This is a genomic window from Mycolicibacterium arenosum, from assembly GCF_024320865.1.
Classification (GTDB): Bacteria; Actinomycetota; Actinomycetes; order Mycobacteriales; family Mycobacteriaceae; genus Mycobacterium; species Mycobacterium arenosum.
The window spans coordinates 230687-288357 of sequence record NZ_JANDBD010000006.1 but is presented as its reverse complement, the minus strand read 5'-3'; the positions used below and the strand labels follow the sequence as shown (position 1 = coordinate 288357).

General features: G+C 67.6%; 53 protein-coding genes and 1 pseudogene (2 of these 54 running past the window's edge). 19 read left to right on the top strand and 35 right to left on the bottom strand.

All coding sequences use genetic code 11. From position 1 onward, the window contains the following. The 3 genes in view from NM203_RS16605 to NM203_RS16595 are tightly spaced (at most 11 nt apart) and all read right to left on the bottom strand, a layout consistent with a single transcriptional unit that may run on beyond the window. Positions 1–142 carry the 5' portion of a lipase family protein gene (locus NM203_RS16605; RefSeq protein ID WP_255061111.1) on the bottom strand. Its footprint begins 1088 nt before the window's first position, so the window shows 142 of its 1230 coding nt (coding positions 1–142); the start codon lies at positions 140–142; the stop codon falls past the left edge of the window. Beyond that, on the bottom strand, positions 139–1389 hold the full coding sequence (locus NM203_RS16600; RefSeq protein WP_255061109.1) for a lipase family protein: 1251 nt from the start codon (positions 1387–1389) through the stop codon (positions 139–141). The genes NM203_RS16605 and NM203_RS16600 overlap by 4 nt, the downstream gene beginning before the upstream one ends. An 11-nt stretch (positions 1390–1400) precedes the next feature. Next, the gene (locus NM203_RS16595; protein ID WP_255061108.1) at positions 1401–2069 is read right to left on the bottom strand and encodes a YveK family protein; all 669 of its coding nucleotides are present in this window, start codon (positions 2067–2069) and stop codon (positions 1401–1403) included. A 180-nt stretch (positions 2070–2249) separates the two neighbouring features. Between NM203_RS16595 and NM203_RS16590 the strand changes: the two genes are divergently transcribed. Further along, positions 2250–3716 carry an O-antigen ligase family protein gene (locus NM203_RS16590; protein ID WP_255061107.1) on the top strand — a complete coding sequence of 489 codons (1467 nt, stop codon included), beginning with the start codon at positions 2250–2252 and terminating at the stop codon, positions 3714–3716. Here the strand turns inward: NM203_RS16590 and NM203_RS16585 are convergent. Beyond that, positions 3677–5158 (bottom strand): hypothetical protein, encoded by a 1482-nt coding sequence (locus NM203_RS16585; protein ID WP_255061106.1) that lies wholly within the window; start codon positions 5156–5158, stop codon positions 3677–3679. The genes NM203_RS16590 and NM203_RS16585 overlap by 40 nt on opposite strands. Positions 5159–5513: 355 nt before the next feature. Here NM203_RS16585 and NM203_RS16580 point away from each other — a divergent pair, with 355 nt between their 5' ends. Further along, a complete protein-coding gene (locus NM203_RS16580) occupies positions 5514–6269 on the top strand; it encodes a class I SAM-dependent methyltransferase (RefSeq protein WP_255061105.1) in 756 nt (251 codons plus the stop codon). A 9-nt stretch (positions 6270–6278) separates the two neighbouring features. Here the strand turns inward: NM203_RS16580 and NM203_RS16575 are convergent, their stop codons facing one another. From NM203_RS16575 to NM203_RS16540, 8 genes are all read right to left on the bottom strand, one after another. After that, entirely contained in the window at positions 6279–7769 is a 1491-nt protein-coding gene (locus NM203_RS16575; RefSeq protein ID WP_255061104.1) for a sugar transferase, read from the bottom strand. A 114-nt stretch (positions 7770–7883) separates the two neighbouring features. Then, entirely contained in the window at positions 7884–8411 is a 528-nt protein-coding gene (locus tag NM203_RS16570) for a YdcF family protein (protein WP_255061103.1), read from the bottom strand. 46 nt (positions 8412–8457) lie between these two features. Next, positions 8458–9342 carry a sialate O-acetylesterase gene (locus NM203_RS16565; protein ID WP_255061102.1) on the bottom strand — a complete coding sequence of 295 codons (885 nt, stop codon included), beginning with the start codon at positions 9340–9342 and terminating at the stop codon, positions 8458–8460. Next, entirely contained in the window at positions 9329–10561 is a 1233-nt protein-coding gene (locus tag NM203_RS16560; RefSeq protein ID WP_255061101.1) for an alpha/beta hydrolase, read from the bottom strand. Before NM203_RS16560 ends, NM203_RS16565 begins: the two co-directional genes overlap by 14 nt. After that, positions 10552–11820 carry an acyltransferase family protein gene (locus tag NM203_RS16555; RefSeq protein ID WP_255061100.1) on the bottom strand — a complete coding sequence of 423 codons (1269 nt, stop codon included), beginning with the start codon at positions 11818–11820 and terminating at the stop codon, positions 10552–10554. The genes NM203_RS16560 and NM203_RS16555 overlap by 10 nt, the downstream gene beginning before the upstream one ends. Continuing rightward, on the bottom strand, positions 11817–13085 hold the full coding sequence (locus NM203_RS16550; RefSeq protein WP_255061098.1) for a lipase family protein: 1269 nt from the start codon (positions 13083–13085) through the stop codon (positions 11817–11819). Before NM203_RS16550 ends, NM203_RS16555 begins: the two co-directional genes overlap by 4 nt. Continuing rightward, on the bottom strand, positions 13082–14356 hold the full coding sequence (locus tag NM203_RS16545) for a lipase family protein (RefSeq protein WP_255061097.1): 1275 nt from the start codon (positions 14354–14356) through the stop codon (positions 13082–13084). The genes NM203_RS16550 and NM203_RS16545 overlap by 4 nt, the downstream gene beginning before the upstream one ends. After that, positions 14334–15815 (bottom strand): tyrosine-protein kinase domain-containing protein, encoded by a 1482-nt coding sequence (locus NM203_RS16540; RefSeq protein WP_255061246.1) that lies wholly within the window; start codon positions 15813–15815, stop codon positions 14334–14336. Before NM203_RS16540 ends, NM203_RS16545 begins: the two co-directional genes overlap by 23 nt. Before the next feature lie 406 nt (positions 15816–16221). Between NM203_RS16540 and NM203_RS16535 the strand changes: the two are divergent. After that, positions 16222–17328: pseudogene (locus NM203_RS16535) on the top strand (cellulase family glycosylhydrolase); the annotation flags it as partial. 664 nt (positions 17329–17992) lie between these two features. Here NM203_RS16535 and NM203_RS16530 read toward each other — a convergent pair. The 6 genes from NM203_RS16530 to NM203_RS16505 form a co-directional block, all read right to left on the bottom strand. Beyond that, positions 17993–19189: a glycosyltransferase gene (locus NM203_RS16530; protein WP_255061096.1), complete on the bottom strand. Its 1197-nt coding sequence runs from the start codon at positions 19187–19189 to the stop codon at positions 17993–17995. Further along, complete coding sequence (locus NM203_RS16525; protein WP_255061095.1) at positions 19186–20454, bottom strand: lipopolysaccharide biosynthesis protein; 1269 nt, start codon at positions 20452–20454, stop codon at positions 19186–19188. The genes NM203_RS16530 and NM203_RS16525 overlap by 4 nt, the downstream gene beginning before the upstream one ends. Further along, complete coding sequence (locus tag NM203_RS16520) at positions 20447–21577, bottom strand: glycosyltransferase family protein (RefSeq protein ID WP_255061094.1); 1131 nt, start codon at positions 21575–21577, stop codon at positions 20447–20449. Before NM203_RS16520 ends, NM203_RS16525 begins: the two co-directional genes overlap by 8 nt. After that, complete coding sequence (locus tag NM203_RS16515) at positions 21577–22254, bottom strand: acyltransferase (protein ID WP_255061093.1); 678 nt, start codon at positions 22252–22254, stop codon at positions 21577–21579. Before NM203_RS16515 ends, NM203_RS16520 begins: the two co-directional genes overlap by 1 nt. A gap of 77 nt (positions 22255–22331) precedes the next feature. After that, positions 22332–23456 (bottom strand): glycosyltransferase, encoded by a 1125-nt coding sequence (locus NM203_RS16510; protein ID WP_308212835.1) that lies wholly within the window; start codon positions 23454–23456, stop codon positions 22332–22334. Between the two features lie 179 nt (positions 23457–23635). Next, positions 23636–24322: an acyltransferase gene (locus NM203_RS16505; RefSeq protein ID WP_255061092.1), complete on the bottom strand. Its 687-nt coding sequence runs from the start codon at positions 24320–24322 to the stop codon at positions 23636–23638. Between the two features lie 183 nt (positions 24323–24505). Here NM203_RS16505 and NM203_RS16500 point away from each other — a divergent pair, with 183 nt between their 5' ends. The 8 genes from NM203_RS16500 to NM203_RS16465 all read left to right on the top strand — a co-directional run bounded on the left by NM203_RS16500 (position 24506) and on the right by NM203_RS16465 (position 32603). Then, on the top strand, positions 24506–26143 hold the full coding sequence (locus NM203_RS16500; protein ID WP_255061091.1) for an acyl-CoA carboxylase subunit beta: 1638 nt from the start codon (positions 24506–24508) through the stop codon (positions 26141–26143). A 23-nt stretch (positions 26144–26166) separates the two neighbouring features. Beyond that, positions 26167–26448, top strand: a complete 282-nt coding sequence (locus NM203_RS16495) for an acyl-CoA carboxylase subunit epsilon (protein WP_255061090.1) — start codon at positions 26167–26169, stop codon at positions 26446–26448. Continuing rightward, a complete protein-coding gene (locus NM203_RS16490) occupies positions 26445–27083 on the top strand; it encodes a Maf family protein (protein WP_255061089.1) in 639 nt (212 codons plus the stop codon). The genes NM203_RS16495 and NM203_RS16490 overlap by 4 nt, the downstream gene beginning before the upstream one ends. Before the next feature lie 232 nt (positions 27084–27315). Beyond that, the gene (gmd, locus tag NM203_RS16485; RefSeq protein WP_255061088.1) at positions 27316–28338 is read left to right on the top strand and encodes a GDP-mannose 4,6-dehydratase; all 1023 of its coding nucleotides are present in this window, start codon (positions 27316–27318) and stop codon (positions 28336–28338) included. 5 nt (positions 28339–28343) lie between these two features. Then, entirely contained in the window at positions 28344–29315 is a 972-nt protein-coding gene (locus tag NM203_RS16480) for a GDP-L-fucose synthase family protein (RefSeq protein ID WP_255061087.1), read from the top strand. A gap of 42 nt (positions 29316–29357) precedes the next feature. Continuing rightward, a complete protein-coding gene (locus NM203_RS16475; RefSeq protein ID WP_255061086.1) occupies positions 29358–30251 on the top strand; it encodes a sulfurtransferase in 894 nt (297 codons plus the stop codon). Next, positions 30248–30670: a SufE family protein gene (locus NM203_RS16470; protein ID WP_255061085.1), complete on the top strand. Its 423-nt coding sequence runs from the start codon at positions 30248–30250 to the stop codon at positions 30668–30670. The genes NM203_RS16475 and NM203_RS16470 overlap by 4 nt, the downstream gene beginning before the upstream one ends. Before the next feature lie 133 nt (positions 30671–30803). Next, on the top strand, positions 30804–32603 hold the full coding sequence (locus tag NM203_RS16465) for an acetyl-CoA carboxylase biotin carboxylase subunit (RefSeq protein WP_255061084.1): 1800 nt from the start codon (positions 30804–30806) through the stop codon (positions 32601–32603). Here the strand turns inward: NM203_RS16465 and NM203_RS16460 are convergent. Further along, positions 32600–35305, bottom strand: a complete 2706-nt coding sequence (locus NM203_RS16460; protein WP_255061083.1) for a beta-propeller fold lactonase family protein — start codon at positions 35303–35305, stop codon at positions 32600–32602. The genes NM203_RS16465 and NM203_RS16460 overlap by 4 nt on opposite strands. 303 nt (positions 35306–35608) lie before the next feature. On the opposite strand from NM203_RS16460, the gene NM203_RS16455 reads away from it, so the two are divergent. Both NM203_RS16455 and NM203_RS16450 read left to right on the top strand, forming a co-directional pair. Continuing rightward, positions 35609–35941 (top strand): hypothetical protein, encoded by a 333-nt coding sequence (locus NM203_RS16455; protein WP_255061082.1) that lies wholly within the window; start codon positions 35609–35611, stop codon positions 35939–35941. After that, positions 35938–36927 carry a malate dehydrogenase gene (locus NM203_RS16450; RefSeq protein WP_255061081.1) on the top strand — a complete coding sequence of 330 codons (990 nt, stop codon included), beginning with the start codon at positions 35938–35940 and terminating at the stop codon, positions 36925–36927. Before NM203_RS16455 ends, NM203_RS16450 begins: the two co-directional genes overlap by 4 nt. Here NM203_RS16450 and NM203_RS16445 read toward each other — a convergent pair. After that, on the bottom strand, positions 36924–37460 hold the full coding sequence (locus tag NM203_RS16445; protein ID WP_408633364.1) for a nucleotidyltransferase family protein: 537 nt from the start codon (positions 37458–37460) through the stop codon (positions 36924–36926). The two genes, NM203_RS16450 and NM203_RS16445, sit on opposite strands and share 4 nt — an antisense overlap. Before the next feature lie 179 nt (positions 37461–37639). On the opposite strand from NM203_RS16445, the gene NM203_RS16440 reads away from it, so the two are divergent. Next, positions 37640–37996 (top strand): STAS domain-containing protein, encoded by a 357-nt coding sequence (locus NM203_RS16440; RefSeq protein WP_255061080.1) that lies wholly within the window; start codon positions 37640–37642, stop codon positions 37994–37996. A 7-nt stretch (positions 37997–38003) separates the two neighbouring features. Here NM203_RS16440 and NM203_RS16435 read toward each other — a convergent pair whose 3' ends face one another. The 4 genes from NM203_RS16435 to NM203_RS16420 all read right to left on the bottom strand — a co-directional run bounded on the left by NM203_RS16435 (position 38004) and on the right by NM203_RS16420 (position 40140). Then, a complete protein-coding gene (locus tag NM203_RS16435) occupies positions 38004–38795 on the bottom strand; it encodes an RNA polymerase sigma factor SigF (RefSeq protein WP_255061079.1) in 792 nt (263 codons plus the stop codon). Further along, entirely contained in the window at positions 38792–39214 is a 423-nt protein-coding gene (locus NM203_RS16430; protein ID WP_255061243.1) for an ATP-binding protein, read from the bottom strand. Before NM203_RS16430 ends, NM203_RS16435 begins: the two co-directional genes overlap by 4 nt. 168 nt (positions 39215–39382) lie before the next feature. Continuing rightward, entirely contained in the window at positions 39383–39715 is a 333-nt protein-coding gene (locus NM203_RS16425; protein ID WP_255061078.1) for an ArsR/SmtB family transcription factor, read from the bottom strand. Then, a complete protein-coding gene (locus tag NM203_RS16420) occupies positions 39712–40140 on the bottom strand; it encodes an SRPBCC family protein (protein ID WP_255061077.1) in 429 nt (142 codons plus the stop codon). Before NM203_RS16420 ends, NM203_RS16425 begins: the two co-directional genes overlap by 4 nt. Positions 40141–40259: 119 nt before the next feature. Here NM203_RS16420 and NM203_RS16415 point away from each other — a divergent pair, with 119 nt between their 5' ends. Beyond that, positions 40260–40802, top strand: coding sequence for a restriction endonuclease (locus NM203_RS16415; RefSeq protein WP_408633367.1), 543 nt, complete (start codon positions 40260–40262; stop codon positions 40800–40802). Here the strand turns inward: NM203_RS16415 and msrA are convergent. After that, on the bottom strand, positions 40799–41521 hold the full coding sequence (gene msrA, locus NM203_RS16410; protein ID WP_255061075.1) for a peptide-methionine (S)-S-oxide reductase MsrA: 723 nt from the start codon (positions 41519–41521) through the stop codon (positions 40799–40801). The two genes, NM203_RS16415 and msrA, sit on opposite strands and share 4 nt — an antisense overlap. A gap of 90 nt (positions 41522–41611) precedes the next feature. On the opposite strand from msrA, the gene msrB reads away from it, so the two are divergent. Next, positions 41612–42121, top strand: a complete 510-nt coding sequence (msrB, locus tag NM203_RS16405) for a peptide-methionine (R)-S-oxide reductase MsrB (protein WP_255061074.1) — start codon at positions 41612–41614, stop codon at positions 42119–42121. A gap of 4 nt (positions 42122–42125) precedes the next feature. On the opposite strand, the gene lat is transcribed toward msrB, so the two are convergent. Both lat and NM203_RS16395 read right to left on the bottom strand, forming a co-directional pair. Further along, a complete protein-coding gene (gene lat, locus NM203_RS16400; protein WP_255061073.1) occupies positions 42126–43475 on the bottom strand; it encodes an L-lysine 6-transaminase in 1350 nt (449 codons plus the stop codon). Positions 43476–43528: 53 nt separating this feature from the next. Beyond that, the gene (locus tag NM203_RS16395; RefSeq protein WP_255061072.1) at positions 43529–43987 is read right to left on the bottom strand and encodes an Lrp/AsnC family transcriptional regulator; all 459 of its coding nucleotides are present in this window, start codon (positions 43985–43987) and stop codon (positions 43529–43531) included. 30 nt (positions 43988–44017) lie between these two features. On the opposite strand from NM203_RS16395, the gene hglS reads away from it, so the two are divergent. Genes hglS through htpG form a run of 3 tightly spaced genes read left to right on the top strand, consistent with a single transcriptional unit; the run spans position 44018 to position 48714 of the window. Then, positions 44018–45235 carry a 2-oxoadipate dioxygenase/decarboxylase gene (gene hglS / locus NM203_RS16390; protein ID WP_255061071.1) on the top strand — a complete coding sequence of 406 codons (1218 nt, stop codon included), beginning with the start codon at positions 44018–44020 and terminating at the stop codon, positions 45233–45235. Further along, positions 45235–46785: an L-piperidine-6-carboxylate dehydrogenase gene (amaB, locus tag NM203_RS16385; RefSeq protein ID WP_255061070.1), complete on the top strand. Its 1551-nt coding sequence runs from the start codon at positions 45235–45237 to the stop codon at positions 46783–46785. The genes hglS and amaB overlap by 1 nt, the downstream gene beginning before the upstream one ends. Positions 46786–46809: 24 nt before the next feature. Further along, the gene (htpG, locus tag NM203_RS16380) at positions 46810–48714 is read left to right on the top strand and encodes a molecular chaperone HtpG (protein ID WP_255061069.1); all 1905 of its coding nucleotides are present in this window, start codon (positions 46810–46812) and stop codon (positions 48712–48714) included. Here the strand turns inward: htpG and NM203_RS16375 are convergent. The 8 genes from NM203_RS16375 to NM203_RS16340 all read right to left on the bottom strand — a co-directional run. Next, positions 48682–49854 (bottom strand): CaiB/BaiF CoA transferase family protein, encoded by a 1173-nt coding sequence (locus tag NM203_RS16375; RefSeq protein WP_255061068.1) that lies wholly within the window; start codon positions 49852–49854, stop codon positions 48682–48684. The two genes, htpG and NM203_RS16375, sit on opposite strands and share 33 nt — an antisense overlap. Beyond that, a complete protein-coding gene (locus NM203_RS16370; RefSeq protein ID WP_255061067.1) occupies positions 49847–50755 on the bottom strand; it encodes an SDR family NAD(P)-dependent oxidoreductase in 909 nt (302 codons plus the stop codon). Before NM203_RS16370 ends, NM203_RS16375 begins: the two co-directional genes overlap by 8 nt. 1 nt (position 50756) lies before the next feature. Continuing rightward, positions 50757–51587, bottom strand: a complete 831-nt coding sequence (locus NM203_RS16365; protein ID WP_255061066.1) for a TauD/TfdA dioxygenase family protein — start codon at positions 51585–51587, stop codon at positions 50757–50759. After that, positions 51584–53425 (bottom strand): flavin-containing monooxygenase, encoded by a 1842-nt coding sequence (locus NM203_RS16360; protein WP_255061065.1) that lies wholly within the window; start codon positions 53423–53425, stop codon positions 51584–51586. The genes NM203_RS16365 and NM203_RS16360 overlap by 4 nt, the downstream gene beginning before the upstream one ends. Positions 53426–53491: 66 nt before the next feature. After that, the gene (locus NM203_RS16355) at positions 53492–54916 is read right to left on the bottom strand and encodes an aromatic ring-hydroxylating oxygenase subunit alpha (RefSeq protein ID WP_255061064.1); all 1425 of its coding nucleotides are present in this window, start codon (positions 54914–54916) and stop codon (positions 53492–53494) included. After that, positions 54913–55803 carry an SDR family NAD(P)-dependent oxidoreductase gene (locus tag NM203_RS16350; RefSeq protein WP_255061063.1) on the bottom strand — a complete coding sequence of 297 codons (891 nt, stop codon included), beginning with the start codon at positions 55801–55803 and terminating at the stop codon, positions 54913–54915. Before NM203_RS16350 ends, NM203_RS16355 begins: the two co-directional genes overlap by 4 nt. Next, complete coding sequence (locus NM203_RS16345; protein ID WP_255061062.1) at positions 55804–57228, bottom strand: aldehyde dehydrogenase family protein; 1425 nt, start codon at positions 57226–57228, stop codon at positions 55804–55806. A 46-nt stretch (positions 57229–57274) separates the two neighbouring features. Then, positions 57275–57671: the end of a thiamine pyrophosphate-binding protein gene (locus NM203_RS16340; RefSeq protein WP_255061060.1), read on the bottom strand. It continues 1307 nt past the right edge of the window; 397 of the gene's 1704 nt are visible here — the last part of the coding sequence; the start codon falls outside the window, past its right edge; it ends in the stop codon at positions 57275–57277.

The following is a 57671-nucleotide window of genomic DNA, read 5'->3' as shown; positions in this document are numbered from 1 at the left end:
GACTCGGCGGATCACCGGGGCCCGCGAGGGTGTCGTACACCAACCCGGCGAGGAGCGGGGCGACGGGCTTGAGCGCCGACAGGACGGCGATCTGAACGATCACCACGACGGCCACGAAGCCGTAGATCAGCAGGCGTTTCACGGGCAGTTCCCCGTCGTGGGCGTCCCGGCGAATCTGTCGGCCAGCCATTGCACGCGGGCGACCACGTCGACGTCGCCGTGCCCCTTGTCCGGTTGCAGGTCGGCCTCGACGTTTCCACCGAGCGCGCACGCGCGCGCGACGGCCCCGGTTGTCCAATCGGGATCGATGAACGTGTCCTTTCCCGCGTAGACGACGAGCAACGGCGCCGCCAGTTTCCGGTTGCCCACGGCCCAGCCGCTCAGGAGTTGGCGGACCCGTTGCGCCGCCTCAGGATTCGCGGGTGTCGAATCCGCGGGCTGCAGCTGCTTCGCGGCGCCGTCGCGCTCCGCCGCCAGCGGACCGGAGCACGCGGTCAGCGAATCCCAGTGGGCTGCGGCGGTTCCCCGCCTGAAGTCGTCGCGGTTCACGTCGCCGTGCAGGCGTGCCAGCGACTCCACGATGCCGAAGAACGCCAGCTGCTGATCGCTCGTCATCGTCCCTGCCTGCGCCTTGTCGACGATGCCCGTCACGTCGGCGGAGGGCACGAAGGCCACCGCACCGACCAGATCGAGATCGGGCGCGTAATCCGCTGCCTGCTCGTCGACCGCCCAGGCAGCGCCGCCGCCCTGCGAGCCGCCGACCGCGGCGAACCTGTTCGACACGTCGGGAAAAGTGCGGCGCAGCGCGCGAACCGCGTCGATCATGTTCAGCGCGGCCGTGCGTGAATCGGTGTAAGGGTGCACGCCCGGTGCACCGAGGCCCTGATAATCGGCCAGCGCGACCGCGTAGCCGGCGTGGGACAGGCCCACCACCAGCGACGCCCCGCCCAGCAGCGTGTCCGAGAGCGACGGCGCACACGCCTCGTCGATGCCGGTCGTGCCGTGGCCGAAGGCGATGACGGGCCAGCCGCCCGGCGGCGGCGTCCCGGTCGGGGTGAACACCGAGCCGGACACCACGGTCTGCTGCCCCGAGTCGCCGTTGCTGGAGCGGTAGGTGACGCGGGCCGCCCTGACCGTGTCGGCCCCCTCGGTCGCCGAGAACGCGGGCATGGTCATCGCGCTGAGCAGCGACCCGTTACCCGAGCCGGAGAGGTCCGCCGTCGCGACGGGCTCCGGGTCGCCGATCGTCGGCGGCGTGTCGAAGTGGCGGAGCAGTGCCGGCCAAGTGATCGCCAGGGTGATCGCCGCGGCGATCACCAGCGCGACGATCACCCCGAGGACGAGGTAGCGGCGGCGGCGGGTGGGACGCTCGGAGGGTGCGGTGTCCAATGAGCTCATGGTCAAGCGGGCGTCGGCGCGATCGGCTCGGCGACGATGCGATCGAGTTGCCCCCTCCCGAGCACCCTGCCCCTCACCAGCACGTAGCCGATCACCAGGACGACCGACAGTCCGAGCCCGAGCGCAGCGCCCTGGAGGATGGTCGACCACATCGAGCCCACCCTCTTCGGCGGGCTGGCCTGGTCGATCTGCATCAGTTCGGCTCCCCCGCCGTCGACGGTGGCCATCTGGCGGGTCAGTGCGACGAGGTTGACGGTGACGGCCTGCGCGACCTCCTGGGTCTGCGTCGGGTCGCTACCGGTCACGATGACGTCGAAGACGGGCGACGACGTCGGAGGAACGATGATCCGGCCCGCCAGCGCGCCGGTCGAGTCCGTGAGGCCGAGCTGTTCGATGGTCGGCGACGTGACCTGCGTGCTCCTGGCGAGGGTCTGATAGGTCAGGATGCGGGAGACCGAGTTGAGCTGACCGTAGAAGGCGTCGAACGACGTCGCCGCGCCGGGGCTCGTCACCATCACCCTGGTGTGGGACTGATAGGTCGGGGTCATCGTCAGCCAGGACACCCAGCCGACCACGCCGGACAGCACCGTCGCGATGGCGAGCACGATCGACCAGCGCGCCGCGATGAGCGCGTAGTCGCGGAGCTTCGGTGCGCCGACGGGGACTCTCAACGGACGTCGATCCGACGAGTAGTGGCCGGCTCGAGCCGCCTGAATCGCATCGTCACAAGTCGTCCCCTCGAGAAATTCCGCTGTGCGGAGAGTTTACTGTCCGAACCCGATTGTGACGGCGGCGGGACACGGCCTTTGAGGTCAGTTGAGCTTAGCTGACAAAGCTGACACCATGCTGTCGTGGATACCCGTCGCGACCTCACCCGCAATATCCTGGTGACCGTCGCGGTTCTGGTCGTCGTACTGCCCTCGGTGTGGTTGGGAACGTCCTTCGGCAAACTCGCATTATTCGGCGTCATCGGCGTCGCCGCGGTCATCGTCGCGGTATACGTCGGCTTTCGGCATCCGCTGTGGTACTTCTGGGGCCTCGCGCTGACGATGTCCATATTGCCATTCGGACGTGTGCCCGGAATCGGTTTGCCGCTCTGGTACGGATTCGCTTTCGGCGCCATCGTGGCGGCATTCGTTCATCCGCGTTTCGCGCGATCAACGCACCCAATTGAATTTGCGGGTTGGGTCATGTACCTCACCTGCGCCCTTTCGCTCGTCGTGACGTTCGAATCGATCAGGGACGCGTCGCTCTTCGTACGGTGGAGCCTCGGCGCCCTGTTCCTCTTCGCGCTCGCCCGGTTGGCACCGGAACACGCGGTCAGATTCGGTCGGATCTTCTCGGTGGGAATGGCGGTCAACGGCCTTTACGGCATGTTCGTCATCGCGTTCGACCCCGGCTATTCGACGCTCGCCTATCTGCGGACGTTCGGCTACGCGCCGGAGGCCCTGGTGGCTCGAGTGGCGTACGCCGGCGAGAACGTTGCGACGACCATCCGTCTCGGCGGCACCTGGCTCGAACCCAACGGATTCGGCCTCTTCACGGCCCTCGCGCTGGGAATCACCTTCCTGGTGTGGGCCGGGTGGAAACGCTGGACCCTGGTGATCATCCTGTCGGTCGCGATGGTGCTGACGTTGAGCCGTGCCGCCACCTTCACGGTGGTCGCGGGCGTGCTCATCGTGCTGGCGTTCACCCACATGCGCGGACGCACGCGCGGTTCCGTGCTCGCCGTCATGGCGATAGGCGCGGTGGCCGCGCTGTCGGCCGAACCCGTGCGACGCCGGATCTTCTCGTCGTTCGGTGCTGGGGACGCGGGGTCCGCCGCGCGCGCGGACGCTCTCAGGGTCTTTCCCGGCCAGATGTCGGGATACTGGGGTTTCGGGCACGGCTGGGGCGGCCGCGAATTCTACGACTCCGCATACGCCTACGTGCTGAACCTGCCCTCGAACGCGACGCTGATGGTGCTCTACCGCAGCGGCTTCATCGCCTTCATCGCGTGGATCGCCCTGACCGTCATCGCCTGCGTGTACGCCTATCGCAGCGTCCGATCGGACTCCCTCCCGCGGGCGCTCTACGGCGGCATCTTCATCGGCCTGTGCGTCGTCCAGATGCAGTTGGACCACCCGCTGTCCGACACTCCGAACGGAGCACTCTGCTTCTCGATGTTCCTCGCCTTCCTGGTCCACGCCGACCGTGCCCGCGCCGCGCAGCAACTGCTGGGCACCGCATCGACCGAGGATCCCGATTCGCTTGTCGTGCACGATGTTCCGCCACCGCGTCAGCCGACGATGTCGCCGGTGGCGGGATCGACTCGGTAAACCCGTAGCTCATAGTTCTCTCCCTGAGCGGCCGCCAACACGGGCTTCGCGCAGATCGTCTTAGCCATCCGGGGCGCCCTCGGTGACGACTGTTCGAAGTTCGGCTCGGTGACGAAGACGCACGAACCGCCCGCCCCCTCGAAGCGGACGGTGACGTAGTAGTCGACGTCGTAGGCCCGGAAGACCGAGCCGAGCGGGTCTCGGTCGCGGATCCGGTCGAGGAACTCCGCGGACATCATCAGCCCCTCGAGATGGACCACCGGTTGTCGCATCTGCCAGGCCGGCGTACCTGCCGCGTCACCCATCGCGTACACGCCCGGATGATCCGCGGCGAACGCCTTGAGCCTCTCAGCTATGGCGGCGATATCGACCTGCCACTGGTCCGGAGTGACGCTGCCGAGGACCAGTCGCACGCCCATCAGCAGGAGCGCCGCCAGTGCCAGCGGCAGCGCGACCTTCCGACGGCGGTCACCGGCGCGCAACCGTGCGACCACCAGCGCCGTGGCCAGCCCGCACCCCATGCCGAAGAGGTAGAAGTACCACGGGAACAGCGCCCACCCGCTTCCCACCGCCTGCGCCCCGAGTTGCAGTAGCGGTGCGACGGCAAGAGCCGCGCAGACTCGTCGCAGGCACGTCCGGTCGTCACCGCGCACGAGCACCACGATCGCGGCCGCCACCAGGACGACCGCGGTCACGATGACCAGCCCCAGTAACGGTGAGGGATGCGAGAGGAACCAGATGTTCGGCGGCCAGTACAGGGTGAGCGTCTTCGCCGCCATCGACGACGTCGCGACGTGACCGTACGTGACGACGTTGAACACCATGTAGACGCCGACCGGTAGCGCGCCCACGCCGAGCGCGCCGCGCCTGCGCCAGTCCAGCGACGGCATGACCACGATCGCGATCAACGCGAACAGAACCAGCGAATCGAGACGGGACAGCACCATGAAGGCGCCGAGCAGGCCGGCTATCAGCGCGTCGCGATCCGTCATCGCGGACACCGGCTTGCGGGCAATAAACGCGAGCAGGAGCGCGGCGGAGAACACCGCCAGGGCAGTCTCGACTCCCGCCGTGGCGAGCGAGGACAGCCCGACAGCCGAGATCGATGCCCCGACGACCGCCGCGACACGGTCGCGCGTCACAGCGTGCAGGAACCGCTCGAAGCAGAAGAAGAACCCGATGAGCAGAGCGAGTATCGATAGATCCACCGCCGCGAAGTACACGGATCCACGCCCGGTCAGAAGGGCGAGGAGCGCCAGCCAGAGGAACCACAGCGGGTGGTAACCATTGGTGGCCTCGCCGGGAAAGAACGACGATCCGTTGCCGTCCACCCAGTTCGTCGACGGCACGACATAGTAGAAGAAGTCGTCGCTGAATCGGATCTCCGGCGGTACCGCGCCATGTGCTCGCCAGATGTACACACCCGCCAGTACGACCGGCACGACAACGCGCAGTGTCGTTACCGATCGACGACTTTTTACATCCCCCGAAACCAACCCCACCATGTCCCCCGACATGGCGCGCTAATCGTTATCCCCCGATAACCGATGCGCACCGCAAACCGGACGCTACCAGTCGATCTTGATCGAGACGACGGGGCGATGTTCTCGAACAGTCGAACGCAACGAAAAACGTTGCCTCTACTCGTAGTTGAAATGCCCGCCGGGAAAACCCGGCCGCACGTCTGCGGGGCGTGATCTCGCGTCCCGCATAATCGGCTGTACCGCCACTGCGGGGCACAACGGGTATGCTCGTATCCCAGCAACACCATTTTGATTTCGACGCGAAAGCGAGCACATGGCAATCGAGGACCTCGTACAGACCGTCAAAAACGGTAGTGGCCAAGTCGTTTACACGACTATCGAGGACCTTTGGGAGAACTACGAGGATCTCCTAATCCGGCTCGCAACCGACATCAATGCGAAGGACATCGCCGAACTCGGCGGCGGAGCAAACCCGATCGTCGGCAATTCGGAGCGTTGGGGCTTCGCGAATCACCGCACGGTCATCGACATCTCGGCGTCCGAGCTGGAGAAGGCCGAGACGACCGTCGAGACCAGGGTTGCCGACCTATGCCAGCCCATCACCGACAACCTGGAAGCCTACGACTTCGTGTTCTCACAGATGCTGTGCGAACACCTGCCCAATCCCGAGGCGTTCCACCGCAACTGCTTCAACCTGCTGCGCCCCGGCGGCCTGGCCGTGCACTTCTTTCCGACCCTCTACACGCTGCCGTACGTGATCAACAAGATCATTCCGGAGGAGACCGCCCGGTCGATCCTGCGCAGGGCCCAGCCGGGCCGGCTCGACGACCCCAAGCGGGAGAAGTTCCCGGCGTTCTACCGGTGGACGACCGGGCCCACGCCGAAGTCCCGGAAGAAGTTCGAAAGCATCGGTTTCGAGATCAGCGGCTGGCAGGCGTGCTTCGGCCACCGCTACTACGAGGTGATCCCGCCGCTGCACAAACTCGAGCTCGCCAAGTCCAACTACCTGCTGAAGCACCCGGTTCCCGCGCTGACGAGCTTCGGCGTGGTCATCCTGCGCAAGCCCTGAGCGATCGGCTCAGTAGGCGCCTGCGCCGGTGGCGATCGTGCGGATCGTCTTCACCGCGATCAGCACGTCGTTGGTGATCGACCAGTTCTCCACGTAGGACAGATCGAGGCGCACCGAGTCCTCCCACGACAGGTCGGAGCGGCCGCTCACCTGCCAGAGGCCCGTGATGCCCGGTAGCACCAGCAGTCGGCGGCGTACCTGATCGTTGTAGGTGTCCACCTCACGGCGCAGCGGCGGCCGCGGTCCGACCACGCTCATGTCGCGACGCAGCACGTTGAAGAACTGCGGAAGCTCGTCGATGCTGTACTTGCGCAACAGCTTTCCGACCGGCGTGATCCGCGGATCCTGTTTGATCTTGAACAGGATCCCGCCCTCGCTCTCGTTCAATTGCGCGAGGCCGGCGACCTGCTTGTCCGCGCCGTCCACCATCGTCCGGAACTTGATCATCTGGAACGGCTGGCCCTCCAGGCCGATGCGCTCCGACCGGTAGAACACCGGCCCCTTACTCGTCAGCTTGATCGCGATCGCGGCGGCGATCATCACCGGCCCGGCGGCCAGCAGCGCCGATATCGACACGAAGTAGTCGAACGCGCGCTTCTGCACCTTCTTGGTACCGCTGTACTGCGGCTTCTCCACGTGGATCAGCGGAAGACCCGCCACCGGCCGGATGGTCAGGCGGGGACCCGCGACGTCGACGACGCCGGGGGTGACCACCAGGTCGACACCCAGCTTGTGGAGATCCCAGGACAGTTCCCGAACACCTTCGGGACCGAGGTGGTCGGTGGTCGTCAGAGCTACGGTGTCGGCGTTCGTCTTGAGGATCGCGTCGTGCACCTTGCCCTCGTCGCCGAGCACCGGAACCGTGCCGACGCCGGGGATGTCGAGAGTCCCGCCGGAACTGCGACCCGTCAGGCAGACGCCGACGACGGCGTACCCGTAGGGCCACCCGCGGGTGAGTGACTGCACCAGGCTGCGGACCGCTCGCACATCGCCGACCGCGAGCACCGACACGACGCAGCGCCCGCGCCTGCGAGCGCGCACCAGAAGCTGTCGCGACAGTTGACGGCTGAGCAGCAGCAGGGCCAGCCCCAGGGGGAATGCCACGGCGAGATATCCGCGCGCGTACTCCGGGCGGAAGATCATCAAAAGCACGGCGACGACGCCGATCGTCGCGAGAGACGCCGACATCACCCGCCGGTACTCCTCCACTCCCGCCCCGACGATGCGCGGCGAGCGCGTGCGGTAGGCGGCCAGGAGCGCGACCCAGATACCGCCCACGAAAAGCGAGAGGAACGAGAAGTAGATTTGCAGGGGGTCGAGCGCGGTGATCGGCGTACCCAGCTTGATCATCTGCGCGCAGGCCATTGCGGCGGTCACGACGAGCACGTCGGTAACCACTAACGCCCTGATGTACCGCCGCTGCCAGCGCGGCCCTTCCCCAGCGCGCACCGCCCGCAGGGGGGAGTCGGTACCGACCGCTGCGCCTTCAACCAACGACATTGACGACGATCCTCTCGTTTGCTGCCAGCTAACGAGCAACCCCCCGGCGCTCAAGCTCCGTAACACTATGACACTGTTTGCCAGCATGCGCTACTAGAACAGTGAATACGCAGATCAAGCGCATTCGCCCTGCATGAAGGCTTTCGCGAGCCCGCCCCATTGATAGGCGTAGAGGAACTCCCACGTCAAAGGCGAGAATTGGTAGCGCTTGGGCATCGCGTGCATGATCACGGCCCCCGGCGCGTCGGAGAAACACTGCTTGAAAATGAAGCGGGCGCGCGGCAGGTGATATCGCCAGCTGACGACGATTACCCGGTCCCACGAGCGTTCCGCGGCGAGTTCCCTCGTCATCAGCGCCTCGCCGCGCGTCGTCAGCGGATCGGGTACGGGGCAGAGCACGTCGATCCGACCGCGCGCGCCCTCGGTGTCGTGACAGGCGCGCTCCATGACGTCGTCGTATTCGCCGTACGGATTCGACAGCACGACGGTGTTCGCCCACCCCTGTTCGGCGAGCGCGATCCCGTATTCCTCCCGACCATCGTGTTCCCCGCCCAGCACGATGATCGCGTCCGCTTGCTGTAACGGATCATCGTTCACGCGCTGGAACAGGAAGTATCCGCTGATCCACATGTCGACGAGCACGATGACGACAACGAGGGTGACGGCCTGCAGCGCCGTGGCGATGCGCCTACCCGTCGACATGCCCCACCGGAGCGTCGCCGTTCAGTTCGCAGTAGCTCGTCCACATCGCGTGACCCATCGCGCGCAGTCCCGCGGCGTTGTAGTGCCGGTCCTGTTCGCTGTTCGTACATCCCCGTTCGCCAGCGACGAAGGCGGTTCGGGGTTTGCGATTCGGGGTGTCAATGTGAATCGCGTTGATGACCGAATAGTCCTTGTGACTGAGTTCCATTTCCTCGGGCACCATTTGACCGATAATGAAGGGGAATTCGCTTCCGTACCGGTTCCGGAGATCGTCGATCACCGAATCGAGATAGCCGCGGTAATCGGATCCCGACGTCAGCGGCACATCGGATTCGCCCTGGTGCCAGAGTACTGCCGTGACTTTGCTGCGCGGATGCTGTGCCAGCGCGTCGTCGATGGCGCGGACGGCGTTCCGGTACAGGTTGACCCTGGTCCGCGTGTCGGCCGGATTCCAGGTGTACCCGTTCTTCGGCGTGAACGACGTGTCGCCGCGCGCGCCGGGCACCAGCAGGACGTGCCGGTTCGTCGCGTCGGCGAGTCGCTTCGCGAAGGTCAACCCGAACCCGACGCGCCCGAGGGGGATCTCGTGCAGGAGCGGTTCGGTGGCGAGCACCACGCGGCGCCGATCGGGCCCGCTCATGCCGTACTGATGCACCCTCGGATGCGGGCGGTCCAGACCCTCGGCGTCGAGTCCGAAGCCCATGCCGTACGCGTTCGACTGACCGAGCACGGGCACGATGAGGTAGCCCTCGGCCGGCGACTCGACCGGAGTCCCGCGCTTGACCAGGCGGCGCTTGACCGCGGATTTGGCCTCGAACGCCAGCAGTCGCCACAGCGCGACATCGCCATCGGGGTCCCTACGGGCACGCATTCGTCGCCTCCTTGCCCGCGAATCTGTCTGCCAGCCAAGTGAATTGACGTTCGATATCGATATCGCCATGGCCCTTCGCGGGTTGCATCTCGTAGTCGATGGTGCCACCCAGCCTGCACGCCCGCGCAATCGCGTCGGTCGTCCACTGCGAGTCGATGTACGTGTCATCAGCCCCGTAGATCACCGAGAGCGGCGCGGACAGCTTGCGGTGCGGAAGCGCCCACCGCTGCAGAACGTCCCGCACCCGGTCGGCTGCGGCGGGGGTGGCGGGGGCCAGATCGCCCTTCGTCAACAGCTTGACCGCCGAGGCGCGGTCGTGGACGTCCATACCCGAACAGGAGGACAGGATGTCCCAGTACTGCGCGGCGGCGCCCCTGCGGTAGTCGTCCCGATCGATGCCGGGGTGCAGCCGGGCCAGCGATTCGATGAGCGCCTGGAAACCGGGGATCTGATCCTCGGTGAGAGTGCCGGCACGCGCCTTGTCGATCAGCCCGGAGACGTCGGCCGCAGGCGAGTTGGCGACGGCCCCGACCAACGTCAACTCGGGTGCGTAGCCGCTCGCCTCCTCGTCCGCCGCCCACGCGGCTCCGCCGCCCTGCGAGCCGCCGAACGCCAGCCACCGGTTGGACACTCCCGTGAACGTGTGGCGCAGCGCTCGCACCGCGTCGATCATGTTGAGGCCCGCCGTTCTGGCGTCCATGTACGGGTGCACACCCGGCGCGCCGAGGCCCTCGTAGTCGGCGACTGCCACCGCATAGCCCTGCTTGACGAATGCCGAGACGGGCTCGGCCAACGTGAGCAGCGACGCCGACAGCGACGGAGCGCAGGCCTGGTCGATGCCGCTGGTTCCGTGGCCGAGCGCGATCACCGGCCAACCGCCGTCGGGCGGGGTGCCCTCGGGTGCGAACACCGCGCCCGACACCACCGTCTCGGCGCCGGTGTCGCCGTTGGTGGACCGGTACTCGACGCGGGCGGCCTGCATGTATCTGCCGTAGCCGGTCCGGGAGAAGTTCGGCATCGTCGAAGCGGTCACCAACGTGCCGGGGCCGTCGCCGCTCAGGTCGGCGGTCGCGATGGGTTGCGGCCGGGTCCCGTCGGACGCCTGCTCACCACCCAGCAGACTCCGGCCCGCGGGGAACGCCGCGATGACGGCGACGGCGACGAGCACCCCCGCCAGCCCGATCGCGATCCACTTCAGGCGCCGGCGTGTCAGGTCCACCGGTGTCGGTACCGCTTCGCCGCTTCCATGATCGGTTCCTCGACCAGGCGGTACGTCACGGCGGACACCACGAGCGTGACCGCGAGCACGACGACGGTGTTCTGCAGCATGCCGACGAGCGTGTCGCCCGCCATCAGGCCGAACCGCCCCAGGAACAACATCAGCGGGTAGTGCCAGAGGTACGCGGACAGCGACACCTTGCCGACGAAGCGAATGGGCCGGATGTCCAGCAGGCGCGCCAGCGGGGAGTCCTCACCGCGCGCCAGCGGGGCGACGATCACCATGATGCCCAGCGCACAGGCGGCGCCGAGCGCGCTGGTGCCGTACGGGCTCCTCAGTGCGATCAGCAGCGCGGTGAGCGCCAGCACGGGCAGCACCGACAGGGCGCTGATCATCCGGATGCGACGGCTCCAGGCCTCGCTCATCGTGCGCTGTTCCATCGCCACGAAGGCGACGGCCGCGAGCATGCCCACCGCGAAGTTGTCGGCGTTGGTGAGCAGCGTCCGCGAGTAGACGGCACCCCAGTTCGGTCCCCAGTCGAGCAGTCCGGGATCGGTGATGCCCATCTTGGCGTTGACGACCGGGATGAAGAGCCTGCCGATGAAGCCGAGCGCGACGAGAGCAAGCGACCCGACGATCGCGATCGTCAGCGGCTGCATCGCCGTGCGCTTGCGCAGCGCGAATAGGCCCACGCACAGGATCGGCAGCACCGCGTAGAAGGCGTACTCGAGCGTCAGCGACCAGGAGGTGTTGATGCCGGTCTGGAAGTAGGCCGGGATGTAGGACTGGGTCAGCGTCAGGTTGGCGATCAACTGTCCGGGGTCGGTGATCATCCCGACGCCCTCGTCCGTGCCGGGAGTCTGTAGCGCGGGGTTCTCGACGAACGCGGTCTGCAGGACGAAGTTCACCAGCAGGAAGATGACGATGTAGCCGGGCAGGATGCGGGCGATCCGGTGCAGCGCGAAGTTCTTGGTGCTGGGCAACGCGGCGTCGGTGCGCGGGGCAGTCAGATTGCGGATGTACGGCAGGAACAGCAGGAAGCCGCTGAGCACGTAGAAGAAGATCAGCGACATCCCGACGATGTTCGTCTTGTACGTTGCCGCGGTGTCCGGCGAGTAGTGCGCCGTGACGTGCATGACCGCGACCCCGAGGCACGACAGGCCACGGGCGCCGTCGAGCCCGATGATGCGGGCTCGAACACCGGTGGTGGGCGGTGCAGGCGCCACTGCGGTGCGCGCCTGCCGGGGGTCGCTCGTCATTCGCCCTCGTCTTCTGTTACCTCGCCGGTGACCGGCGCCGTGACCTCCGCAGGAGACACGAACGACGGACAACTGTCGGGGGCGGGCACGCCGGCAAAGCGGTCCGCCACCCAGGGCAGGGTGCTGCTGACGTCGATGTCGGCGTGACCCTTGTCGGCCTGCAGGTTGATGTCCACGACGTCGCCCATGTCACAGGCCCTCTGCAACGCTGCATCAGTCCACACGGGAGCTATGAGCGTGTCCTGACCACCATAGATTACCAACGCCGGTGCAGTCGTCTGCGTTCGTGGCAAAGTGGACGCCAGGAGCTGGTCGCGGATGGCGTTCGTGCTCTCGACATCCGCGGGCCTGAGGTCGTCGGGGCCCACCTCATCCAGTGCGTCCGACCTCTCCTGCGAGGTCGCGTACTCGCACTGCAGCATCAGGTCCCAGTCCTGCGTGACGACGCCCCGGCGGAACCGGTCGAGGTCGACGGTCGGGTCCTCCTCCGCCCACGTCGCGAGCAGCGCGATGTAGGCGGGCCGCTGCTCGGGGCTCAGCGTGCCCTCGGCGGCCAGATCGGCCAGCGGGCTCACGTCGAGCGGCGGCGAGAGGCTCACGGAGCCGACCAGATTCAGACCCGATCCGTACTGCCCGGCGAGTTCGTTGGCAGCCCAGGACGCCTGCGCGCCCTGCGACATGCCGAACGCGAGCCACCGGTCGGAGGTCTCCGGCACGATCTTGCGCACCGCCCGCACCGAGTCGATCAGGTTGTAGGCGGCGGTGGTGGCGTCGAGGTACGGATGGTAGTAGCCGTCCCTGCCGAGGCCCTGGAAGTCGGACATCGTGACGACGTAGCCGGCTTTGACGAAGTAGAGGATCGTCGACGAGAGGTTCATCAGCGTCGGCGAGAGCGACGGACCACACTCCGGACGAATCCCCGTGGTCGGATGACCGAACGCGATGATCGGCCAGCCGCCCTCCGGAGCTTTACCGGTCGGGGCGAATACGGTGCCGGTCACCTCTGTCGGCTCGTTGGTGACGCCGGACGTGGAGGCGTACGTGATGCGGGCCAGTTGCGACGTAACGGCCTTGAGCCGCCGATCGACCAGCGGCAGCGACGTGGCGTCGATGAGCGTGCCGGGACCCGCGCCGCCGAAATCACCCGGCAGCGCGACGCCGGCGTCCGGCGACGGCGTGGCGTTCGGGGCCGCACGGTCGCCGCAGCCGGCCAGCAGCAGCACGACCACCGCCACCAGCGCACTCGCCGCGGCTACGCGCCTCAAGTGACACCCACGCAGGGGTCGGCGAGCGCCTGGCCGTCGAAGCGCTGTTCCAGCCACCCGAGCGACAGTTGGGTGACCAGGTCGTTGCTCGTGTTCGCGTCGCCGACTCGGCGGTTCACCTCCACCGGGTTGCCCCGCTGGCACGCGGTGCGCGCGGCGTCCGCGATGGACTGCGCCGATACCGACGGATCTTCGGTGGCGTAGACGACGAGGACCGGTGCCGCAGGACCGGATGTGGCCAACGGCACTGCGGATGAGCCGATCTGGTCGCGGAACTGAGCGACTGCCGCGTCGCTGCGAGGCCGGATGTCGGCCGGACTCAGCGCGGCCGCGGCGTCGGCGAGCGACTTCACGTCCAGCGGTGCGCACTTACCCGTCACGTCGACCGACTCGCGGGCGAACGGGGTGGTGTACTCGCTGATGTCGAACTGCGGCGGCGCATTCGAAAGGCTCTGCAGCACCGACAGATACAGGTAGTACTGCTCACGCGGCAGCGTCTCGGCGGCCGCGGCTTCGGCCATGCCGGACATGTTCGCGTACGGCGACAGCGCCACCGCCCCGACCATCTGCGTACCCTCGCCGTACGTCGACGCGAGGTCGGCGGCGGCCCATGCCGCCAGTCCGCCCTCACCGATGCCGTACGCCGCCCAGCGATCGCTCGCGGTGGGCACGATGCGCCGGGCCGCGCGCACCGAGTCGATGAGGTTGTTGCCCAGCGTCGCGGCCTGCAGCGGCAGATGCTGAAGCCCGTCGACTCCCAGTCCCTCGTAGTCCGACATCGCGACGACGTAACCCTTGGAGGCGAACACCGACAGGATCGAGGCGTAGCCGCCCAGCTCCGCCGCCAGCGATGGTGCGCACTGCGGGATGATGCCGGTGAGGATGTGCCCGACCGCGAGCACGGGCCACCCGCCACGCGGAGGTGGGCCCGCTGGCACCACGACGACACCGGACACCTCGGTCGGCCGGCCGTCCAGACCCGACGTCGAACGGTAGGTCATCTTCACCGCCGCCGCGCTGATCTGGTCGAAGGACTCCATGAACTGCAGCGGCTGGGCGTCGACCAGGGTGCCGGGGCCGTCCCCCGACATATCGGCGGGCGGAAGCGCGGGCACCCCGTCGAACACCGGTTCCAGGGTGCGCGGTGGCCGATCCTGCTGCGCTTCGGTGACCTGATCGCCGGCGCACCCGGAGAGCAGCAGCAGCAAGCCCGCTAATGCAAGAGCCAGCGCACCGCGCAGTCCCGCATCAGCGGTTTTCGCCGTTGCCATGACTCGATTTCACCTTCGGCATGACCAGCTGGGGATTCTCGACCTCGGCGGTCGGCGCATCCGGCGTGCGGGCCGGCGGCGTGGACTCGGTACCGCGGTCCTTGCCGTGCCTGCGGCGCGCCGCCGAGCTGACCGGGTCGAATGTCGCCACCGTGCCGATCACGTGCACGTTGGAGGCCTTGAACGTGCGCAGTGCCCGACGCAGCGCCGAGGCCTTCGTCGTTCGGATCCGGGCCAGCAGGATCGCGCCGTCGCTGAGCACGGCGATGTTGGCACCGTCGCTGTATTCGCCGAGCGGCGGGGTGTCGACGATGACGTAGTCGAAGTTGCGCGACAGCTCGGCGAACACCGCGGCCGCTCGATCCTGCGCCCACAGCTGCCCCGGACGCGGCGGCACCGGGCCGGCGGGCAGCACGGACACGGCGTTCCCGTCGACCGTCACATCGCCGATCACGCCCTCGGCCAGCCTGTGCTCGCCGGACAGCACCGTGCTCAGGCCGCTGCGCTGGGCACGCGACTGCTGCGCGGAGTCGAGGGGCAGCACCGAGGCGACGTTGGGAGCGTAGAGGTCACCGTCGACGACGATGACCGACCGCCCGGCTTCGGCTAGCGCCAGAGCCAGGTCCACGGCGACGCTGGTCCGCCCCTCCTCCTTCGACGGGCTCGTGATCGCGATGACCTTCGGCGGGTTGCCGTCGGCGGAGGTCGCGAATCGCACGTTGTTCCTCAACTCGCGCAACCACTCGGCGTAGATGCCACCGCCCTCGAGATCGACGTAACCGGCGGACCGGCGGACGGAATCGATCGGCAGGGAGCCGAGCAGCAGCGAGTCGGACGCCTCCTCGATCGAGTCGCGGCCCCGCAGTCGCTTGTCGAGCACCCCGGCCAGAATCGCGAGCAGGAATCCGACGACCAGGCCGGCAACGGCACCGATGGTGGTCTTCATCACCCAACTCAGGCCAACCGGAGTGGTGGGGTAGTCGGCGTCGTCGACGACGACCGCTCCAGCGGCGGGTGACCCACCGCGCCGCGACGTCTCGAGCTCCGCGATGAGGTTCACCAGCTGATCGGACACCGCGCCGGCGTACGCCTGCGCCTGCGCCGGGTCGGTGTCCTCGACCGCGACGCGCAGCATCACGGTCTTCTCCTGCGGCACCGCGGTGATCTTGGCGCGCAGGTCGTCGGGCGAGATGGGCGCCTTGAGCTGATCGACCGCCCGCGCGGCGACCTGCTCACTGGTAGCCAGTGAGGCGTAGGAAATGACCCGCTCCTGCGAGAAAAGATTGTTCTGATACGCCTCAGCAACCGATGTCCCGTTTTGGGTAGCGACGAACAACGTGGCCGTCGACTGATATTGCGGAGTCGAGTAGTAACTGGCCCCGTAGCCTGCGGCTGCACCGATCAACGTTGCAACGACGATGATCGGCCAGTATCTACGCAGAATGCGCAGATATTCCACTACAGACAATGCTCGGTCCTCCTCGATAGCGACATCGCGAACTGTTCGTAGGGTAGCTCCCAACGGACGTCGCCGATAGTGCGGGGTTCGGGTTGCGGGGTTTGCCAGGAGCAACGTGCAGCGCCGTGGTGCATGGTCACCGACACAAAGGCATCCGACACGGTATGCGCTGCGTGCCGCTTGATCAATCGCACGTGCTGACCAATTCCTGACGTTCGTTCAGTGGTGCTGATAAAGATTGCCCATCACCACATCCGCGAGCCGGATCGACCGATGTTCGACACGCTGCAGCTAAGACCGCTCGAGTGTACCCGTGGAACCCAGGCAAACCATTCATGCGACGCGGAGAGTTTGCAGATCCGAAATGTGACCGCGACGACATCGGCTCACCGGCAACCCGCACTCAATGGGCACAGGCTGCGGCGTTCACCGCGCGGAATGCGAAATCGTCACGGTGACGATGAATTCCCTACGCCCGCACCCAGTGCGCGGTATGTCGACGACCACCTCACCGTTACGACACGCCGTCGAGATGTTAGGGCTTCAGCAAACTTCGGTTCAGACTGTCTGTCGGTCGTACCGCGCCCGGGTGACCGAACTGCCCGCCCGATCGATTGGACCATCACACCCCATGCGACGTCACCGTTTTCGATGGCTTGGGCGGGTGGCGACGCTGAGCGCCGCGACCGCGCTGATCTGCGCGGTCGCGATCAGTTCGGACTCCGCGTCGCGGAGCCCGCGCGAGGTCATCGCGATCTCCGCCGCCGCCATCGACACCTCGCCGACAACCGTCGCGATCGCGGACTCCGACACGTTCGGCATGTCGCAGGCCGACGTCGACACGACCATGAACGCGATACGGAACTCGAACGTCCGGGCCGTTCGGCTGTTCATTCCCTGGGCCGGAGTGGAAGCCCAGCAGGGCCGATACGACTGGACCGCGATCGACAAGACGGTCGATTCCGCCGCCGCGCGTGGCCTGGCGGTCGTCGGCATCGTGAACTCGACCCCGAGTTGGGCGGTGGCGCCGGGCGGACAACCGCTCAGCGGCCGCCCCGCCTCGGCTGCCGTCTACGCCGACTTCGTCGGTGCCGTCGCAACGCGCTACGCAGGCAAGATCTCGGCGCTCGAGATCTGGAACGAGCCCAACGCCGTCACCTTCTACTCGCCCAAGCCCGACGCCGCGGGATACGTCGACCTGTTGCGCGCGGCCTATCCGAAGATCAAGTCCATCGATCCGTCGATCACGGTGATCGGCGGCGTCCTCGGGTCGATCGTCGATTTCGGCGATCTCGCGATCAATCCGGTCACCTACACCCAGCAGATGTACGCCGCGGGCGCGAAGGGGTACTTCGACGCGTTCAGCTTCCATCCCTACCACTACTCGTTGAAGTTCTCCGACGGCGTGACGGTTGCCAACTCGCCGGTTCAGCAACTCATTCAGATACACCTGATCATGGTGGCCAACGGTGACGGCGCCAAGCGGATCTGGTCGACCGAGTACGGCCAGCCCGCGTCGGCCGGGGGCGAGGCGCAGCAGAACGCGTACCTCACCGACATGCTCACCAAGTGGCAGGAACTCCCCTACGTCGGTCCGATGTTCGTGTACACGACGCGCGACCGGAACACCGGTGGCGTGGGAGCCGAGGACACGCTCGGCATCTACCGCACCAATTGGACACCCAAACCGGTCCAGCAGGTGGTCGCCAGCGCGGCGGCGGGAGGACTGGCGAAAGCGCCCGAGTACGAACGGTTCTCCGCGGTGAGCGATCCGGCTCTGGGTACCGTGCTGAGCCCGGTCTACCGGGCCACCCCGAAGGTGTGGGCGCAGATCCGCACCGTCCGGACGATCTACGAGACCCCGACGGGATTCATCACGTCGCCGAACCCGGTCGCGGACAAGGCCAGGGCGTACGGGGCCGTTCCGAAAGGCGAGTTCGTCGACGGCTCACAGGAGTTCGACCACCAGTACGGGCTGCGCATCTGGTACTCGCCGCAGACCTGCGCACGCGCGGCGGGCGGCGGCATCGCCAACGCGTGGACGCCGGACCTCGGCCTCGCGGTGTCCGACGAGGTATCGGGCCCCGGCGGGTCGCGGATGAACTTCGAGCACGGCACCATCGACTGGTCGGCCGTAGCCGGCGCGCGCGTCACGCGTGTCGAGAATCCAGTGCCGGCTAACTGTCAGAACACGGGGGGTGGGACACCGGGAGGTGGGAACCCCGGTGGGGGCTATCCGGGTCCCGACCCAGGATTAGCGTCGCCACTTCTCGCCGTCCTCGAGCTTCTCGCCAATATTCTGAGTTTGCCCGGTAGGTTGCTCGCCCCGCAGTGACCGCGGCGTCGACGTCCAGAAGCATCCGTCGGCACTGCGCGACGAAGGCGTCGTCGTCGTCGAAGACCCCGAGGTCGAAGACGCGGTTCAGCGAGCCGACCGCGGCGGCGGTGCCCACGACGGGAAGCCCCATCCGGATGGCGTCGAGCAGTTTCACCCGCACCCCGCCGCCCGTGCGGATCGGCGCGATCATCGCGCGGCACGTCGTCAGGAAGGCCTCCAGGTCGTCGACGAATCCGAGGTCGCGCACCCCGTCGGGCAGTGCCACCTCCGCGGCGCCGGGCTTCTTGGCGCCGATGATGCACAGCTCCGCGCCGTCGATCCCGTCGGCGATCGCCGGCCACAGCCGAATCGCGTGCAGGAACGCCTCCTGATTCGGTGGCCAGTCGCGCGTTCCCATCAGCACCAGCCTGCGCGGCGTCGCCGCGATGTCGACCTGCGGAACCGGCGGTAGCCGAAGGTCCAGCCACCGGGCGTCGGCAACGCCCTGCGCCCGCAGCTCGGCCGCTTCGTCGGCGTCGAAGGTCGCGACGGCGTCGGCGCTGCGCGCCACCCGTAACTCGTCGCGCTTGAGCCGTGGCACCTCGAGCCGACCCAGCGCACCTCGGGTCGCCCGCCACACCAGCGCCTCGGGCACGTGCGTGTTGACCACCAGCCGTCGGTGACCGAAACGCGTACTGCGCAGGAACGACTCGGCCATGTAGCTGTGCTCGGCGACGTAGGTCTGCGCGTCGGTCGCGTCGATCGCCGAGACGAGTTCCGGACAGTCGAACCTGACGTGCACCAGGCTGCGGCGCGCGCGAACTGCGCCGAACAGCAGCTTCGCGGGGTTGATCTCCGGCTTGCGCACCCTGATCAGCGGGATGGTCGCGTCATCGAGTTCGAATGCGGCAGTGCCGGATTCGCGTGACAGGCACACTGCCGACACGTCGAAGTCGTGCGCGGCGAGGCCGACGATGAGCCGGAACATCGCGACGTCTCCACCGTGTTCGAGGACGGGATCCTTCGACAGCAGAAAGCACACCGTCGGCCGGGTCACTCCGTGGGCGCCTTCCGCTTGAAGAAGAAGATCGCGTACGTGAAGACCGCCAACAGTGCGGCGTCGGCGACCGTGGTCGCGACGGCGGCGCCGATCGCGCCCCAGCCGAGCCACACCAGCACTGCGAGGAACATGAACTTGAACGGGATCAGCCCGAGCGCGGCGACGAACCGCAAGCGGTCGCGGTGCTGCGCGTACAGGATCACCTGGAACACGGAGATGACGGTGCGGATGGCACCGAAGCCGGCCATGATCAGCATGACCCACCCGACGACGGGCGGGGCGGGTGACAGCAGGATTCCGAAGGCGACGAGCACGACGACGACGCCGACGATGAGGCCGAGGAGCACGACGGTGCGTATCTTCGGCCCCGCGGCGAGGTCGCCGCCGCTCTGCCGGAGCGGTTCGTGGTAGGTCATCACGAACGACTGGCCGACCGCGGCCAGTGCGCTCGTCAGCATCAGCGCGATGTTGTAGTAGCCGACGGTCTCGGTGCTCGTCAGCCAGCCGAGCAGCAGCACGTCGCCCTGCAGGTACAGCGTCGTGCCGAAGAGCATCTCCCCCTGCAGGATCAGCATGAGGCGCAGCGGTCCCGGCAGTCCGGGCCGGTGCCCGCGCACCACCAGGCCCGCGAGGACCACCATCACCAGGTACGGCGCGCAGTACAGCAGGCACGCTCCGAGCAGGGTGGGATTCGGTACGGCGAAGAGGTAGACGCACGCCATGCCCACGCCGACGAACTGGCGCCCGGCGCCCCACTTGTAGACGAGGTCGGGATGTCCGTCGCGGCCGTAGCGGCTGATGTAGCTGTTGAACGTCATCTCACCGCCGGCGACGACGAGTCCCAGGAAGCCGATGAACGTGAACGGGATGAGCGCGATGCCCGCGGCCATCAGCGTGATGCCGACGAGGTAGCGGCTGGCGCGCTCGCGATTGAACCGCTCCTCGGACTCCCGCATCGCCCGAACGCTCCACGGGTTGTCGAGTGTCGGCCCGAGGATGGTCGCGAACGCGAACGCCATCGCGTAGAGCCCGTAGTCGGAGATGCCCAGCTTGCCGATGAGCGCGAACGTCCACAGCAGGCCGACGCCGCGACCGCCGTACATCCAGGCGATCCCGATCAGGGTCTTGAACAGGTTCCGCTTCTGGTCGTCGGTCTTCTCCGCGTCCGGCAGGATCTCCTGCTCGGGAGCGGCGGCACCCAGCGGGTCGACACTCCTCCCCGTCGCTTCGCTCGCCTGGACGGGGTCGCGGGGCTCAGCCATCGAGGCCCAGCGTCTCCGTCCACGCCGCCGCGAACGCCTCCCCGGTGCGCGCCGCCGATCGCTGCTGCCGCGTGCGAGCGGAGTTGGCGCTCAGTTCGGCCATCCGCGCGTCGTCGTCGAGCAACCCCGTGATCGCCGACGCGAGGGCGTTCGTCACGGTGTCCGAATCGGCCGGGGCGCCAGCCTGATTCACGCGGGCCACCACAGCGCCTGCCGCCTCGTCGAGTTCGACGAGCGCCGCGTAGTCCGTGCAGATCTGCGGCGTGCAGTACGCGGTCGCGTGCGCCACGACACCCGACGCCGCGAAGCTGTCGGCGTAGAAGTGGCGCTTGCCGTAGGGGACGACGATGGCGCGCACCGACGCGAAGAAGGCGTCCTCGGCGGCGCCGTCGACGGGACCGAGGATCTCGACACCCGCGATCGCGGGGAGGTCCTCGGTACCACGGCCCGCGACTCGGATGCCGATGTCGGCGGGAAGCAGCGCGCGCAGCCTCTCGATCTGCTCGAAACCCTTGCCGCGGTAGACGTGCCCGAAGAATCCGACGGCCCTGGGTCGTTCGTGGGCGGGCGTGATGTCGGGTCGGTCGCGCACGACGTGCGGGATGTAGCGGGTGTGGGTCGACGGGTACACCCGCGCAATCGACTGCCTGCCCGTCTCGGTCAGGGCGAACAGCGTGCGGTCCCGGTACACCGCGCCCTCGAGCTTGCGGCTCAGCGGCCGGGCCGGGTAGTGGATGCCGTGGTTGAGCAGGCGCGACTTCGCGACGAACCGCGTCCGCGCGGGCATCCAGACGCCCTGCGGCGGGTCGTGCACGGTGCCGGTCACCGGTACGCCGCGCAGGCCTGCGGTGGCCCAGAACGGCGAGATGGCGGCGGTCGACAGTTCGGCGTGGACGAGCACCCGGCCGGCGGGCGCATCGGCGATCAGCTGCGCGACGGCGCGGCGGTGTCTGCGCGCGTCGGCGAGGGTGTCCTCCCCCGGTCCGCCCGTCCGCACCTGAGCGACGTCGCCGAAGTAGGGGCGCACCGCGGTGACGATGTCCTCGGCGTAGTCGCCCACCGCGGAGTGCCCGAGCATCGGACCCACGAACACCAATCGGTAGTCCTGGAGAGTCGCACCCATCAGCAGAACAGCGGGCGGTAGCCGCCCCTGTACTTGAGTGCGTCCGGATTGCGCTTGCCGATCACCTTGGCAGGCACCCCGCCGACGATGGTGCACTCGTCGATGTCCTTGTTCACCACCGCCTGCGCGGCGACCACCGCGCCGCGCTGGATGTGGGACGGCAACACCATGGCGCGGCTGGCGATCCAGACGTAGTCCTCGATGACCGTCGGATCGGGCACCGGAAGGAAGTCGGGATGGTTGACGTCGTGTCCGCCGCCGATGATCTGGACGTCGCTGGCGATGGTCACGTCGTTGCCGATGTAGAGACCGGCGCGCGCATCGAGCAGGCACCGCGAGCCGATCGACGTGTTGTCCCCGACGGTGAGGAACTCGATGTCGAGGATGGACGTGCCCAGCATGATGCAGGAGTTCTTGCCGATCGTGACACCGAAGAGCTTCAGGTAGCCCTGCCGGATGAAGTGGAACGGGATGTGGGTGATGACCAGGTTCCAGAGGACCTGCCCGATCCTGTTGCGCAGCTTGCGCTTCAGGCCCATGCTCTGCATGCGGTAGTTGGCCACCCTGCCGTCCGGAAGCAGGTCGTACGACGGTTCCGGCGGCAGCTTGAGCCCCGGCGCCGCGGCGACCTTCTTGGCTACTTTCACTGGATCCGCTTTCGCGGGTTCGAGGCTCACCGTCTCGCTCCTACATCTATCCAATTCAGGGGAATTCGTCGCGCTCATGAGGGCCCGATCGCTCGGTGAGCGTACTCTCACCGTCTCGCGGCGATGGGCTGCGCCGCGAGTTCGTCGACCGCGGTGTGGAGCTTCTCCGCGAAGGACTGCTGGCTGAACTGCTCGACGTGGCCGCGCACTTTGTCCCGGTCGAACTTCATCGACTCGAAGCGGTCCAGCGCGGCGGCGATAGAACGCGGCGTCGGCTCGTCGAAGTACAGCCCGCTGACGTCCTCGTGAATGGTGTCGAGGAAGCCGCCGAAGCGCAGGGCGATCGCGGGCTTGCCCCAGGCCCCCGCCTCCAGCGGCGTGAGGCCGTAGTCCTCGTAACTGGCCGCGATGATCGCCCGGCAGTTCCGATACAGCCACGCGAGGGCGCCGTCGGACAGATGCGACAGCATCACCACGTTGTCGGTCTTGAGCTGCCGGAGATGATCCGCCTGAGGGCCGTGGCCGACCACCACGAGCTTTCTGTCGGTGCCCGCGAACGCCCGCACGATGGCGTCGACGTTCTTGTAAGGCAGCAGCCTCGAGACGACGAGGTAGAACGCGTCGTCGGGTCCGGCGCCGCGCAGCCAGTCGGACACCTCGGCGATGGGCTCCACGTCCTCGGCGGGCGGTCGGGAGACCGGTGGGAAGACGATGCTGGCGTCGATGCCGTATGCGTCGGCGATGCGTCCCCTGATCTCCGTCGAGTTCGCCAGATAGCGGTCGCTCGACCGCGCCGCGTTACGGTCCCACGCTTTCAAATACGACGACGCGGCGCGGAGACCGAATCGCGCGAGTGCGTTGCCGTCGTCGCCGAGATACGTCCGGGGTTGGTAAAGCCAGCGCGCAGGGGAATGGCAGTAGACGAGTTTGCGGCCATTCGTTCGGAAGCCGTGGGCCCATCCGCTGCTGCTGCTCAAAACGACGTCCGCGTCAATGAAAATCGACTGTGCGACCAGTGGAAGCACGGGCAGCGCGGCCCGGTGGTTTTTCCGAAAGGGCTTGATTCTGTTGAACAACGGGACTCGTACATCGAGATCCCTGAATTCGGGAAACGTCGCGTCCGGGTCGTACAGCATTGTGTAAATCGGGGCGTCAGGAAAAGCCCTGCTCATATTGAGCACGGTCTTCTCGGCGCCACCGAGTTGAGTGAGGTAATCGTGCGCTATCGCCACTCTCGGAGCTGCCGAGGCCCTGATTTGCTGTGCAGGCTGCACGGTCAATGTCCTCTACATGTGGGGGAGCATGCGGCGACGTGACGACACCACATCGCACGGCACACTGTACACGCGCAAACAGTGCCGCGCCCGCCGGTTGCGCCCCGCGTGGCAAACAAAACGGCAACGATTTCGCGTCAGAAGAACGGGACGCGGTACTTCCCGCTGTACTTGAGCGCGTCGGGATTGCGCTGGCCAACCACCTTCGCGGGTACCCCACCGACGATGGCGAACGGGGGCACCTCCTTGTTCACGACCGCGTGCACCGCCACCACGGCACCGCGTCCGATCAGGCACGGGAGGATCGTGACACGACTACCGACCCACACGTGGTCGTCGATGACCACGGGGTCGGGCGGGTTGGGTGCCGGAACGAAGTTCGGATGGTTGAAGTCGTGGCCGCCCGCGATGATGTGGGTGTCGCTCGCGATCACCGTGTCGTCGCCGATCGCAATCCCCGCCCTGGCGTCGAGCAAACACCGAAATCCGATCGCAACGCGTTCGCCGATGACGATGTAGGGAATCGACCAGACGCTGGTTCCGCGATTGATCGCCGACCCCTTGCCTATCGTCGCACCGAACATTCTCAGGTAGCCGAGTCGGATGAAATGGAAGGGTATGTGGGTCACGATCGAGTTGTAGAACAGCGCGGCGTACACGTGCAGGATGCGTTGGAATAGCGACTCACCCGCGAGTTTGTAATCGAGAATGTTGCCGTCGTCGTCGGTTACCCACTCCATGCGCGGGGGGATTCGCACATTGGGGTTGACGGCGATCTTGCGAGCGATGACTTCCGGATCCGACGCCTGCGGTTCGACGAACATGAGTTTGCTCCTGTCACGAATTCGCGACCCACCATAACGTCAGGACGCCGCTGTGGCCCGGTCCGACCCGGCTAATCCCACAGCCTGGCCCGTCTCGCACCGGCATTCCCCCGCGGCGACGCGTTCACCCAATCTAAGGGCTGCTTAAGAGCGTGGGCGCTGCCGACGCTAACATCAACGTCCATGACGAGCGTTACGGATCCCTCAGCACCCGCGGCTCCCCACGAAACCGACATCCACACCACCGCGGGCAAGCTGGCGGACCTCCGCAAACGCGCCGAGGAGACGCTGCACCCCGTCGGTGAGGATGCCGTCGAGAAGACCCATGCGAAGGGCAAACTGACTGCGCGCGAACGCGTTCTGGCACTGCTCGACGAGGGGTCCTTCGTCGAACTCGATGCGCTCGCCAAGCACCGCAGCACCAACTTCGGGCTCGGGGAGAAGCGCCCCGTCGGTGACGGCGTCGTGACCGGCTACGGCACGGTCGACGGCCGCGACGTCTGTGTGTTCAGCCAGGACGCCACGGTGTTCGGCGGGAGCCTCGGCGAGGTCTACGGCGAGAAGATCGTCAAGGTCCAGGAGCTGGCCATCAAGACCGGCCGTCCGCTCATCGGCATCAACGACGGCGCCGGGGCGCGCATCCAGGAGGGCGTCGTCTCGCTCGGTCTGTACAGCCGCATCTTCCGCAACAACATCCTGGCGTCGGGCGTCATCCCGCAGATCTCGCTCATCATGGGCGCCGCCGCCGGTGGCCACGTCTACTCCCCCGCGCTGACCGACTTCGTCATCATGGTCGACCAGACCAGCCAGATGTTCATCACCGGCCCCGACGTCATCAAGACCGTCACCGGCGAGGACGTCACCATGGAGGAACTGGGCGGCGCCCACACCCACATGGCCAAGTCCGGCACCGTGCACTACGTCGCCTCCGGCGAGCAGGACGCCCTGGACTACGTGCGCGACCTGCTGGCCTATCTGCCGCCGAACAACTACGCGGAGCCGCCGCGCTACCCCGCCCCGCCGCATCCCGGCGCTATCGAGGACAACCTGACCGACGAGGACCTCGAGCTGGACACGCTCATCCCGGACTCGCCGAATCAGCCGTACGACATGCACGAGGTCATCACCCGGATCCTCGACGACGACGAGTTCCTGGAGGTGCAGGCCGGTTACGCGGGCAACATCGTCGTCGGCTTCGGCCGCGTCGACGGCCGCCCGGTCGGCATCGTCGCCAACCAGCCGACGCAGTTCGCCGGCTGCCTCGACATCAACGCCTCGGAGAAGGCCGCGCGGTTCATCCGCACCTGCGACTGCTTCAACATCCCGATCGTCCTGCTCGTCGACGTGCCGGGCTTCCTGCCGGGCACCGATCAGGAGTACAACGGCATCATCCGGCGCGGTGCGAAGCTGCTGTACGCCTACGGCGAGGCCACGGTCGCCAAGGTCACCGTCATCACCCGCAAGAGCTACGGCGGCGCGTACTGCGTCATGGGGTCCAAGGACATGGGCGCCGACGTGGTCGTGGCCTGGCCGACGGCCCAGATCGCCGTCATGGGCGCCTCCGGCGCGGTGGGCTTCGTCTACCGCCAGCAGCTCAAGGACGCGGCCAAGGAGGGACAGGATGTCGACGCGCTGCGCCTCGAGTTGCAGCAGGAGTACGAGGACACGCTGGTGAATCCGTACATCGCCGCCGAGCGCGGGTACGTGGACGCGGTCATCCCGCCGTCGCACACCCGCGGGTACGTCGCGACGGCGCTGCGGTTGCTGGAGCGCAAGGTCGTCCAGGTCCCGCCGAAGAAGCACGGCAACATCCCGCTCTGACCGGCGCTCGAAGGAGACTCCAGATGGATCACAACGCCGACATCATCGAGGTCAGCGACCCCAGGGACATGACCATCGACGTACCGCCGGACACGTCGGTACCCGAGATCCGGGTGCTCAAGGGAAAGCCCACCGACGACGAACTCGCAGCGCTGGTCACCGTGCTCAGCGCCGCGAGCGGCGGCCATCCCGAGCCCGGACCGCAGGAGCTCAACCCCTGGGGCCATCCGGTCGACAAGCTGCGCTACTCGCACTTCAGCTGGCAGATGGTCACGCTGGTCGAGCGGACCCACATGCGCAGGTGACCAGGGTCGTCCTGGGGTCGGCCTCGGCGGGCCGGCTGTCGGTCCTGCGGAAGGCGGGCATCGACCCGCTCGTCGTCGTCTCCGGCGTCGACGAGGACGCCGTCGTCGCGGCGCTGCCCCCGGACGCGGGTCCCGCTGCCACCACGACGGCGCTGGCGGTCGCGAAGGCACGTGCTGTGGTCGAGGGGGCGCCCGCCGACGTCGCCGCCGACTGCGTCGTCATCGGGTGCGATTCGATGCTCTGGCGCGACGGCGTGCTGCGGGGCAAACCGGTCACCGCTGAGGACGCCCGCCTCGGCTGGACGCAGATGGCGGGCACGTCCGGCGAACTGTTCACCGGGCACTGCGTCATCCGCGTGCTGGACGGCACGGTGCTCGGCGAGTTCGCGGCCGACTCCCGCACGACGGTGCACTTCGGCACGCCCTCGTCCGCCGATCTGGACGCCTACGTCCGCAGCGGTGAACCGCAGGCCGTGGCCGGCGGCTTCACCATCGACGGCCGGGGCGGCTGGTTCGTCGACGGTGTGACGGGCGACCCGTCGGCGGTCATCGGCATCGGTCTTCCGCTGATGAGGACGCTCTTCGAGCGGGCGGGACTGTCGCTGGCCGAGCTCTGGGTGGCCAACCCCAGCTGACCCGAACCTTCGCGAGGGCAAATTTTGATGACTTCCCCGGTTATGTTCTGACGGGCCCGACAGGCCGTTCGCGGGCTCCCCCGAACGAGTGATCTCCGCCACGATGAAGCTCTGTCAACTGGTGAAACAACCCCGGAACACCGTCTAGGTTCACGAACGCGGAGACATTTGCCATAATCCCACTTAGTGTACTTTTGGCAAACCCACTGAGTGTCGCAGAACGAGGTTATCGATGAAGAGAGCGCTGATTACCGGGATCACCGGGCAGGACGGGTCGTACCTGGCCGAACTGCTCCTGGCCAAGGGCTACGAGGTCCACGGCCTGATCCGCCGCTCGTCGACGTTCAACACCCATCGGATCGACCACCTGTACATCGACCCGCACGAGCCCGGCGCGCGGTTCTTCCTGCACTACGGCGACCTCTCCGACGGTGCCCGGCTCGTCACCCTACTGGCGCGCATCAATCCGGACGAGGTCTACAACCTCGCCGCCCAGTCGCATGTGCGGGTGAGCTTCGACGAACCCGAGCACACTGCGGACACCACCGGTTCGGGTACGGTCCGGCTCCTCGAGGCGCTGCGCATCGCCAACGTCGACTGCCGCTTCTACCAGGCGTCGAGTTCCGAGATGTTCGGCGCATCGCCGCCGCCGCAGGACGAGAACACCCCGTTCTACCCCCGCTCCCCCTACGGCGCCGCGAAGGTCTACTCGTACTGGATCACCAAGAACTACCGCGAGGCGTACGACATGTTCGCCTGCAACGGCATCCTGTTCAACCACGAATCCCCGCGCCGCGGTGAGACTTTCGTGACGCGCAAGATCACAAGGGCGGCCGCGCGCATCAAGGCGGGCATCGAGCAGCACGTGTACCTCGGAAACCTGGACGCGGTCCGCGATTGGGGTTACGCCCCGGAGTACGTCGAGGGCATGTGGCGCATGCTGCAGGCCGACGAGCCGGACGACTTCGTCCTGGCCACGGGCGGCAACTTCACGGTGCGCGACTTCCTGGAGGCGGCGTTCACCCACGCCGGCCTGGATTGGCGGGAGCACGTCCGCTTCGACGACCGCTACCTGCGCCCCACCGAGGTCGACGCGCTGGTCGGCGATGCGTCGAAGGCGGAGGCGAAGTTGGGCTGGCGCGCCCGTGTCCAGACGCCCGAGTTGGCTCGCATCATGGTCGAGGCCGACATCGCCGCACTCGAATGCCAGGGCAAGCCCTGGATTGACACGCCGCTCGTCGAGGCGTGGAGTTGACGTCGATGGAGACAGTGGATTTCACGCCGGGCCCCCTCGACCGCACCGCGCCGGTGTTCGTCGCGGGGCACCGGGGCATGGTCGGTTCCGCAATTCACCGCAGGCTGATCGCCGAGGGATTCGACCAACTGCTGGTGCGTCCGCGCAGCGAGCTCGACCTCACCGACCGCCCCGCGGTGTTCGAGTTCTTCGGCACGCACCGTCCCCAAGTGGTGGTGCTGGCGGCCGCTCGGGTCGGCGGCATCCTGGCCAACAGCACTCGTCCCGTGGACTTCATCTCGGAGAACCTGCAGATCCAGGTCAACGTGCTCGACGCTGCGCTGCACACCGGCGTCCGCAGGCTGTTGTTCCTCGGCTCGTCGTGCATCTACCCCAAGTTCGCCTCTCAGCCGATCACCGAGGACGCCCTGCTCACCGGCGCCCTGGAACCCACCAACGACGCCTACGCGATCGCGAAGATCGCGGGCATCCTGCAGGTACAGGCGGTGCGGCGGCAGTACGGCCTGCCGTGGATCTCGGCCATGCCCACCAACCTCTACGGTCCCGGCGACAACTTCTCCCCCACCTCCAGCCACGTGCTGCCCGCCTTGATCCGTCGGTACGACGAGGCCCAGTCCGCCGGCGACCCCGTCGTGACGAACTGGGGCAGCGGCAAGCCGCTTCGTGAACTTCTCCACGTCGACGATCTCGCCGACGCCTGCCTGCACCTGCTCGAGCACTTCGACGGCCCGCGACAGGTCAACGTGGGCACCGGTGTCGACCACACCATCGCCGACATCGCCGACGTGGTGGCGACCGCAATCGGCTACACCGGCGAAACCCGTTGGGACACAACGAAGCCCGATGGCACTCCGCGCAAGCTGCTGGACATCGGCACACTGCGCGACAGTGGCTGGGAGCCGAGCGTCTCGCTCATCCAGGGCATCGTCGACACGGTGTCGTGGTATCGCAGCAACCAGGCCTCGCTGCGGACCTGATCCATCCGCACGCGACCGCGCACAGCCAGTAGGCTGCACGATGTGTCGCTTCCCGCAGACCCGCACCCGTCCCTTGCCGCCTACGCCCACCCCGAACGGCTGGTCACGTCCGACTGGCTGGCGGGCAATCTGGGCCGACCGGGGCTCGCCATCGTCGAGTCCGACGAGGACGTCCTGCTGTACGACACTGGTCACATCCCCGGAGCCGTCAAGATCGACTGGCACACCGACCTCAACGACCCCCATGTCCGCGACTACATCGACGGCGCGCAGTTCGCCGCGCTGATGGACCGCAAGGGCATCTCGCGTGACGACACCGTCGTGATCTACGGCGACAAGAGCAACTGGTGGGCCGCGTACGCGCTGTGGGTGTTCACCCTGTTCGGCCACCCCGACGTCCGACTGCTCGACGGCGGACGTCAACTGTGGGTCAACGACGGCAGGGACACCAACCTGGACGTGCCGTCGAAGCAGACCACCGGCTATCCGGTCGTGGAGCGCAACGACGCACCCATTCGCGCGTTCAAGGACGACGTGCTCGCGGTTCTCGGCACCCAGCCGTTGATCGACGTGCGGTCGCCTCAGGAGTACACGGGTGAGCGCACCCACATGCCGGACTACCCCGAAGAGGGCGCGTTGCGCGGTGGACACATTCCCACGGCTCGCTCGATCCCATGGGGCAAGGCCGCCAAGGACAACGGTCAGTTCCGCAGCCGTGCGGAACTCGACGAGCTGTACGGCTTCCTCGACGCAAGCGACGACCCGAAGACCATCGTGTACTGCCGCATCGGTGAGCGCTCGAGCCACACCTGGTTCGTGCTGACGCATCTGCTGGGCAGGGAGGGTGTGCGCAACTACGACGGGTCGTGGACCGAGTGGGGTAACGCGGTCCGGGTTCCCGTGGCCGCCGGGGAAGAGCCCGGCGAAGCGCCGTGACGGCGCCGTCCGGCATGCCGGCGGCACTAGCCGAGGTCGTCTCCGAGTTCGCCGAGATGCAGGGCCAGGACAAGCTGCAGCTGCTGTTGGAGTTCGCAAGCGAATTGCCGCCGCTGCCAAGCGATCTCGACGAGGCGGCGATGGAGCCGGTGCCGGAGTGCCAGTCGCCGCTGTTCCTCCACGTCGATGACACCGACCGCGAGCACGTCCGGCTGCACTTCAGTGCGCCGGCAGAGGCGCCGACGACGCGGGGCTTCGCCGCGATTCTGGCGGCGGGTCTCGACGACCACTCCGCCGACGAGATCCTCGCGGTGCCCGACGACTTCTACGCCGATCTGGGCCTCGCGGCCCTCATCAGCCCACTGCGCTTGCGCGGGATGTCGGCGATGTTGACCCGCATCAAGCGCCGCCTTCGTTAGGGGCGTTTCGGGGCCGCCCGGACTTACCCGCGAGTAACCGGACCGGCTCGCCGACGCGGAAAGTGCGCCCCTTAAACTTCGCGGGATACATTCTTAAAGACGTTTCTTAGAGATGCCACTACCAGGAGGCACAGTGCCCAGTCACGCCAGCTCGAAGATCTCCAAGGTGCTCGTCGCCAACCGCGGTGAGATCGCCGTCCGGGTGATCCGGGCCGCCAAGGACGCCGGGCTGACCAGTGTGGCCGTGTATGCGGAGCCGGACGCCGACGCTCCGCACGTGCGCCTCGCCGACGAGGCGTTCGCACTGGGCGGTCAGACGTCGGCCGAGTCCTACCTGGTGTTCGAGAAGCTGCTCGACGCCGCCGCCAAGTCGGGCGCCAACGCGATCCACCCCGGCTACGGATTCCTCTCGGAGAACGCCGACTTCGCGCAGGCCGTCCTGGACGCCGGGCTGATCTGGATCGGCCCCAGCCCTCAGTCGATCCGCGATCTCGGCGACAAGGTGACCGCACGCCACATCGCCGCGCGCGCAGAGGCCCCGCTGGTGCCCGGCACCCCGGACCCGGTCAAGGACGCCGACGAGGTCGTCGCGTTCGCGAAGGAGTACGGCGTGCCCGTCGCCATCAAGGCGGCGTTCGGCGGTGGCGGCCGCGGCATGAAGGTCGCGCGCACCATCGAGGAGATCCCCGAACTGTTCGAGTCGGCGACCCGTGAGGCCGTGGCCGCCTTCGGCCGCGGCGAGTGCTTCGTCGAGCGCTACCTGGACAAGCCCCGCCACGTCGAGGCTCAGGTCATCGCCGACACCCACGGCAACGTCGTCGTCGCCGGCACTCGCGACTGCTCGCTGCAGCGCCGCTTCCAGAAGCTCGTCGAGGAGGCGCCCGCGCCGTTCCTCACCGACGCGCAGCGCAAGGAGATCCACGAGTCCGCCAAGCGCATCTGCAAGGAGGCCGGCTACTACGGTGCGGGCACCGTCGAGTACCTGGTCGGCCAGGACGGCCTGATCAGCTTCCTCGAGGTGAACACCCGCCTGCAGGTGGAACACCCGGTCACGGAGGAGACCTCGGGTATCGACCTGGTGCAGCAGCAGTTCAAGATCGCCAACGGCGAGGCGTTGGACATCACCGAGGATCCGACGCCGCGCGGCCACTCGTTCGAGTTCCGCATCAACGGCGAGGACGCCGGCCGCGGCTTCCTGCCCGCGCCCGGCCCGGTCAGTAAGTTCGAACCGCCCACCGGCCCCGGCGTGCGCCTGGACTCGGGCGTCGAGACCGGTTCGGTCATCGGCGGCCAGTTCGACTCGATGCTCGCCAAGCTCATCGTCAGCGGCGCCACGCGCGCCGAGGCGCTGGCCCGGTCCCGCCGTGCGCTGGCCGAGTTCACCGTCGAGGGCCTCGCCACCGTCATCCCGTTCCACCGCGCCGTGGTCGCCGACCCGGCGTTCATCGGTGACGAGAACGGCTTCACCGTCCACACCCGCTGGATCGAGACCGAGTGGGACAACACCGTCGAGCCGTTCACCGGCGGCGACCCGATCGAGGAAGAGGACACGCTGCCGCGGCAGACGGTCGTCGTCGAGATCGGCGGACGTCGCGTCGAGGTGTCGCTGCCCGGCGATCTCGCGGTCGGTGGCGGCGGTGCCGCCAGCCCCAGCGGCGCGATCCGCAAGAAGCCGAAGCCGCGCAAGCGCGGCGCGTCGGCCGGCGCGAAGGCGTCGGGCGATTCCGTGACGGCGCCCATGCAGGGCACGGTCGTCAAGGTCGCCGTCGAGGAGGGCCAGACGGTCGCCGCGGGCGATCTGGTGGTCGTGCTCGAGGCGATGAAGATGGAGAACCCGGTCACCGCGCACAAGGACGGCACCATCACCGGCCTGTCGGTCGAGGCCGGCGCCGCGGTCACGCAGGGCACTGTCGTCTGCGAGATCAAGGACTAGAGCGGCGTATACCTGAACCAGTCCACGACCATCGCCGCGGGCAGTTCGGTCGTCGCGTCGGGCTGTCCGAACGGGCTGCCGACCGACAGGTTGAGGATCGCGTACATCGACCGGTTGTTGTACGTCCACGGACTGCCCGGCGGGAGTGAGTCCGGCGTGAACGTCGCCAAGGTGACGCCGTCGACGCCGGTGGTGATCTTGTTCGGCTCCCAACGCACCCAGTACTCGTGGAATGCGGCGCTCAGATCACCGGTGATCGCCGTCGACAAGTCGTAGCCGGCCCCGTGCATCGACGAGCCCTGGAACGTACCCGTATTGGCGACCTCCATGACGTCGATTTCACCTGCGAGTGGCCAGCCAACGGTTTCCGTGTCGGACGCCAGCATCCAGAATGCGGGTAACAGCCCCTGCTCGGCGGGGAACTTGATGCGCGCGGCCACGGTGCCGTAGGTGAACTCGAGCTTGTCCTGAGTGGACAGGAAGGCGCTGCTGTAGTCGAACGTGCCGTAGCCGGGCACGGTGATCGGCTCCTTGATCGCCCGGATGACGAGGTTGCCGTTGCCGTCCAGAGACGCATTGCGCGCCGAGTCGGTGTAGGCGGCGAGTTCGCCGGTCGCGCCACCGGCGGCCAGATACGGACTCCACAGCGCTGAGTCCGGCTTGGTGCCTGCGGCGCCGGTGAAGTTGTCGACGACAGCAGGGGCGGCGCTGCCGGGATTCGACGGCGGTGGGTCGAAATGCACGAGTGACGTTGTGCGGTAGGTGGTTCCGCCCGCGAACGTGGTGTAAACGGTGTTCCCGTCGGGGCTGACGGCCACCATGCTGCCCAGCGTGGACTCGATGCGCAGGGTGCCGGTCACCTTCGTGTTGGTCGCCGTGTTGATGACCGACATAGTGGAGTCGCCGTTGACTACGTAGCCGAGACTGCCGTCGCGGCTGAGCACCATGCCGAAGGGTTGATCCCCGACGGTGATCGTGGCGACGCGCGCACCGCTGGACGTGTTGATCACCGTGACGTTGTCACTGCCGACGTTCGTGACGTACAACCGGGTACCCGCCGAGTTGAGTACCACCGACTGCGGTGTCGTGCCGACCGAATACGTCGCCGCGACGGTGTTGGTCGCGGTCTGGATGGCGGAGACGGTGTTGGCCCCGCGGTTCGCGATGTAGACGCGCGCACCGTCCGCGCTGATCGCGACGCCGGTGGGCGCAGCGCCGACCTTGATGGTGCTCACCGTCTGCCGGGTCGCTGCGTTCAACACCGTCACGCTGTTGCTCGCGGTGTTGGTTACGTAGATCCGTGTGCCTGCCGGGTTCACCGCCAGCCCCTGCGGGGAACCGCCCACCGCCATGGTGGCCAGTGTCGCGCCGGTCACCGTGCTGATCGCCGACACCGTGTTGGACCCGCTGTTGGCGACGTAGAGCACCGAACCATCGGGGCTGACCGCGACGTGGGTTGGCGCTTTACCCACCGGCACGCTGGCGATCACCGCATTGGTGCGCGCGTCGATCGCGGTGATGGTGTTGCTCGACGTGTTCGCGGTGTAGATCCGGTCGCCGTGGGTCACGATGCCCGACGGCGACAAGCCGACCTGGGTCGCCTTACCGGCCGACAACTGGCCCGAGTGGACGGGTACGTCCACGGTGACGGACGTCGACGCTGAGCCGTCGGTGACCGACACGACGAAGCGGTCGGTGTCCGGGGCCAGCGTCGCGCCGGCGAGGAGTCGGGTGGCCTGTGAGGGGGTGTACCGGAACGTGCCGTTGGCAGCGACCGTCACCGTCCCGCCCGGTGGCGCGGTTTTGACCGTGTAGGTGAGCGGATCGCCGTTCGGGTCCGTGACGTTCAGCGCGCCCGACACCGCGCCGGTGACGGGATCGGGGGTGCCGAACGTTGGAGGCGACGCCGAGGGCGCGGCGTTGCTCACTGCGGTCACCCGCAACGCCGTCGGCATCGGCGTCGCCACCGTGCTGATCGAACGGGATAGCGCAGCAAGGGAATTCGAGATGTCACGCACGATGGAGCGCATGAACTCCTCGGCCTGACGCGTCGCCGTGGCGAGGACGGACCAGACGGCGATCGCCCGTGCCGGCGCCTTCGGTGTGTCGACGGAGTCGGCCGCGACGGCTCTCAGCGCGGCGGGCGCTGCCGCGGTGGCGGCCACGGCAGTCGGCGTGACGTGGGCGGTGGAGGCGGTCGGAGTGGCGTCGCTGTCAACGGCCTCAGCGCGTCGCGCCGAGGGCTGCGTCCCTGCGGCGGCTGCGGCCGGCGCACGCTCCGGTTGTTTAGCCGCGGGGGTGCTCGACGTGCGGTCCGACGACCGATGTCGCGTGGACTTCTTGGTGGGCGCCGCCGTTTCGTCGTCGGCCTTCGCGGTGGAGTCGGCAGAGGCGGCGCTCGACTCCGATGTCGAGTCCGACTGCTCCGCCGTAGGGCTTTTCGTGTCAGTCGAGCCCTTGACGGCCTTGTCGGCGGCCTCGTCATTGGAACTCGAGGGCGAACCGGAACCGGAATCCGTCGAGCTCGAGCTCGAGCTCGACGATGCGCCGCCGGTGGTGTCGGAATCAGCGGACGCCGTGGGTGCGCCTGTCAGCCCCGCAATGGACAGCCCCACCCCCAATGCGATCGCGAGGCCGCCGACGCGGCCGATGTATCGGGCGTGGTGCGAGGCGTCCGGTAAGGAGTTCCGGTTGTCTGTCACGAGTGCACTCCCGGTTGCTGGTCGCCAAGAAATTCAATCGGATATGGCTCGGAACGTACTCGCAAACAGCCGTTATTGTTTTGCTTTATCTGAGTTGCAATTCCTTCCAGCATTTGCCCCGATATGCCGACCGTTTCATTCTCTTGGTCTTTTCTTGCCCGAAAGGGGTGCAGCCAACATTGCCCGCGATGCGGTTCGGCATTAGCCAGGTGTTTCGCACACGTAACCCTGAACGGCAACATCACCAGACGTCGCTCCTTTGCCGTCTGGGTTGCCCACGCCTGCTCGTGACACGCTGTTCGCGTGGAACCCGTGGAGATCAACAACGGTCAGTGGTACCTGCGCGCGCTGCGCTGTGACGACCGAATGGATGACCGCCCCGCGCTCGCCGACCTCGGGGAGACCGATGGCGAGTACATCGACGACGCCGAGGACGGTTGGGCCGATGACACCCGCTACACCTGGGCGGTGTGCGAGCCGACCACCGGTGAACTGCTCGCCGAGGTGACGCTCGACCCGGCCGCGAAGTTCATGGCCAGCCGCGCGCGACCCGGATTCGAGGATGCCGCCGCGATCTCCGAGGACACCGTCCGGCGTTGGGCGTCGGCCGTTCTGGGCATCGTGGTGCACACGTGAGCGCCCGCCCGAGGGTCGTCACCGTCACCGGCGCCGCCGGCCAGATCGGCTACGCCGCGCTCTTCCGCATCGGGGCGGGCGCACTGCTCGGTCGCGGAGTGCCGGTGACGCTGCGGCTGCTCGAGTTGCCGTCGGCCGTGCGCGCCGCCGAGGGCGTCGTGATGGAACTCGTCGACAGCGCCTTCGAACTCCTCGCGGGCATCGAGATCCACGACGATCCGGTACGGGCGTTCGACGGCGTGGATGTGGCACTGCTGATCGGCGCCAAACCCCGCAGTAAGGGCATGGAGCGCGCCGACCTGCTGGCCGCCAACGCCGCCATCTTCGCCGACGCGGGACGGGCACTCAACGCCGGCGCGTCATCCGACGTGCGTATCGCGGTCGTCGGCAACCCGGCGAACACCAACGCCCTGGTGGCGTCGGCACACGCACCCGACATCCCCGCCGAGCGGTTCACCGCGCTGACGCGGCTCGATCACAATCGGGCCGTCGCGGCCCTGGCCGCCCACGCGGGTGTGCACGTCGCCGAGGTGTCCAAGGTGACGGTGTGGGGCAACCACTCCCCCACGATGTACCCCGATGTCTTCCAGGCCGATGTCGCAGGCCGCCCCGGCGCGGAGTTCGCCGCCGACACCGATTGGCTGACAACGGATTTCATTCCGACCGTGGCCAAGCGCGGCACCGCGATCATCGAGGCGCGCGGCACATCGTCGGCGGCCTCGGCGGCCAACGCCGCCATCGACCACGTCCGGGACTGGGTCGACGGCACCGACGTCGACGACTGGACGTCGGTGGCGCTCCCCTCGCCGGGGGTGTACGGCATCCCGGAGGGCGTGGTGGCCTCGCTGCCCGTACGCGCAGTCGACGGCGCCTGGCAGATCGTGGAGGGACTCGAGATCAACGCGTTCTCCCGCGCCCGCATCGACGCGTCGATCGCCGAACTCGCCGAGGAGCGAGCGGCCGTCGAGAAACTCGGGCTGCTCTAACCTCGATCGGGATCGACGTCGACGTCGACACCGGTAGCCAGGTCCCCGCACTCGACCAGCACCAGATCGGTCCGGCCGGCCAGGAAGGCCCGTGCACCCCGGTCACCGCGCAGCGTGGCGACCAGTTCCGGCCAGTGCGTGCGCCCGATCACCACGGGGTGACCCGGTCTGCCGCCGTAGGTGGCCCGCGCGAGGTCGGCCTCGGCGGCCAGCATGCGGCGAATCACCTCGGCCGTGACGTCGGGCGTGTCGACCAGGTGGATCACCGCGGAGTCGGCGGCGGCGACCGCCGCCAGGCCGGTACGCAGCGACGCGCCCATCCCGGACGCCCAGTCGTCGGCGATCACGGCACGGGCCGGGGCGGGGACGTCGACGATCGCGGCCCCGAGCACCACGACCACGTCATCGCAGCCGCCGTCGGCCAGTGCGGTCACCGCCGACCGCAGCCAAACCCCATCCGCAGCAAGCACTTTCGGCATCCCGTACCGTGTGCCCGCGCCACCGGCGAGCAGCACCCCGGCAATCGACATCATGTCAGTGTGCACCGCGGCGAGTCACCAGCGCGATTGTGGTCGCCCCCCCATCAGGCGTAGGCTCGTCAGCAGGTTGAGTTAGCAGCCATTGGAAGCGTCATCACGGCTTTGAGGCGCAGGGCCCTTCAACTTTTGACGTGAACCCATCGTCAGAATGTCATTCGACTGATGGAGTCACAGTGCTCACCACCATTACCAACGGGTCGGCGACCTTCACCACCCGTCTCAACGCTCCGTCCGACGTGATTCTGTCCGTCGACGGCGAACTCGACATGACGAACGTCTCCGACTTCCTCGACACCGCCGTCCTCGCCGCCGAGGACCGCTCGCGCGTGGTGATCGATCTCAGCGGTGTGAAGTTCTTCGGCACGGCGGGCGTCTCCGCGCTACACGCACTCGGCGACCGCTACACCGCCGGGGATACGCCGTGGGCGGTCGTCCCGAGCAGGAACGTGGACCGCGTCATGCGGATCTGCGACACCGACGCGATCGTTCCGCTGAAGGCGACCGTGGACGCGGCGTTCGCGTCGATGTGACCGTCCGTCACTCCAGCTGATCACGCAGGCGCGCAAGGGATTTTGCGAGTAGTCGCGACACGTGCATCTGCGAGATTCCGACCCGCTCGGCGATCTGGGTCTGCGTCATGGACTCGAAGAAGCGCAGCAACAGGACGGTGCGCTCCCGTTCGGGCAGGCTGGCCAGCAGCGGCCGCAACGCCTCCCGATTCTCGATGCGGTCGAGATTGAGGTCGACGTCGCCGAGCGTGTCGGCGATCGCGGGCGCTTCCTCGGTGCCGCTGCTGCTTCCGCCGTCGATCGACAGCGTGTTGTACGAGCTGCCCGCGACGAGACCCTCCACGATCTCGTCGCGGTCGATCTCGAGTTCCTCGGCGAGCTCGGACGGTGTCGGCGCGCGGCCCAGCCGCTGCGACAGTTCGGCAGTCGCCGCGCCGAGCCGCAGGTGCAGTTCCTTGAGCCGCCGGGGGACCTTCACCGACCAGCTGTTGTCGCGGAAGTGCCTGCGGACCTCGCCCATGATGGTCGGCACCGCGAACGACACGAAGTCCGAGCCCGCGTCGACGTCGAACCGGATGACGGCGTTCACCAACCCGACGCGTGCCACCTGGACCAGGTCGTCGCGGGGCTCGCCGCGACCGTCGAAACGGCGTGCGATGTGGTCGGCGAGCGGCAGACACCTCTCGACGATCGCGTCGCGGTGACGCTGGAACTCGGCCGAACCCTCGGGCAGCTCCTTGAGTTTCCGGAACTTGTCCACGACATCGGCGTATTCGGAGTTCGATCGCGCCGATGAACCCTTCGAGGATGCCGGACTCACCGCAGCGAGCTCACTCGCCTCGTCGTCATCGAGATACCGAATACACCACCGTCGGACTGCGCGCCGTCGTGGAACGTGTTGACCTCGTCGGTGAGCGAACTCAGCACGTGCCAGCTGAAGCTACCGGGCGCCATGATGTCCGACGTCGTACACGCTGTCGCGGCGTCGATCCTGACGTCGTTCTCGGTCGAACGCACGGTGACGACGAGCGTCGCGTCCGCAACCGCCGACCTGATGAGCCGCGTGCACGCCTCGTCGACAGCGAGCCGGAGATCGGCGACGGTGTCCATGTCGAGGTCCTCGAAGGTCGCCACGGCCGCGACGAGCGTGCGCAGCACGGCCAGGTTCTCCAGCTTCGCCGCGACTCGGAACTCGACTGCGTTGTCCACGCGCCCTCCTGTTGATCTCGAGGCGACCATACCCTCGGTGGAATCCCAGCTAACCACGGACATTCCGCTGGTTGGATTCGGAGCGCTGATCGTTTGCGCGCAAGTGCCTACCTCCTGAGCAGTCGCTGCAGGAGTGCCCAAAGAACGCGAGGTCAAACCTACCGCCCGCGGCGCGGGCGCGGCCCTCGTCTCGTGACGTCAGTCGGGCTGCTCGGCGATCCTCTTGATCGCGTCCAGCCGCCTGTCCCAACTCCTTCCGATGGCGTCGAGCGCGTCGGCGAGGGCGGTCATCTGCGCCCCGACCGCCCGGTACCGCAGCTCCCGGCCGGCCCGGACGGATTCGACCAGGCCGGCCTCGGCGAGCACCGCGATGTGTTTGGCGATCGCCTGCCTGCTCACCGGCAGGCGGGCTGCAAGGGCGCTCGCCGACTGATCCGAGCGCCCCAGCTCGGACAGGATGCGCCAGCGGGTCTCGTCGGCCAGCACCGAACACACCGCAGGCACGTCCGTGCGCGGCCCGTCGTCGGTCACGCGCGCTCCACGAACTCCACCAGCTCGGCCAGTTCGGCCGTCCAGCCACCCGTGTTGTCCGCGCGCGCGGACTCGGGATCGGGCAGGTCGTCGAAGCCGGTTTCGACCAGGTTCAGCCGGGTGCCGCCGTCGATCTCGGTGAGGTCGAAGCGGACCAGTGTGGAGTTGCCCTGCACCGGATCGACGCCGGACTCCCTGGCCCATCGGTAGACGAGTGTCTTCGGCTTATCGACGTGTTCGACGACGACGCGGAAATCGGCCCCGTGCGCGGTCCAGCCGAAACGGCCGGCGCCACCGGGGGTGGGGTCGAGTTCGCAGGTGTCGCCGAACCACTGGGAGATCAGGTCGGACTCGGTCAGGGCGGCCCAGACCTTCTCCGGGGCGGCCTTGATGTCGATCGTGCGGGTGATGTCGAGGGTTGCCATCGGTGTACTCCAGGTTCTTCGGTGGGTTTTAAGTGCAACCACAGAATTGCACATCATGTGGCCGTTGTGCAACCCCACAGTTGCACATATGCGGCGCTGTGTCGGTGCGGCCACCTAGGGTGCAGCGCGTGTGGAAGGTCTACGCCGTCGTCGCCGTCGCGGCGTTCGGCGTCGCGTACAGCCTCGGCGTCGGCCTGCCGTGGAGCGCTCTGCTCGGCGTGCTCGCGCCACTGCTGCCCGCGTTCCTCCGCGGCGTCCTGCTCGGCGCGCGCACCCCGTCCGCCCGCGAGGATCCCGCCAACGAGGTGATGTCGGGCACCGAGTTCGAAGACCACGTCGCCCGGATCGCGCGGACGACCAGGGCCCCGGTCATGATGACGCCTGTGACGGGCGACTTCGGCGTCGACCTGATCGTCGGACGCAGGCCTAATCGCCTTGCGGTGCAGTGCAAACGGCAGGCGCGGCCGGTCGGCGCAGGAGCGGTGCAGGAGGTGGTCGCCGGCGCCGCCGTCCACGACTGCGCGCACACCATGGTCGTGACGAACCACGGCTTCACCCCGGCCGCGCGCAAGCTCGCCGAACTGCACGGCTGCGTGCTCGTCGGCGGTGCGGAGATGACGCGTCTCGCGTCGACCATCCGACGGCTGGTGACGCCGGATTAGGGCTTGGCCAGCATCAGGACGGGTTGGTCCCGGTACAGCTGCGGGAACTGCGCCTTCAGCGCCTCCACCTTGGGCGCGTCGTTGATCGCGATGTAGGGATGCGTCGGGTTCGAGTTCAGGAAGTCCTGGTGGTACTGCTCGGCGGGGTAGAACTCGGCCTTCGGCGACACGACCGTGACGATCGGGCCCGAGAAGACGCCCGCCTCGTCGAGCTGCGCGATGTACGCCTGCGCGACGCGCTGCTGCGCGTCGTCCTGGGCGAAGATCTCGGTCCGGTACTGGGTCCCGTAGTCGGGTCCCTGCCGGTTGAGCTGCGTGGGGTCGGCCACCACAGAGAAGAAGATCTGCAGCAGTTGGCCGTACGTCACCCGGCCGGGGTCGTAGGAGATGCGGACGGATTCCGCGTGCCCGGTGCCGCCACTGCTGACCGTCTCGTAGTCCGCGGTCTCCCGGTCCCCGCCCACATAGCCGGATTCGGCTGCGGTGACGCCGTTTACATGTTGGAAGACGCCCTGGACACCCCAGAAGCAGCCGCCGGCGAACACCGCGGTGCGGGTGGCGTCGGCGGCGGGCGTGTCGAGCGTCGGCGCGGGGACGGCGGTGGACTGCGCGGACGCCTCACCCGAGAACACCGGCAGCTGCACGACGGTAAGGGCCGCGACGGCGATCGCTGCGAGGACCGCGCCCAAGGCCAGGCGTGTGCGATTGCTGTGGGTCACCCTGAAAGTGTCCTCCCGGATCGGCGGGTTCCACCCGACCGTCACGGATCGGTAAGGCCGATGGACGGCAACCGGTCGTACCGTCGAAGCATGGCCAATCGGGCGCTGTCGCGGCGCAGCGTGCTGTTCGGCGCCCTCGTGGTGGGCGTCGCCGGGTGCACTCAGTGGCGCGATGTCGCCGCCGCCGACCCGCCGGAACCGTCCGCGGAGACGTTCGAGGTGAGCCGCACCGATGCGCAGTGGCGCCAACAGTTGACGCCGGAGCAGTACCGGATCCTCCGCCAGGCGGGCACCGAGACGCCCTACAGCAGTGCGCTGAACGACGAGCACCGCACCGGCGTGTTCAGCTGCGCCGGGTGCGCGCTGGACCTGTTCTCGTCCAGCACGAAGTTCGACAGCGGCACCGGCTGGCCGAGTTTCTTTGCGGCATTGGACAACTCGGTGATCGAGCGGTCCGACAGCACGCTCGGCATGACGCGCACCGAGGTGCTCTGCCGACGCTGCGGTGGGCACCTCGGCCACGTCTTCGACGACGGGCCCGAGCCAACGGGCCTGCGCTACTGCATGAACGGCGACGCGCTGAGCTTCCGCGCGGCCTAGCCGGCTACCGCAGGGCGGTGCGCACCGCGTCGACGGCCGCGTCGATCTCCGCCGCTGAGACCGTCAGCGCGGGGCGGAACCGCACGCTGTCGGGCCCGCTGGCCAGCATGATGACCCGGTGGTCCCAGAGCCTGCGGACCAGGGCGTCGCGCTGCTCGGCGGTCGGCATGCTGAACGCGCACATCAGGCCGCGGCCGCGCGGATCGAGAACCTGTTCGGGGAACTCGATCGCCAACTCGCGGAGTTTGCCGAGCAGGTAGCGCCCGGTGTCGGCGGCGTTGGCGATGAGCCCGTCGCTCTCGATGACCTCCAGGATGCGCCGCGAGCGCACCATGTCGGTGAGGCTGCCACCCCAGGTCGAGTTGATACGGGAGCTGACTGCGAAGACGTTGTCGGCGACCTCGTCGACGCGGCCGCCCGCCATGACACCGCACACCTGCGTCTTCTTGCCGAAGGCGAGGACGTCCGGCGTAGTGCCCAATTGCTGGAAGGCCCAAGGGGTTCCGGTCATACCGCACCCGGTCTGCACCTCGTCGAAGATCAGCAGGGCGTCGAACTCGTCGCACAGCTCGCGCATCGCGGCGAAGAACTGCGGCCGGAAGTGACGGTCGCCGCCCTCGCCCTGAATGGGCTCGGCGATGAAGCACGCGATGTCGTGCGGGCTGGCCTCGAACGCGGCGCGGGCCTGGCGGAGCGACTCGGCTTCGAGCGCGTCCATGGCGTCGTCGTCCAGGCCGGCTCGAGCCCACGGGGCGTCGATCCGCGGCCAGTCGAACTTCGGGAACCGCGCGACCTTGTTCGGATCGGTGTTGGTGAGCGACATCGTGTAGCCGCTGCGGCCGTGGAACGCACCGCGCAGGTGCAGCACCTTCGTGCCGAGCGCGGGATCGATGCCGCGCGACTCGTTGAGCCGGCTCTTCCAGTCGAACGCCACCTTGAGCGCGTTCTCCACGGCCAGTGCGCCGCCGTCGACGAAGAACAGGTGCGGCAGCGCCGCGTCGCCGAGCACCCGCGCGAAGGCGTCGACGAAGCGCGCCATCGGCACGCTGTAGACGTCGGAGTTGCTCGGCTTGTTCACTGCTGCGGCGGCGAGTTCGGCGCGGAACTCCTCGTCGTCGGCCAGCGCCGGGTGGTTCATGCCCAGCGCCGACGAGGCGAAGAACGTGAACATGTCCAGGAACGTCGCGCCGGTACGGGCGTCGACCAGCGTCGATCCGTGCGAGCGTTCGACGTCGAGGACGAGGTCGAGGCCGTCGGCCAGGATGCTGCGGCGCAGGACCGCGTGCACGTCGTCGGGGCCGATGGAGCCGACGTCGTGGATGCGGTCGGCGCGATGCGAGAGGACTGCGGTCATGCCGGCAATCCTAACGCATTATTTACGGTCTATCGACACCTGGACAGGATTTTCTACGGTACGAAGTCGCGTCCATCGTAAAAAGTCTGTAATATGATGGTGCTTCGGGTGCGGACGTTGGCCGCCGTCCGGATCTGTTGCAACAGGTCTTCCAGCGCTCGCGCGGACGGCACGCGCACCAGCAGGACGTAGCTCTCGTCCCCGGCCACGGAGTGGCACGACTCGATCTCCTTGATGTGCTCGAGCCGTGCGGGCGAATCATCGGGTTGAGACGGATCGAGAGGGGTGATGGCGACGAACGCCGACAGCATGTGTCCCACGGCCTCGGGGTTGATCCGTGCGCGGTATCCGGTCACCACGCCGCGTGACTCCAGCTTGCGCACCCGCGACTGGACCGCCGACACCGACAGGCCGACGCTTTTCGCGAGTTCGGCGAGCGTCGCGCGCCCGTCGGCCACCAACGCGCGGGCGAGCGCGCGATCGATGTCGTCGAGTTCGTCGGAGTCGGTCATGGCCGGAGACTATCCGTTGCGAGGGACGCGATGAGTGCACACGTTCACACCTGGGAGTTGCGCGCTCGATTCGCCGCCGCACTCTCGGACATCTACGGCGCCGAGGTGCCGGCCTACACGACGCTCGTCGAGGTGAGCGCCGCGGTGAACCGCGACTGCGCCGCCGCCGGCGGGCTGGGCTCGCTCGACCGCGTGACCGCCGAGCGACACGGCGCGATCCGGGTGGGCAGTGCCCGCGAACTCGCCGATGTGGCAGACCTGTTCGCGGCGTTCGGCATGTATCCGGTGGGCTATTACGACCTGCGGGAGGCGGCCGCACCGGTTCCGGTCGTGTCGACGGCGTTCCGGCCCGTCGACGCGCACGATCTGGAGCGCAACCCGTTTCGGGTCTTCACCTCGATGCTCACCACCGCCGACGCGCGGTTCTTCTCCCCCGATCTGCGCGCCAGGGTCAACCGCTTCATCGACGGCAGGACGCTGTTCGACCCGGCGCTGATCGCCGACGCCCGCCGGATCACCGCGAACGGCGGCGCGTCGCCCGCCGAGGCCGACGCGTTCATCGCGACGGCGACCGCGGCGTTCGCGCTGTCGCGTGAGCCCATCGACCGGGCCTGGTACGAGGAGCTGACCGCCGTGTCGGCGGTCGCCGCCGACATCGCGGGCGTGCGCTCCACCCACATCAACCACCTCACCCCGCGGGTGCTCGACATCGATGAGCTGTATCGCCGCATGTCCGATCGCGGCATCACGATGACCGACGCGATCCAGGGCCCGCCACCGTGGGACGGCCCCGACGTGCTTCTGCGGCAGACGTCGTTCCGGGCGCTGTCGGAGCCGCGCCGGTTCCGCGACGTCGACGGCGGGGTCACCGACGGATCGCTGCGGGTGCGGTTCGGCGAAGTGGAGGCGCGCGGCGTTGCCCTCACACCCGCGGGCCGCGACCGGTACGACGCGGCCATGGCCCAGCCGGATCCGGCGGCGACGTGGGGCGAGTACTTCCCCGCCACCCATACCGAGATGGCGACGCGTGGACTGGCCTACTACCGCGGCGGCGACCCAGCCGAACCCGTTGTGTACGAGGACTTCCTACCCGCCTCGGCCGCCGGCATCTTCCGCTCGAACCTCGACCAGGATGCGGCGGCAGCCGACGTGGACGACGAGTCGGACTACAGCCTCGACTGGATGGCGGGCGCCATCGGCCACCACATTCACGATCCTTACGACCTCTACGAGAAAGCAGCACGATAATGACGACGATGCAGACCACTCTCCCGACAGCCGACGACATCCGCGACCGAGTTCGCGTCGCGCTGCAGGCCATCGGCGCCGACGTCCCGCTCGGTGAGCCCGGCCAGCCCGGCCTGCAGGCGAGCACCCCGATCACCGGCGACGTCCTGTTCACCGTCGCCGAGAACACCGCCGAGGAGGCCGACGCGGCCATCGCGGCCGCCGCCGAGGCATTCACCGCGTGGCGCACCACCCCGGCCCCGGTGCGCGGCGCGCTGGTCGCCCGGCTGGGCGAGCTGTTGATCGAGCACAAGGCCGATCTCGCGACGCTCGTCACGGTCGAGGCGGGCAAGATCACCTCCGAGGCCCTCGGCGAGGTGCAGGAGATGATCGACATCTGCCAGTTCGCCGTCGGGTTGTCGCGTCAGCTGTACGGCAAGACCATCGCCTCCGAGCGGCCGGGCCACCGGCTGATGGAGACCTGGCACCCGCTCGGCGTGGTCGGCGTCATCACCGCCTTCAACTTCCCCGTCGCCGTGTGGGCGTGGAACACGGCGGTGGCCCTGGTGTGCGGCGACACCGTCGTGTGGAAGCCCTCCGAGTTGACCCCGCTCACCGCCGTCGCGTGCCAGGCCCTGATCGAGCGCGCCGCACACGACGTCGGGGCGCCCGGCACCGTCAGCCGCCTCATCCAGGGTGGCCGCGAGATCGGCGAGACGCTGGTCGACGACCCGCGTGTCGCGCTGGTCAGCGCCACCGGTTCGGTGCGGATGGGCCGGCAGGTCGGCCCCCGCGTCGCCGCCCGTTTCGGCAAGGCGCTGCTGGAGCTCGGCGGCAACAACGCCGCGATCGTGACGCCGTCGGCCGATCTCGACCTCGCGGTGCGCGGCATCGTGTTCTCCGCCGCAGGCACCGCGGGCCAGCGCTGCACGACGCTGCGCCGCGTCATCGCTCACCGCTCTGTGGTCGACACCGTCGTCGAGCGGGTGGTCACGGCCTATCGCAGCCTGCCGGTGGGCGATCCGTCGGCTGAGGGCACGCTGGTCGGCCCCCTGATCCACGAGCGCTCCTATCGCGACATGGTCGGCGCGCTGGAGCAGGCGGAGGCCGACGGGGGCGAGGTCATCGGCGGCGAGCACTGTGCCATCGGGGGCGAACTGGGCGCTGGTGCCTACTACGTGCGGCCCGCCGTCGTCCGGATGCCCGCCCAGACCGCGGTGGTGCACGACGAGACGTTCGCGCCGATCGTCTACGTGCTCACCTACGACGATCTCGACGAGGCCATCGCGCTCAACAACGCGGTGCCACAGGGCCTTTCGTCGGCGATCTTCACCACCGACGTGCGCGAAGCCGAGCGTTTCATGGCCGCCGACGGCTCCGACTGCGGCATCGCGAACGTCAACATCGGCACGTCGGGCGCGGAGATCGGCGGCGCGTTCGGCGGCGAGAAGCAGACCGGCGGCGGCCGCGAATCCGGGTCCGATTCGTGGAAGGCCTACATGCGGCGCGCCACCAACACCGTCAACTACTCCTCGGAGCTGCCACTCGCCCAGGGCGTCCAGTTCGGCTGAGGCGATGCTACTAAGATCGCCCGCGTGAGCGAGCAGGTTGAACAGAGGGAATTCCAGGCGGAGGCCCGCCAGCTCTTGCAGCTGATGGTGCACTCCATCTACTCCGACAAGGACTCGTTCCTGCGGGAGCTGGTCTCGAACGCCTCCGACGCGCTGGACAAGCTGCGGCTCGAGGCGTTCCGGAACAAGGACCTCGACGTCGACACCTCCGATCTGCACATCGACATCGACACCGACGCGACCGCGCGCACGCTGACCATCCGCGACAACGGCATCGGCATGACCCGCGACGAGGTGGTCGAGCTGATCGGCACCCTCGCCAAGTCCGGAACCGCGGAGTTGCGGCAGAAGCTGCGGGAGGCGAATCAGGCCGGCGACACCGAGGAGCTGATCGGTCAGTTCGGCATCGGCTTCTACTCGACGTTCATGGTGGCCGACAGGGTCGATCTGGTGACCCGCAAGGCCGGCGAAAGCACTGCCACGCGGTGGGAGTCCAGCGGCGACGGCACCTACACCATCGCCGAGCTGGACGACGCTCCTCAGGGCACCTCGGTCACGCTGCACCTGAAGCCCGAGGACGCCGACGACGAACTGCACGACTACACCGCACCGTGGAAGATCAGGCAACTGGTCAAGAAGTACTCGGACTTCATCTCCTGGCCCATTCGGATGGAGGTGGAGAAGACCGTCCCCGCGGAAGAGGACGGCGGCGAACCCACCGTCACGGTGGAGACCGAGACGATCAACTCGCGGACCGCGCTGTGGGCGCGGCCCAAGAGCGAGGTCTCCGACGAGGAGTACGCGCAGTTCTACAAGCACGTCGCACACGCCTGGGACGAGCCGCTCGAGGTCATCGCGATGAAGGCCGAGGGCACGTTCGAGCACCAGGCGCTGCTGTTCATCCCGTCGCAGGCCCCCTTCGACCTGTTCAATCGCGACGGCCACGCCGGGGTGCAGCTGTACGTGAAGCGCGTCTTCATCATGGGCGACTGCGATGAGCTGATGCCGGAGTACCTGCGGTTCGTCAAGGGTGTCGTCGACGCACAGGACATGTCGCTCAACGTCTCTCGCGAAATCCTGCAGCAGGACCGGCAGATCAAGGTGATCCGTCGCAGCCTCACCAAGAAGGTGCTGTCGGCGATCAAGGACCTGCAGTCCGATCGCCCGGACGACTACACGACCTTCTGGACGCAGTTCGGCCGGGTTTTCAAGGAGGGCCTGCTGTCCGACGCCGACAATCGCGACACCGTCTTGCGGCTGTCGTCGTTCGCGACGACGTTCAGCGACGACGCACCGACCACCCTCGCGGACTACATCGGGCGGATGAAGGACGATCAGGAGCAGATCTACTACGCGACCGGTGAATCCCGCCAACTGCTCGAGCGCTCACCGCATCTCGAGGCGTTCAAGGCCAAGGGCTACGAGGTCCTGCTGCTGACCGATCCCGTCGACGAGGTGTGGGTCGAGTCGGTTCCCGAGTTCGAGGGCAAGGCGCTGCAGTCGGTCGCCAAGGGCGAGGTGGATCTCGGCGCCTCCGACGACGACCAGTCCGAGCAGGGCGATTTCGCCGATCTCCTCACCTGGCTGCAGGAGACGCTCGACGAGCACGTCAAGGAGGTCCGGCTGTCGACGCGGCTGACGTCGTCGCCGGCCTGCCTCATCACCGACACGTTCGGCATCACCCCGCAACTGGCGCGGATGTACCGCGCGTCGGGGCAGGAGGTGCCTGTCGGGAAGCGGATCCTGGAACTCAACCCCGACCATCCCCTGGTCACCGGGTTGCGTGACGCGTTGGCGTCGTCGAAGGACGGGCTGGCCGACACCGCCGAATTGCTCTACGGTGCAGCGCTTCTGGCCGAGGGTGGCGCGCTCGACGATCCGGCGCGGTTCGCGTCGCTACTCGCCGACCGGTTGGCGAAGACCGTCTAGCTCTCCCAGCACCGCGTCGGTGTCCGCGCCCAGTTCGGGCGCGTAGCCGGCGACGCGGCCCGGCGTGCGCGAGAACCAGGTCGGCACACCGGGAAAGCGGACCCTGCCGTGCGGTGTGTCGAGTGTCTCGAACAGCCCGGACGCGTTCAGTTGCGGTGAGTCGAACAGGGAGTCCAGCGTGTTGATCGGCGTCGCGGGGATCTCCAGTTCGGCGAACAGGGTCAGCCACTCGTCGGTGGTGCGTTCCCGCATCGTCTGCGCCACCAGGCCGTAGACCGTGTCGATCTGCTTGGCGCGCATCTCCAGCGTATTAAAGGAATCGCTGTGCTCCGTTATCCATGCGGGCTGTACCGCTTCGATGAAGGCCTTCCAGTGCTTGTCGTTGTAGATCAGCGCGGCGACGTAACCGTCCTTGGTCTCATACGGACGCCTGTTGGGTGCGACCGTCCGCGGGTACACGGCCGGGCCCAGCGGGGGGTCGAACATGGCGCCGTTGGCATGTTCGACCAGCATGAAGGACGCCATGGTCTCGAACATGCTGACCTCGACCTCCTGGCCCTCGCCGGTGCGCTCGCGGTGGAACAGCGCCATCATCGTGGCGTACAGCGCGGTGAGCCCGGTTACCTTGTCCGCCATGATCGTTGCGACGTAGGTGGCGTCGCCGGTCAGTTGCTTCTGTACCGCGGGCAGCCCACATTCCGCCTGAATGGTGTCGTCGTAGGCGGGCCGGTCGGCATCCGGGCCGCGCCTGCTGTACCCGTAGCAGTTCGTGTAGATGATTCGCGGGTTGATGGCCGCCACCGATTCGTAGTCGAAACCGAGGCGTGCGATCGCCTTCGCCCGCATCGAGTGGATGAACACGTCGGCCGTCTCCACCAGTGCGCGTAATGCCGACACCCCCTCCGGGGATCTGAGATCGAGGACGATGCTGCGCTTTCCGCGGTTGACGTTGACGAACACCCCGTTCATCCCCGGCGCGGGCCCCTGGGCGACGTATCGGGTGATGTCGCCCTCCGGCGGTTCCACCTTGATGACGTCGGCGCCCATGTCGGCCATGATCTGCGTGCAGTACGGCCCCATCACCACGGCGGTGACGTCGATGACGCGGATGCCCTGCAACGGGCCGTGGCTCTCAGTCATGTGCCGCTCCGAACGAGTAGCGGATGTGGTCGGTGTGCCCGTCCGGCACCGGCGGGAACACCAGTGGCGCAGTGTCGTCGCGGATCGCCTCGATGACCTCCGCGACGTCCTCGACGGTCCACTCGGCCTTGTACACGCCGGGGGTTTCGGCGATGAACGCCCGCGCGACCCGGCCGGCGATGGCGACGTACAACTCCCCTGTCACCGAACAGGATTCGTGCGCCAGCCAGCCCACCGTCGGGGCGACCAGCGCCGGATCCATCGGCGGATACGCCGAGGTATCCAGGCCCTCGGCCATCCGCGTCAGCGCACCGGGAACGATCGCGTTGCAGATCACGCCTTCGGCAGCGCCCTCGAGGGCGACGACGTTCGTCAGCCCGATGATCCCGGCCTTGGCGGCCGCGTAGTTGGCGACGCCCTGATTGCCGTACAGCCCGCCGATCGACGACGTCAGCACCACTCGGCCGTAACCCGCGGCGCACATCCGCGGGAACGCCGGGCGCACCACGTGGAAGGCGCCGCGCAGATGCACATCGAGCACGGCGTCGAAGTCGTCGTAGGACATCTCCTTGAGCGAGCCGCGGCGCACGTTGCCCGCGTTGTGGATCAGCACGTCGACGCGGCCGTAGTGGTCGAGTGCCGACGCGATGATCGACTCACCGCCGGCGGCGGTGGCCACCGAGTCGGTCGACGCGACCGCTTCGCCTCCCGCGGCGCGGATCTCGTCGACCACCCGGTGCGCGGGGCCCTCGTCGGTCCCGTCGCCGTCCAGCCCGCCGCCGACGTCGTTCACCACGACCCTGGCACCCCGTGCTGCGAGCAGCAGCGCGTATTCGCGGCCCAGGCCGCGGCCGCCGCCGGTGACGACGGCGACGCGTTCGTCGAATCGGAGTTCACTCATGTCAGGCGAACGGTTCCTCGCCGGCCAGCTTCGTGCGCTGCAGCAGTCGGCCGGACGTCGGGTCGTACGGTGTCGCGCGGTGCATGGTCCCGGTGTTGTCCCAGATCACCAGATCCCCGACGGACCACGTGTGGCGGTAGACGAACTGCGGTTGGGTGGCCCATTCCCGCAGCCGGACAAGCAGTTCGATGCTCTTGGCACGGTCCAACCCGACGACGTGGCCCGCGGTGCATCCGAGCACTAGCGACTTGCGGCCCGAGCGGTGCTTCCACACCAGGGGCAGTTCCCGTTCGCCGATCGCCGCCATCTGCTGCAGGGTCGCCAGCGCCGGTTCGGGGTCGTAGTAGAGCAGCGTCGTCCACGTCGAGTGCACGGCCTTGAGGCCCTCGAGTTCGGCCTTGTCGTCGTCGGGCAGGTCGTCGTAGGCGGCGTAGGTGTTGCAGAACTCGGTGTCCCCCTCGCCCGCGTTGCCCAGTGCCTTGCTCGACAGCAGCGACGCCAGGATCGGCACCTCGTTCATCGTGCCGTCGAGATGCCAGTACAGCGATCCCTTCAGGTAGTCCGCCTGCTTGTTCACGGTTCTGTCGAGCGTCACGTTGAAGAGCTTCTCGCCCTTGCGTTCGGTGGCCAGCGTGCCGAGAGTCTCGGTGAACGCCACCTGCTCGTCGTCGCTGAAGCCGATCTTCGGGAACACCAGCACACCGCGCGATTCCAGTAGTTCGCGGATGGTCTCGGCGTGGTCGCCGGACAGCAACACGTCCTTGCCCGCGCGGATCACGGTGCCGATGCGAGGGCTGATCTCGGTGGCGTCCAAGCCGATGGTCGACGTCACGAGTTCAGTTCCAATCCGTCGAGGTCGCCCGCGCTGCGCCACGCCTCCAACAGGTCGTCGAATGCGTAGAAGCCCGGTGCGTAGAAGTCGCCGAGGAACGAGCCGTTGCCCTCCGCGCCGCCCCGGCCCTCGTTATTGTAATACCCTGGAGTACAGGACAATTCGAAGGCAGAGTTGTCGATGGACAGTTCCCGGACGGTGGCGATCCAGTTGTCCTGGCCGTTCTGGCTGGGCTCGACCGTGGTGGCACCGCGGCGCTGCGCCTCGGCGATGAGGTAGGCGATGTGCTTGGCCTGCTGCTCGAACATCGCGGTGGTGTTCGCCGACACACCGCCCTGGATGAAGCCCATGTGGAACTGGTTGGGGAAGCCGCGGCTGGTGATGCCGTGCAACGTCTTGTAGTTGTCCTGCCAGTGGTCGAAGAGCGACAACCCGTCGCGGCCGATGATCGAGTCGATCGCGTACCTGCGGCTGATCTCGGTCGAGATCTCGAAGCCGCTGGCGAAGACGACGCAGTCGACTTCGTACTCGACACCATCGGCGACGATGCCCTTCTCGGTGAGCCGTTCCACGCCCTTGGTGGCCGACACGTCGACGAGGGTCACGTTGGGGCGGTTGAACGAGGCCAGGTAGTGCTCGCTGGACGTCGGTCGCTTGCACATGAATCGGTAGTACGGCTTGAGCGCCTCGGCGGTGTCGGGGTCCTCGACGATCTCGGCGACGCGGCGACGCAGCCGCTCCATGATCCTGTAGTCCTCCTCCTCCCGGAACGCCATGATCTGCTCGATGGTCACCGACGCGGGGTCGTCGAGGCCGCCGATCCGGGCGGTGAGGTTGCGGCCGAGTTCGGTCCAGAAGTCGCACACCAGATCCGGCTCGCCGAAGACCACGCCGACGAACGGCGACCAGTTGTGGAAGTTGCGCTTGCGCTCCTCCTGCCAGCCCGGCTGCAGCGAGGCGGCCCAGTCCCGGTCGGTGTTCGGGTTGGTGCGCTGGTCCACTGACGACGGTGTGCGCTGAAACACCAGCAGCTGCTTGGCGTCCCGGCTGAGGTGCGGGACCAGCTGAATCCCGGTGGCACCGGTACCGACGAGTGCGACCCGCTTGTCGGCGAGCTTGTCGAGACCGCCGTCGGCATCACCCCCGGTGTACTCGTAGTCCCATCGCGCGGAGTGGAAGACGTGGCCCGCGAAGTCCTTTATGCCGGGGATGCCGGGCAGCTTCGGGCGGTTGTAGGAGCCCTGCGCCATGACCACGAAGCGGGCCCGGATGTCGTCACCGCGGTCGGTGCTGATCTGCCAGCGCTGCGCTCCGTCGTCCCAGCGCAGTTCGCGGACCTGAGTCGAGAACAGCGCGCCGTCGTAGAGCCCGAAGTGCTTCCCGATGTTGCGGCAGTGCTGGAAGATCTCGGCACCGTCGGCGAACTTCTTCGACGGCATGAAGTCGAGCTCTTCGAGAAGCGGGATGTAGCAGTACGCGTCGTTGTCGCACTGGATTCCGGGGAACCGGTTCCAGTACCAGACACCGCCGAAGTCGCCGGCCATCTCGATGATGCGGATGCCGTCCACGCCGGCTTTCTTCAGGTACGCGCCGGCGAGCAGGCCTGCGAAGCCGCCGCCGAGCACGACGACGTCGGCGTCCTCGACGATCGGGTCGCGCGCCGTGACCGTAGTGTAGGGGTCGACCTCGTAGAACTCGGCGAGGTCGCCCTCGAGTTCCAGGTACTGCGAGGCGCCTTCGGGCCGCAGCCGCTTGGCCCGCTCGGCGGCGTACTTCTCCCGGAGCGCGGGGATGTCGACGTCGGTCGGGACGTCGGTTGGACCGCAGGGCGTCGTCATTGATTACCTTTCCTGCGATTTGTGCACGCTGGGGAGCGGTCAGCGCTCCTCAGTGTGCACGAATCACTACAGTTCGCGGGGTTCGCCGGTTCCCATGTACTTCGACAGCTGGGTGTGCAGGTTGACGGTGCTGCGTTCGCGGTACGGGTTGGGCAGCGTGCCGGGGAAGCCCGCCGACTTCATGCCCTGCTGCACCGCCGCCATGTTGGAGAAATCCTGGGGCAGCACCGACCGCCAGTTGGGCGAGTCCTTCGGGGTGTACTCCCACTCCGTCTCGGGCTCTTCGTCTTTCGGGTACAGCTCGAACACCGCGACCTCGAAGATGCACTTGTTCGGGTCGTAGCTCGGGTCCGGCCGGGCGGAGTAGCAGAGCGCGCTCGTCAACCCCTGTCCGATCTGGAAATTGGGGAACAGCTGCCACGCGGTTCCGCTCTGACCCAGGATGTCCGGCGGGATCGTCGGCCATTCCACGCCTCGCGCCGCGTCGTCGCGGCGCGCCGAGGCCAACCAGTGCTGCAGCACCTGATCGGCGGGGGTGCCCTCGGGCAGTTCGTCGACGAGGCGTTTCGCGGCGTTCACCAACGTGTTGGTGGTCGTCGCGTTCGTCTCCTCCATCGTGTATATCTGCATCTCCGCAGTCGAGATGCGCGGATCGCCGGTGCCCAACCGGATCTTGGACTTGGTCTCGTCCATGCCCTTCGGGGCGTCGTAGCCGATGTTGCTGTGCCTGCCCTGCGCCTTGGCCCAGCCCTTGAACTCGCCGAACCTGTTGAACTCCGGGTGAGTGGTGAACACGTGGTAGGTCTCGTTGAAGGCCTCCATCGCGACTTTCCAGTTGCAGTCCAAGTTCAGCCACTTGCGCCACTTGTAACGCATGTTCTCAAGCCCGAACGGATCGAGGATCTTCGAGGCCGGGAACAGGTAGTCGGCCAGCGATTCGCACTCGGGGTCCATGTTGACGAACAGCCAGCCGCCCCACGTGTCCACCTGGACGGGCGCCAGGTGCGTGTTGCGCGGGGTGAGCTTGCCCTGCCAGTCGTCCTGCTCGCGGATGTGGGTGCACGCGCCGTCCAGACCGTATGTCCAGCCGTGGAATCCGCACACGAACGACTTCCGCGCCCGGCCGACCGCCTGCTTCGCGCCCTCCGGGGTGTCGACGAGCTTGCGACCGCGGTGCATGCAGACGTTGTGGTGGGCGGCGAAATCTCCGGCCTCCGAACCCGATCCCGTCCGCACCACGATGATCGAGTCGTCGAGGATGTCGTAGGTCAGGTAGCTGCCGACCTCGGGGATCTCCTCGACCCGTCCGACCTGCAGCCACACCTTGCGCCACAGTCGATCCCGCTCGTTGCGCGCGTACTCCGGTGAGGTGTACGCCTCGACCGGGATGGTCATCGGCTCCGACAGGTCCTCGGCGATCGCCCCCGTGGAGTCGTCGGGCGGAGCGTCGACGTCGATCGCGGCGTCGAGGTCGGATCCGGTGTGCGTCATTGGAGGCTCCTAATGGATTCGCGAAACGTGTCGTCCTTGAGGAACAGCGATGTGTTGTCGCCGCCGACGTGGCTCCACCTCAGGTTGATGCCGCCGTCCACCAGCAGCGTCTGGCCCGTCACGTAGGCGGCCAGATCCGACAGCAGGAACAGGATGGCACCCGCCTGCTCCTCGGGTTGACCGCGGCGTCCCATCGCGATAGCCGTCCGATCCCGGTCCGGGTCGGGGTCCACGTAGTCGCGCGACGCCGCCGTATCGGTGACACCGGGCGCCACCGCGTTGACGCGAATTCCACTGGTGGCCAACTCAACCGCCATGGTGCGGGTCATCGCCACCACCCCCGCCTTGGCGGTGCCGTAGGCGATGTGGAACGGGGCGGTGTTCATCCCGCTGATCGACGACACCGACACGATCGACCCCGGCGAGCCCCGGTCGACCAGTTCGGCGGCGACGGCCTGGCTCATGAAGAACGCCGTCTCGAGGTTGGCGGTGAACAGCGCGCGCCAGTCGTCGCGGCTGACCCTGGTGGACGCCATCCACGTGGCGGGGGCCGCGCCGCCCGCGATGTTGACCAGCCCGTACAACCGGGCCCCCGATGTCTCGACGGTGCTGCGCACCCGGTCCATCACGGTGGCGATACCCGCGTCGGTCGACGCGTCAGCCGCCACCGTGATGACCGAGAGACCCTGCTCGGCAAGGGGTCCCACGTGCTCGTCCAGGTTCTCCCGACGACGGCTGACCGCGATGACGGTGGCGCCGGCGCGGGCGGCCATCGCGGTGACCGTGGTGCCGATGCCGCCGCCACCGGCGCCGGAGACGACGACGATGCGACCCGAGAGGTCGAGCGTCGGGGCGAGCGAAGCGACGGACGGTGTTCCTGCCTGCATCTAGTCCGTCCCGTAGCCCAGAATGGACTTCGTCTCGAGGTACTCGTGGAAGCCGATGTCGCTCCACTCGCGGCCGTTACCGCTCTGCTTGTAACCGCCGAAGGCGGACCCGAAGTCGAAGGCGTGGTTGATCGCCACCCACCCCGCGCGGATCCGGCTCGCCACCGCGCGCGCGGTGTCGATGTCCTTGCCCGACACGTAACCCGCCAGTCCGTAGTCGGTGTCGTTCGCGATCTCGACCGCGTCGTCCAGGTCGTCGTAGCCGAGCACGGTGAGCACGGGGCCGAAGATCTCCTCGCGCGCGATCGTCATGTCGTTGGTGACGTCGGCGAACACCGTCGGCTTGACGTAGTACCCGGTCTCCAGCCCGTCGGGCCTGCCGGTGCCACCCGCGACCACCGTGGCGCCCTCGTCGATGCCCTTCTGGATGAGCGCCTGGATCTTCTCGTACTGCGTGCCCGACACCACCGGCCCGACCGTCGCTCCGCTGTTCGGGTCGCCGATCTTCACTCCGGCGGCGGCCGCGGCGGCGATCTCCTTGGCCTCCTCCATACGCTCGGCCGGCACCAGCATGCGCGACGGTGCACTGCACGTCTGGCCGGAGTTGCCGAACATCGTCACGACGCCGGTCGACACGCTCTGGGCGAACGCGTCGTCGTCGAGCACGATGTTCGGGCTCTTGCCGCCGAGTTCCTGGGCGACGCGCTTGACGGTCGGTGCGGCGTTGCGCGCCACCTCGATGCCCGCCCGCGTCGACCCGGTGAACGACACCATGTCGATATCCGGATGGCTGGCCAGCGCCACGCCGACGCCGGGTCCGTCGCCCTGGATCAGGTTGAAGACGCCGGCGGGAACCCCTGCGGTGTGCAGGATCTCGGCGAACAGCTGCGCCGAGAACGGCGCCACCTCCGAGGGCTTGAGCACCGATGTGCAGCCGGTGGCCAGCGCCGGGAACACCTTGACCGCGATCTGGTTCAACGGCCAGTTCCACGGAGTGATGAGGCCGCACACGCCGATCGGCTCCTTGACGATCGTGGTGTTGCCTCGGTGCTCGACGAACGGGAACGACTTCAGCGACTCGATCGCCGTGGTGAGATGACCGAACAGCAAGCCCGTCTGCGGTCCGGACGCCAGCCCCGCGGGCGCACCCATCTCCTCGGTCACGGTTTCGGCCAGTTCACCTGCCCGCTTCTGCGCCTCGGCCAGGATCGCGTTGAGCAGTTCGAGCCGCTCCTCGACGGTGGTCACCGAGTACGTGGCGAAGGCGCGCCGCGCGGCCTTCACCGCGATGTCGACGTCGGCGGCGGACCCGATCGAGATGTGGCCTGCGACCTGCTCGGTGGCGGGATTCTCGATGTCCGCGGTTCGCGGCTCGACCGGATCGACCCACTGGCCGTCGATGTAGAACTTCAGGTACTCACGCATGGACACTCCTCAATACTCGGACGATTCAGACCCGCTCCAGCACCAACTATTGCGTGCCCTCGGCGTACCAGGTCCGGAATTCGTCATAGCTCGGCATCTCCTCCGAGTTGACCTTCGGATCGATGGGCACGTGGATGACGCCGACCTTGCCGCTGGCGTACGCGCGTGCGATAGCCGGGCCGATCTCCGAAGCGTCCTCGACGTACTCGCCGTAGCAGCCGAAGCCCTCGGCGATCTTGTCGAAGCGCACGTCCTTGCCCCAGTGCACGCCGGTTTCCAGCGAACCCTGTCCGAACGTGCGCTTGTACACGCCGACCTCGAGTCCCCACTGGTTGTCGACGCCGACGACGCACACCAGCGGAAGGCCCAGTCGCTGAGCGGTTTCCAGCTCCGCGATCTGGAACATGAACGACGAGTCGCTGGTCAGCAGCATCACGGGGCGC

Excerpts from the sequence above, each read along its gene's own strand:
- NM203_RS16580 (WP_255061105.1), top strand. The coding sequence starts at position 5,514 with ATGGCAATCGAGGACCTCGTACAGACCGTCAAAAACGGTAGTGGCCAA.
- NM203_RS16575 (WP_255061104.1), bottom strand. The coding sequence starts at position 7,769 with ATGTCGTTGGTTGAAGGCGCAGCGGTCGGTACCGACTCCCCCCTGCGG.
- NM203_RS16565 (WP_255061102.1), bottom strand. The coding sequence starts at position 9,342 with ATGCGTGCCCGTAGGGACCCCGATGGCGATGTCGCGCTGTGGCGACTG.
- NM203_RS16555 (WP_255061100.1), bottom strand. The coding sequence starts at position 11,820 with ATGACGAGCGACCCCCGGCAGGCGCGCACCGCAGTGGCGCCTGCACCG.
- NM203_RS16545 (WP_255061097.1), bottom strand. The coding sequence starts at position 14,356 with ATGGCAACGGCGAAAACCGCTGATGCGGGACTGCGCGGTGCGCTGGCT.
- NM203_RS16525 (WP_255061095.1), bottom strand. The coding sequence starts at position 20,454 with ATGGCTGAGCCCCGCGACCCCGTCCAGGCGAGCGAAGCGACGGGGAGG.
- NM203_RS16520 (WP_255061094.1), bottom strand. The coding sequence starts at position 21,577 with ATGGGTGCGACTCTCCAGGACTACCGATTGGTGTTCGTGGGTCCGATG.
- NM203_RS16505 (WP_255061092.1), bottom strand. The coding sequence starts at position 24,322 with ATGTTCGTCGAACCGCAGGCGTCGGATCCGGAAGTCATCGCTCGCAAG.
- NM203_RS16500 (WP_255061091.1), top strand. The coding sequence starts at position 24,506 with ATGACGAGCGTTACGGATCCCTCAGCACCCGCGGCTCCCCACGAAACC.
- NM203_RS16495 (WP_255061090.1), top strand. The coding sequence starts at position 26,167 with ATGGATCACAACGCCGACATCATCGAGGTCAGCGACCCCAGGGACATG.
- gmd (WP_255061088.1), top strand. The coding sequence starts at position 27,316 with ATGAAGAGAGCGCTGATTACCGGGATCACCGGGCAGGACGGGTCGTAC.
- NM203_RS16480 (WP_255061087.1), top strand. The coding sequence starts at position 28,344 with ATGGAGACAGTGGATTTCACGCCGGGCCCCCTCGACCGCACCGCGCCG.
- NM203_RS16445 (WP_408633364.1), bottom strand. The coding sequence starts at position 37,460 with ATGATGTCGATTGCCGGGGTGCTGCTCGCCGGTGGCGCGGGCACACGG.
- NM203_RS16430 (WP_255061243.1), bottom strand. The coding sequence starts at position 39,214 with ATGGTCGCCTCGAGATCAACAGGAGGGCGCGTGGACAACGCAGTCGAG.
- NM203_RS16420 (WP_255061077.1), bottom strand. The coding sequence starts at position 40,140 with ATGGCAACCCTCGACATCACCCGCACGATCGACATCAAGGCCGCCCCG.
- msrB (WP_255061074.1), top strand. The coding sequence starts at position 41,612 with ATGGCCAATCGGGCGCTGTCGCGGCGCAGCGTGCTGTTCGGCGCCCTC.
- lat (WP_255061073.1), bottom strand. The coding sequence starts at position 43,475 with ATGACCGCAGTCCTCTCGCATCGCGCCGACCGCATCCACGACGTCGGC.
- NM203_RS16395 (WP_255061072.1), bottom strand. The coding sequence starts at position 43,987 with ATGACCGACTCCGACGAACTCGACGACATCGATCGCGCGCTCGCCCGC.
- hglS (WP_255061071.1), top strand. The coding sequence starts at position 44,018 with ATGAGTGCACACGTTCACACCTGGGAGTTGCGCGCTCGATTCGCCGCC.
- amaB (WP_255061070.1), top strand. The coding sequence starts at position 45,235 with ATGACGACGATGCAGACCACTCTCCCGACAGCCGACGACATCCGCGAC.
- NM203_RS16375 (WP_255061068.1), bottom strand. The coding sequence starts at position 49,854 with ATGACTGAGAGCCACGGCCCGTTGCAGGGCATCCGCGTCATCGACGTC.
- NM203_RS16370 (WP_255061067.1), bottom strand. The coding sequence starts at position 50,755 with ATGAGTGAACTCCGATTCGACGAACGCGTCGCCGTCGTCACCGGCGGC.
- NM203_RS16360 (WP_255061065.1), bottom strand. The coding sequence starts at position 53,425 with ATGACGACGCCCTGCGGTCCAACCGACGTCCCGACCGACGTCGACATC.
- NM203_RS16355 (WP_255061064.1), bottom strand. The coding sequence starts at position 54,916 with ATGACGCACACCGGATCCGACCTCGACGCCGCGATCGACGTCGACGCT.
- NM203_RS16350 (WP_255061063.1), bottom strand. The coding sequence starts at position 55,803 with ATGCAGGCAGGAACACCGTCCGTCGCTTCGCTCGCCCCGACGCTCGAC.
- NM203_RS16345 (WP_255061062.1), bottom strand. The coding sequence starts at position 57,228 with ATGCGTGAGTACCTGAAGTTCTACATCGACGGCCAGTGGGTCGATCCG.